This window comes from Rhodococcus sp. IEGM 1366 (genome assembly GCF_033142425.1).
Lineage (GTDB): Bacteria > Actinomycetota > Actinomycetes > Mycobacteriales > Mycobacteriaceae > Rhodococcus_F > Rhodococcus_F globerula.
Map to the genome: position 1 here is coordinate 439,399 of NZ_JAWLRZ010000006.1, position 56,614 is coordinate 496,012.

56 protein-coding genes and 1 tRNA gene (2 of these 57 running past the window's edge) are annotated in these 56,614 nt (G+C 62.1%); 33 read left to right on the plus strand and 24 right to left on the minus strand.

Features of this window, described 5'->3' with window-relative positions; translation table 11 throughout:
- Positions 1-180, plus strand: partial view of an isoprenyl transferase gene (locus R4P64_RS20430; RefSeq protein ID WP_033234511.1) — the 3' portion only. The gene continues 588 nt to the left of window position 1, outside the view; only the last 180 of its 768 coding nucleotides appear in the window; its start codon lies beyond the left edge, outside the window; its stop codon occupies positions 178-180.
- A gap of 6 nt (positions 181-186) precedes the next feature.
- Here the strand turns inward: R4P64_RS20430 and coaA are convergent, their stop codons facing one another.
- A complete protein-coding gene (gene coaA, locus R4P64_RS20435) occupies positions 187-1,119 on the minus strand; it encodes a type I pantothenate kinase (protein ID WP_033234510.1) in 933 nt (310 codons plus the stop codon).
- A 172-nt stretch (positions 1,120-1,291) separates the two neighbouring features.
- Between coaA and R4P64_RS20440 the strand changes: the two genes are divergently transcribed.
- The 4 genes from R4P64_RS20440 (at position 1,292) to R4P64_RS20455 (ending at position 6,626) form a co-directional block, all read left to right on the plus strand.
- Positions 1,292-2,563 carry a hypothetical protein gene (locus tag R4P64_RS20440; RefSeq protein ID WP_045069373.1) on the plus strand — a complete coding sequence of 424 codons (1,272 nt, stop codon included), beginning with the start codon at positions 1,292-1,294 and terminating at the stop codon, positions 2,561-2,563.
- Positions 2,560-3,867 (plus strand): serine hydroxymethyltransferase, encoded by a 1,308-nt coding sequence (gene glyA, locus R4P64_RS20445; protein ID WP_045069374.1) that lies wholly within the window; start codon positions 2,560-2,562, stop codon positions 3,865-3,867. The genes R4P64_RS20440 and glyA overlap by 4 nt, the downstream gene beginning before the upstream one ends.
- A 74-nt stretch (positions 3,868-3,941) precedes the next feature.
- Complete coding sequence (locus R4P64_RS20450) at positions 3,942-4,943, plus strand: patatin-like phospholipase family protein (RefSeq protein ID WP_033234508.1); 1,002 nt, start codon at positions 3,942-3,944, stop codon at positions 4,941-4,943.
- A 303-nt stretch (positions 4,944-5,246) separates the two neighbouring features.
- Positions 5,247-6,626 (plus strand): PhoH family protein, encoded by a 1,380-nt coding sequence (locus R4P64_RS20455; protein WP_033234507.1) that lies wholly within the window; start codon positions 5,247-5,249, stop codon positions 6,624-6,626.
- Between the two features lie 44 nt (positions 6,627-6,670).
- Here R4P64_RS20455 and R4P64_RS20460 read toward each other — a convergent pair whose 3' ends face one another.
- The 3 genes from R4P64_RS20460 to R4P64_RS20470 form a co-directional block, all read right to left on the minus strand.
- A complete protein-coding gene (locus R4P64_RS20460) occupies positions 6,671-7,075 on the minus strand; it encodes a carboxymuconolactone decarboxylase family protein (protein ID WP_095888503.1) in 405 nt (134 codons plus the stop codon).
- A gap of 30 nt (positions 7,076-7,105) precedes the next feature.
- A complete protein-coding gene (locus tag R4P64_RS20465; RefSeq protein WP_033234505.1) occupies positions 7,106-7,534 on the minus strand; it encodes a limonene-1,2-epoxide hydrolase family protein in 429 nt (142 codons plus the stop codon).
- Between the two features lie 154 nt (positions 7,535-7,688).
- The gene (locus R4P64_RS20470) at positions 7,689-9,248 is read right to left on the minus strand and encodes an RCC1 domain-containing protein (RefSeq protein WP_141486271.1); all 1,560 of its coding nucleotides are present in this window, start codon (positions 9,246-9,248) and stop codon (positions 7,689-7,691) included.
- A 279-nt stretch (positions 9,249-9,527) separates the two neighbouring features.
- Here R4P64_RS20470 and R4P64_RS20475 point away from each other — a divergent pair, with 279 nt between their 5' ends.
- On the plus strand, positions 9,528-10,229 hold the full coding sequence (locus R4P64_RS20475) for an NADPH-dependent F420 reductase (RefSeq protein WP_255285230.1): 702 nt from the start codon (positions 9,528-9,530) through the stop codon (positions 10,227-10,229).
- A gap of 59 nt (positions 10,230-10,288) precedes the next feature.
- Here the strand turns inward: R4P64_RS20475 and R4P64_RS20480 are convergent, their stop codons facing one another.
- Positions 10,289-11,692 carry a class II fumarate hydratase gene (locus R4P64_RS20480; protein WP_141486270.1) on the minus strand — a complete coding sequence of 468 codons (1,404 nt, stop codon included), beginning with the start codon at positions 11,690-11,692 and terminating at the stop codon, positions 10,289-10,291.
- Between the two features lie 81 nt (positions 11,693-11,773).
- Positions 11,774-12,808, minus strand: a complete 1,035-nt coding sequence (gene glpX / locus R4P64_RS20485) for a class II fructose-bisphosphatase (protein ID WP_033234502.1) — start codon at positions 12,806-12,808, stop codon at positions 11,774-11,776.
- A 180-nt stretch (positions 12,809-12,988) separates the two neighbouring features.
- On the opposite strand from glpX, the gene R4P64_RS20490 reads away from it, so the two are divergent.
- Complete coding sequence (locus R4P64_RS20490) at positions 12,989-13,558, plus strand: DUF4245 domain-containing protein (protein WP_033234501.1); 570 nt, start codon at positions 12,989-12,991, stop codon at positions 13,556-13,558.
- A 24-nt stretch (positions 13,559-13,582) separates the two neighbouring features.
- On the opposite strand, the gene R4P64_RS20495 is transcribed toward R4P64_RS20490, so the two are convergent.
- Genes R4P64_RS20495 through R4P64_RS20505 form a run of 3 tightly spaced genes read right to left on the minus strand, consistent with a single transcriptional unit; the run spans position 13,583 to position 15,653 of the window.
- Positions 13,583-13,813, minus strand: coding sequence for an exodeoxyribonuclease VII small subunit (locus R4P64_RS20495; RefSeq protein ID WP_033234500.1), 231 nt, complete (start codon positions 13,811-13,813; stop codon positions 13,583-13,585).
- Positions 13,810-15,081, minus strand: a complete 1,272-nt coding sequence (gene xseA / locus R4P64_RS20500; protein ID WP_045069395.1) for an exodeoxyribonuclease VII large subunit — start codon at positions 15,079-15,081, stop codon at positions 13,810-13,812. The genes R4P64_RS20495 and xseA overlap by 4 nt, the downstream gene beginning before the upstream one ends.
- On the minus strand, positions 15,078-15,653 hold the full coding sequence (locus R4P64_RS20505; RefSeq protein ID WP_033234498.1) for a lipid droplet-associated protein: 576 nt from the start codon (positions 15,651-15,653) through the stop codon (positions 15,078-15,080). The genes xseA and R4P64_RS20505 overlap by 4 nt, the downstream gene beginning before the upstream one ends.
- A gap of 109 nt (positions 15,654-15,762) precedes the next feature.
- On the opposite strand from R4P64_RS20505, the gene R4P64_RS20510 reads away from it, so the two are divergent.
- Positions 15,763-16,773 (plus strand): 4-hydroxy-3-methylbut-2-enyl diphosphate reductase, encoded by a 1,011-nt coding sequence (locus R4P64_RS20510; RefSeq protein ID WP_033234497.1) that lies wholly within the window; start codon positions 15,763-15,765, stop codon positions 16,771-16,773.
- A 66-nt stretch (positions 16,774-16,839) separates the two neighbouring features.
- Here R4P64_RS20510 and R4P64_RS20515 read toward each other — a convergent pair whose 3' ends face one another.
- The gene (locus tag R4P64_RS20515) at positions 16,840-17,853 is read right to left on the minus strand and encodes a DUF6542 domain-containing protein (RefSeq protein WP_033234496.1); all 1,014 of its coding nucleotides are present in this window, start codon (positions 17,851-17,853) and stop codon (positions 16,840-16,842) included.
- A 94-nt stretch (positions 17,854-17,947) separates the two neighbouring features.
- Between R4P64_RS20515 and R4P64_RS20520 the strand changes: the two genes are divergently transcribed.
- Positions 17,948-19,123 carry an exonuclease SbcCD subunit D gene (locus R4P64_RS20520; protein ID WP_141486268.1) on the plus strand — a complete coding sequence of 392 codons (1,176 nt, stop codon included), beginning with the start codon at positions 17,948-17,950 and terminating at the stop codon, positions 19,121-19,123.
- Entirely contained in the window at positions 19,120-22,098 is a 2,979-nt protein-coding gene (locus tag R4P64_RS20525; protein WP_317822455.1) for an SMC family ATPase, read from the plus strand. The genes R4P64_RS20520 and R4P64_RS20525 overlap by 4 nt, the downstream gene beginning before the upstream one ends.
- On the opposite strand, the gene R4P64_RS20530 is transcribed toward R4P64_RS20525, so the two are convergent.
- Entirely contained in the window at positions 22,099-23,295 is a 1,197-nt protein-coding gene (locus R4P64_RS20530) for an AI-2E family transporter (protein ID WP_045069406.1), read from the minus strand.
- 156 nt (positions 23,296-23,451) lie between these two features.
- On the opposite strand from R4P64_RS20530, the gene R4P64_RS20535 reads away from it, so the two are divergent.
- Positions 23,452-23,856 (plus strand): hypothetical protein, encoded by a 405-nt coding sequence (locus R4P64_RS20535; protein ID WP_033234492.1) that lies wholly within the window; start codon positions 23,452-23,454, stop codon positions 23,854-23,856.
- 7 nt (positions 23,857-23,863) lie between these two features.
- Here R4P64_RS20535 and R4P64_RS20540 read toward each other — a convergent pair whose 3' ends face one another.
- The 3 genes from R4P64_RS20540 to R4P64_RS20550 all read right to left on the minus strand — a co-directional run bounded on the left by R4P64_RS20540 (position 23,864) and on the right by R4P64_RS20550 (position 28,023).
- Positions 23,864-24,058 (minus strand): YbdD/YjiX family protein, encoded by a 195-nt coding sequence (locus tag R4P64_RS20540; protein WP_033234491.1) that lies wholly within the window; start codon positions 24,056-24,058, stop codon positions 23,864-23,866.
- Between the two features lie 2 nt (positions 24,059-24,060).
- On the minus strand, positions 24,061-26,343 hold the full coding sequence (locus R4P64_RS20545) for a carbon starvation CstA family protein (RefSeq protein WP_317822456.1): 2,283 nt from the start codon (positions 26,341-26,343) through the stop codon (positions 24,061-24,063).
- A 102-nt stretch (positions 26,344-26,445) separates the two neighbouring features.
- Positions 26,446-28,023, minus strand: a complete 1,578-nt coding sequence (locus R4P64_RS20550) for an FMN-binding glutamate synthase family protein (protein ID WP_033234612.1) — start codon at positions 28,021-28,023, stop codon at positions 26,446-26,448.
- A 92-nt stretch (positions 28,024-28,115) separates the two neighbouring features.
- Here R4P64_RS20550 and R4P64_RS20555 point away from each other — a divergent pair, with 92 nt between their 5' ends.
- Positions 28,116-28,559, plus strand: coding sequence for a CD225/dispanin family protein (locus tag R4P64_RS20555; protein WP_033234489.1), 444 nt, complete (start codon positions 28,116-28,118; stop codon positions 28,557-28,559).
- 70 nt (positions 28,560-28,629) lie between these two features.
- Positions 28,630-29,709, plus strand: coding sequence for a redox-regulated ATPase YchF (gene ychF, locus R4P64_RS20560; RefSeq protein ID WP_033234488.1), 1,080 nt, complete (start codon positions 28,630-28,632; stop codon positions 29,707-29,709).
- An 85-nt stretch (positions 29,710-29,794) separates the two neighbouring features.
- Here ychF and R4P64_RS20565 read toward each other — a convergent pair whose 3' ends face one another.
- On the minus strand, positions 29,795-30,766 hold the full coding sequence (locus R4P64_RS20565; protein WP_317822458.1) for a pseudouridine synthase: 972 nt from the start codon (positions 30,764-30,766) through the stop codon (positions 29,795-29,797).
- A gap of 190 nt (positions 30,767-30,956) precedes the next feature.
- Between R4P64_RS20565 and R4P64_RS20570 the strand changes: the two genes are divergently transcribed.
- A tRNA-His gene (locus R4P64_RS20570) sits at positions 30,957-31,029 on the plus strand.
- 562 nt (positions 31,030-31,591) lie between these two features.
- Positions 31,592-32,518 carry a glycoside hydrolase family 43 protein gene (locus R4P64_RS20575; RefSeq protein ID WP_317822556.1) on the plus strand — a complete coding sequence of 309 codons (927 nt, stop codon included), beginning with the start codon at positions 31,592-31,594 and terminating at the stop codon, positions 32,516-32,518.
- Between the two features lie 26 nt (positions 32,519-32,544).
- Here the strand turns inward: R4P64_RS20575 and R4P64_RS20580 are convergent, their stop codons facing one another.
- The gene (locus R4P64_RS20580) at positions 32,545-33,387 is read right to left on the minus strand and encodes a PE-PPE domain-containing protein (RefSeq protein ID WP_033234611.1); all 843 of its coding nucleotides are present in this window, start codon (positions 33,385-33,387) and stop codon (positions 32,545-32,547) included.
- Positions 33,388-33,496: 109 nt separating this feature from the next.
- Between R4P64_RS20580 and R4P64_RS20585 the strand changes: the two genes are divergently transcribed.
- The 7 genes from R4P64_RS20585 to R4P64_RS20615 all read left to right on the plus strand — a co-directional run bounded on the left by R4P64_RS20585 (position 33,497) and on the right by R4P64_RS20615 (position 38,156).
- Positions 33,497-34,462, plus strand: coding sequence for an L-lactate dehydrogenase (locus R4P64_RS20585; RefSeq protein ID WP_317822460.1), 966 nt, complete (start codon positions 33,497-33,499; stop codon positions 34,460-34,462).
- Positions 34,463-34,502: 40 nt separating this feature from the next.
- Positions 34,503-34,886, plus strand: a complete 384-nt coding sequence (locus tag R4P64_RS20590) for a phage holin family protein (RefSeq protein WP_033234484.1) — start codon at positions 34,503-34,505, stop codon at positions 34,884-34,886.
- 20 nt (positions 34,887-34,906) lie between these two features.
- Positions 34,907-35,251, plus strand: coding sequence for a VOC family protein (locus tag R4P64_RS20595; RefSeq protein ID WP_258190642.1), 345 nt, complete (start codon positions 34,907-34,909; stop codon positions 35,249-35,251).
- A gap of 79 nt (positions 35,252-35,330) precedes the next feature.
- The gene (locus R4P64_RS20600) at positions 35,331-35,807 is read left to right on the plus strand and encodes an SRPBCC family protein (protein WP_092807175.1); all 477 of its coding nucleotides are present in this window, start codon (positions 35,331-35,333) and stop codon (positions 35,805-35,807) included.
- A gap of 32 nt (positions 35,808-35,839) precedes the next feature.
- Positions 35,840-37,177: a WS/DGAT domain-containing protein gene (locus R4P64_RS20605; RefSeq protein WP_317822463.1), complete on the plus strand. Its 1,338-nt coding sequence runs from the start codon at positions 35,840-35,842 to the stop codon at positions 37,175-37,177.
- 12 nt (positions 37,178-37,189) lie between these two features.
- Positions 37,190-37,753, plus strand: a complete 564-nt coding sequence (locus tag R4P64_RS20610) for a mismatch-specific DNA-glycosylase (RefSeq protein ID WP_317822465.1) — start codon at positions 37,190-37,192, stop codon at positions 37,751-37,753.
- Positions 37,754-37,805: 52 nt separating this feature from the next.
- Positions 37,806-38,156: a hypothetical protein gene (locus R4P64_RS20615; RefSeq protein ID WP_095888522.1), complete on the plus strand. Its 351-nt coding sequence runs from the start codon at positions 37,806-37,808 to the stop codon at positions 38,154-38,156.
- 61 nt (positions 38,157-38,217) lie between these two features.
- Here R4P64_RS20615 and R4P64_RS20620 read toward each other — a convergent pair whose 3' ends face one another.
- Positions 38,218-39,915, minus strand: coding sequence for a fumarate hydratase (locus R4P64_RS20620; protein WP_045069433.1), 1,698 nt, complete (start codon positions 39,913-39,915; stop codon positions 38,218-38,220).
- A 172-nt stretch (positions 39,916-40,087) separates the two neighbouring features.
- Between R4P64_RS20620 and R4P64_RS20625 the strand changes: the two genes are divergently transcribed.
- The 6 genes from R4P64_RS20625 to R4P64_RS20650 all read left to right on the plus strand — a co-directional run bounded on the left by R4P64_RS20625 (position 40,088) and on the right by R4P64_RS20650 (position 45,956).
- Complete coding sequence (locus tag R4P64_RS20625) at positions 40,088-41,110, plus strand: alpha/beta hydrolase (RefSeq protein WP_045069435.1); 1,023 nt, start codon at positions 40,088-40,090, stop codon at positions 41,108-41,110.
- A 10-nt stretch (positions 41,111-41,120) separates the two neighbouring features.
- A complete protein-coding gene (locus R4P64_RS20630; RefSeq protein WP_317822466.1) occupies positions 41,121-42,128 on the plus strand; it encodes an alpha/beta hydrolase family protein in 1,008 nt (335 codons plus the stop codon).
- A gap of 70 nt (positions 42,129-42,198) precedes the next feature.
- Positions 42,199-42,672 carry a VOC family protein gene (locus R4P64_RS20635; RefSeq protein WP_317822468.1) on the plus strand — a complete coding sequence of 158 codons (474 nt, stop codon included), beginning with the start codon at positions 42,199-42,201 and terminating at the stop codon, positions 42,670-42,672.
- Positions 42,673-42,778: 106 nt separating this feature from the next.
- Positions 42,779-43,543, plus strand: a complete 765-nt coding sequence (locus R4P64_RS20640) for a CPBP family intramembrane glutamic endopeptidase (protein WP_033234475.1) — start codon at positions 42,779-42,781, stop codon at positions 43,541-43,543.
- Between the two features lie 51 nt (positions 43,544-43,594).
- Complete coding sequence (locus tag R4P64_RS20645) at positions 43,595-44,995, plus strand: amidohydrolase family protein (RefSeq protein ID WP_045069441.1); 1,401 nt, start codon at positions 43,595-43,597, stop codon at positions 44,993-44,995.
- Position 44,996: 1 nt separating this feature from the next.
- A complete protein-coding gene (locus tag R4P64_RS20650) occupies positions 44,997-45,956 on the plus strand; it encodes an antibiotic biosynthesis monooxygenase (RefSeq protein WP_033234473.1) in 960 nt (319 codons plus the stop codon).
- On the opposite strand, the gene R4P64_RS20655 is transcribed toward R4P64_RS20650, so the two are convergent.
- Positions 45,944-46,171, minus strand: coding sequence for a PLDc N-terminal domain-containing protein (locus tag R4P64_RS20655; protein WP_033234609.1), 228 nt, complete (start codon positions 46,169-46,171; stop codon positions 45,944-45,946). The two genes, R4P64_RS20650 and R4P64_RS20655, sit on opposite strands and share 13 nt — an antisense overlap.
- Before the next feature lie 841 nt (positions 46,172-47,012).
- On the opposite strand from R4P64_RS20655, the gene R4P64_RS20660 reads away from it, so the two are divergent.
- Entirely contained in the window at positions 47,013-47,777 is a 765-nt protein-coding gene (locus R4P64_RS20660; protein ID WP_033234472.1) for a DUF1906 domain-containing protein, read from the plus strand.
- Here the strand turns inward: R4P64_RS20660 and R4P64_RS20665 are convergent.
- Both R4P64_RS20665 and R4P64_RS20670 read right to left on the minus strand, forming a co-directional pair.
- Positions 47,764-48,264: a nuclear transport factor 2 family protein gene (locus tag R4P64_RS20665; protein WP_317540898.1), complete on the minus strand. Its 501-nt coding sequence runs from the start codon at positions 48,262-48,264 to the stop codon at positions 47,764-47,766. The two genes, R4P64_RS20660 and R4P64_RS20665, sit on opposite strands and share 14 nt — an antisense overlap.
- Positions 48,265-48,509: 245 nt before the next feature.
- Positions 48,510-49,973 carry an MFS transporter gene (locus R4P64_RS20670; protein WP_095888524.1) on the minus strand — a complete coding sequence of 488 codons (1,464 nt, stop codon included), beginning with the start codon at positions 49,971-49,973 and terminating at the stop codon, positions 48,510-48,512.
- A gap of 75 nt (positions 49,974-50,048) precedes the next feature.
- Between R4P64_RS20670 and R4P64_RS20675 the strand changes: the two genes are divergently transcribed.
- The gene (locus R4P64_RS20675) at positions 50,049-50,540 is read left to right on the plus strand and encodes a MarR family winged helix-turn-helix transcriptional regulator (RefSeq protein WP_233364217.1); all 492 of its coding nucleotides are present in this window, start codon (positions 50,049-50,051) and stop codon (positions 50,538-50,540) included.
- Here the strand turns inward: R4P64_RS20675 and R4P64_RS20680 are convergent.
- The 3 genes from R4P64_RS20680 to R4P64_RS20690 form a co-directional block, all read right to left on the minus strand.
- Complete coding sequence (locus tag R4P64_RS20680) at positions 50,531-50,830, minus strand: hypothetical protein (protein ID WP_045069448.1); 300 nt, start codon at positions 50,828-50,830, stop codon at positions 50,531-50,533. The two genes, R4P64_RS20675 and R4P64_RS20680, sit on opposite strands and share 10 nt — an antisense overlap.
- Before the next feature lie 79 nt (positions 50,831-50,909).
- Positions 50,910-51,671 carry a hypothetical protein gene (locus tag R4P64_RS20685; protein WP_033234469.1) on the minus strand — a complete coding sequence of 254 codons (762 nt, stop codon included), beginning with the start codon at positions 51,669-51,671 and terminating at the stop codon, positions 50,910-50,912.
- Positions 51,672-51,916: 245 nt separating this feature from the next.
- Entirely contained in the window at positions 51,917-52,234 is a 318-nt protein-coding gene (locus R4P64_RS20690; protein WP_317822471.1) for a 4a-hydroxytetrahydrobiopterin dehydratase, read from the minus strand.
- A 16-nt stretch (positions 52,235-52,250) separates the two neighbouring features.
- Between R4P64_RS20690 and R4P64_RS20695 the strand changes: the two genes are divergently transcribed.
- Positions 52,251-52,694: a (deoxy)nucleoside triphosphate pyrophosphohydrolase gene (locus R4P64_RS20695; RefSeq protein ID WP_051730499.1), complete on the plus strand. Its 444-nt coding sequence runs from the start codon at positions 52,251-52,253 to the stop codon at positions 52,692-52,694.
- Here the strand turns inward: R4P64_RS20695 and R4P64_RS20700 are convergent.
- Positions 52,672-52,848: a hypothetical protein gene (locus tag R4P64_RS20700; protein WP_092807195.1), complete on the minus strand. Its 177-nt coding sequence runs from the start codon at positions 52,846-52,848 to the stop codon at positions 52,672-52,674. The genes R4P64_RS20695 and R4P64_RS20700 overlap by 23 nt on opposite strands.
- 336 nt (positions 52,849-53,184) lie before the next feature.
- Between R4P64_RS20700 and typA the strand changes: the two genes are divergently transcribed.
- Positions 53,185-55,092, plus strand: coding sequence for a translational GTPase TypA (gene typA / locus R4P64_RS20705; RefSeq protein WP_033234466.1), 1,908 nt, complete (start codon positions 53,185-53,187; stop codon positions 55,090-55,092).
- A 154-nt stretch (positions 55,093-55,246) separates the two neighbouring features.
- On the plus strand, positions 55,247-56,614 hold the 5' portion of the coding sequence (locus R4P64_RS20710) for an ABC transporter family substrate-binding protein (protein WP_317822474.1). It continues 420 nt past the right edge of the window; 1,368 of the gene's 1,788 nt are visible here — the first part of the coding sequence; it begins with the start codon at positions 55,247-55,249; its stop codon lies beyond the right edge, outside the window.

Below are 56,614 nucleotides of genomic sequence, written 5' to 3' on the forward strand. Positions count from 1 at the left end.
CCCGATCCCGACCTGGTGATCCGCACGTCGGGGGAGCAGCGGCTTTCGGGATTCCTGTTGTGGCAGAGTGCCTATTCGGAGATTTGGTTCACCGAGGCGTACTGGCCCGAGTTCCGCCGGGTCGACTTCCTCCGGGCCCTTCGTGACTATGCGGCAAGGCACCGCCGGTTCGGCGCCTGAGCAGTATCAGAGCTTGCGCAGGCGCAGCCGGTTGATCGTGTGATCGGAGTCCTTGCGCAACACCAGCGTTGCTCGCGGACGGGTGGGGAGGATGTTCTCCACCAGGTTCGGTTGATTGATCGAGTTCCAGATGTCCTTGGCGGCGCTGGTCGCGTCGCGGTCCGATAGTCCCGAGTAGTGGTGGAAGTGCGCGTTCGGGTCGGCAAACGACGTTTTCCGTAGTGCCAGGAACCGTTCGATGTACCAAGCTTCGATGTCCTCGATCCGGGCATCGACGTAGATGGAGAAGTCGAACAGATCCGAGACCATCAGACGCGGACCGGTCTGCAGCACGTTGAGGCCCTCGATGATGAGGATGTCGGGCTGACGGATCAGGTGGAATTGGCCGGGGATGATGTCGTACAGAGTATGCGAATAGACCGGGGCCGCTACCTCTTCGGCGCCCGATTTCACCTCGGTCACGAATCGCAGGAGTTTGCGGCGATCGTAGCTCTCGGGAAAACCCTTGCGGTGCATCATGCCCCGACGGTGCAGTTCTTTGGTGGGGTACAAGAACCCGTCGGTGGTGACAAGATCGACGCGCGGGTGATGGTCCCATCGGGCCAGGAGTGCTTGCAGCACACGGGCCGTCGTGGATTTGCCGACGGCCACCGAACCGGCCACGCCGATGACGAAGGGAACTTGTCGATCGGGGTGTTTCTCGCCGAGGAACGTTGCGGTAGCGGCAAACAGTCGCTGCCTTGCGGCAACCTGTAGGTGGATCAGTCGAGCCAGCGGGAGGTACACCTCGGCAACTTCCTCGAGGTCGATCTGCTCACCGAGGCCGCGGAGGCCGTACAGTTCGTCCTCCGTCAGGACGAGCGGAGTCGACTTACGCAGTGTGCGCCACTGCTTACGGTCGAACTCGACATACGGGCTGGATTCGCCGGCGCGTGCCATCAGCGCAGCTCGCCGGTGCCGAGGAACTGTGATGCCGTTGGTACGGGCGAAGCGTGCGAGCAAGCCAGGCGCGAGTGCGCACGATCCAAGTGCATAACCGAATTGTGCTTGGTGCCACGTAAGGAGTTGTCGTCGGGTCGCATTCCGGGCGCGGGCGCTAGGCTTGTGCCTTATGGATCCAGACTCGCTCGTTCGCCGATATCTGCTGCTGGGACTAGGTTTCGATCGACTCGAGGAAGGGTTTGTCGACGCGTTCACCGGCGATCCGGCACTCCGTCAGCAAGTTGAAAATGCAACGAAGCCCGATCCGGGCGTACTCGCCCGCACCGCTCGAGAGCTTCGCGCCGAGTTGCCGGCAAGTGGTCTGAACGCCGACCGGGCTCACTTCATCGACGTTCACCTACGGGCTCTCGAATGCTCCGGCCGCAAGTTCGCGGGCGAGGAGATCGGGTTTGTCGACGAGGTCGAGGCCTACTTCGACGTGCGAATTTCGAAGGGAAACGAAGACGCATACGGCGATGCTCACCGCCTGATGGGTGAGGTGCTACCAGGCCCGGGAACGCTGGTGGAGCGCGTGCAGGCACATCGCAAGGCCGACGAGATTCCGGCTGCGAAACTGGCCGAGTGCGTCGACGCGATGTCCAGTGCCCTGCGTGATCTGGTGCGTGGCACGTTCCCGCTGCCGGCGTCGGAAACCGTCGAATACGAAGTGGTGGGGGACAAGCCGTGGTCCGGGTTCAACTACTACCTCGGTGACTATCGCTCCAAAGTTGCGATCAATTCCGATCTCCCACAGTTCATGGCGAACCTGCCGAGACTGATTGCCCACGAGTCGTATCCGGGCCATCACACCGAACATTGCCGCAAGGAAGCCGGATTGGTGGGTGCCGGGCAACTCGAGCAGACGCTCTTCCTGGTGAACACGCCGCAGTGCCTCATGGCGGAGGGCCTGGCGGATTTGGCACTCGAAGCGATAGTCGGCCACGACTGGGGACTGTGGGCGCAGGAGATCTACGCGGATCTGGGGCTGGCATTCGACGGAGAGAAGGCCCAGCAACTGTCGGCGGCATCGGGCCAGCTGATCAGCGTGCGGCAGGACGCTGCGCTGATGCTGCACGACGAGGGACGCAGCCACGACGACGTTGCCGGATTCCTCGAGCGGTGGTCACTGTCGACGCCGGAGCGGGCACGGCAGTCGCTGCGATTCCTGTCCTCCCCGTTGTGGCGGGCGTACACCAGCACGTACGTCGAGGGATACCGGTTGCTCGGCGGGTGGCTCGATCAGGCTGCAACGCCAGCCGACCGCACAGACCGATTCCGGCGTCTGTTGGACGAGCCGCTGGTGCCGAGCTCACTGCGTTCGGCACCGGGTGGAGACACGTCGGGTGACCTTCGTAGACTGGACACATTCGATCCCGCATCCACCTTGGAGATTCCTCGATGACCGCTGTGCCTGGCTCCGACGTCAACTCTGCACCACTCGCCGAACTCGACCCCGAGGTCGCCGAAGCGATGGCGGGTGAATTGGCTCGTCAGCGCGACACTCTCGAGATGATCGCGTCGGAGAACTTCGTCCCCCGCTCGGTTCTGCAGGCTCAGGGCAGTGTCCTGACCAACAAGTACGCCGAAGGCTACCCGGGACGCCGTTACTACGGTGGCTGCGAGAACGTCGACATCATCGAGGACCTCGCCCGTAACCGCGCCAAGGAACTCTTCGGCGCCGAGTTCGCCAACGTGCAGCCCCACTCGGGCGCACAGGCCAACGCTGCCGTTCTGATGGCCCTGATGAACCCGGGTGAGAAGCTGCTCGGCCTCGACCTCGCTCACGGTGGTCACCTCACACACGGCATGAAGCTCAACTTCTCCGGCAAGTTGTACGACGTCGCGTCCTACGGCGTGAGCAAGGAAGATCACCGCATCGACATGGACGAGGTGCGTTCCATCGCCCTCGCCGAGAAGCCCAAGGTCATCGTCGCCGGCTGGTCCGCGTACCCGCGTCAGCAGGACTTCGCAGCCTTCCGTGCCATCGCCGACGAGGTCGGCGCGTACCTGTGGGTCGACATGGCGCACTTCGCCGGTCTGGTTGCCGCAGGTCTGCACCCGTCGCCCGTCCCGTACGCCGACGTCGTGTCCTCCACCGTCCACAAGACCCTCGGTGGCCCGCGCTCCGGCCTGATCCTGGCGAAGAAGGAATGGGCCAAGAAGCTCAACTCCGCAGTCTTCCCCGGCCAGCAGGGTGGACCGCTCATGCACGCCATCGCAGCCAAGGCCGTCACCTTCAAGATCGCTGCCGGTGAAGAGTTCAAGGACCGTCAGGTACGCACCCTCTCCGGTGCACGCATCCTCGCCGAGCGTCTCGGCAACAAGGACGTCGCAGATCAGGGCATCAGTGTTCTGACCGGCGGCACCGATGTCCACCTCGTTCTCGTGGACCTGCGCAACTCCAAGCTCGACGGCCAGCAGGGTGAGGATCTTCTGCACGAGGTCGGCATCACCGTCAACCGCAACGCAGTTCCGTTCGATCCCCGCCCGCCGATGACCACCTCCGGTCTGCGTATCGGTACCGCAGCCTTGGCTACTCGCGGATTCGGCGACGCCGAGTTCACCGAGGTCGCCGACATCATCGGCACCGCCCTCGCCGGCGATGCCGATCTGGTTGCCCTGCGCGCCCGCGTTGCCAAGCTCGCTCTCGACGTTCCGTTGTACGACGGACTCGAGGACTGGGGCTTGCTCAGCAAGAACGTCTAAGCAGTCTTTCCGACAGCCCGGTACCCGTTGTGGTGCCGGGCTGTCGGCGTTCTTACGGCGCCTACGATGGGCCAATGGCTCAGTCTCGGACAGTTGCATTGGCACTCGGTTCCGGTGGCGCGCGAGGCTACGCCCACATCGGTGTCATCCAGGTGCTCGAGGAACGTGGCTACTCGATAGTCGGGGTGGCAGGTTCGTCGATGGGCGCGTTGATCGGGGGGTTGTACGCAGCCGGAAAGCTGGACGAATTCACCGAGTGGGCGACGACGTTGAAGGCCCGCGACGTTGTTCGGTTGCTCGACGTATCGATGTCAGCGCCCGGGGCCATCCACGCGGAGAAGGTACTCGGGCGGGTTCGAGAGATCCTGGGCGAAACGTGCATCGAAGACATGCGCATCCCGTTCACCGCCGTGGCCACCGACCTGGCTGCGGGTAGGTCTGTGTGGTTTCAGCACGGGCCGGTCGACGCCGCGATTCGTGCGTCCATCGCTATCCCCGGAGTCATCACTCCATTGGTTCTCAACGGCCGGGTGCTGGTGGACGGCGGCATCCTCGATCCGCTTCCCGTCGCGCCGACGCTCTCGATTCGTGCAGACCTGACGATCGGTGTCAGTTTGGGCGCGGACGCCCGTGAGAATCGAACGCCCGCGCGGGTGGGTACGGAGCCACGGCCCGTCGACGAGTGGGTCGGCCGATTCAAACGGGGCACCGCCCAGTTTCTCGATCGGGAGACGGTGAAGTCTGTGGTGTCTCGATTCGGTGGTCACTCGACGGGCCTGGGTCTTGAAGAGGTGGGCCTGGACGAGGTGAGTGTGGACGAGGTGAGCCTGGACGAGGGAGTCGTCGATACGGGTCGTGATATCGCTCCGAAGATCGGGCGTTTGGAGATCATGGGTCGTTCACTCGAGGTCGTGCAGTCCGCGCTGGCCAGGTACCAGCTCGCCGTGTATCCACCGGACATTCTTATCCAGGTACCCCGCAAATCGGCCAGGAGTCTCGACTTTGCGCGGGCTACCGAGATGATCGCGATCGGTCGGGTTTTGACCGAGTCGGCGCTCGATGCCGAGGATTTCTGAGCTCACGCGCCGATAGTGCGGACGGCGTCGACAAGCACCGCTGTGGCGGTAAATGACACGAGTGGCATTTTGTAACCTGGCGTTCACGCATTGTGTGTCGGAATTCGTGGCGGGATGGCCCGAAGCACAGTACCGTCGGCAGTATCGAGTAGCGCAGAAGTTACTTGTGCGGGAGGTTCTGATCGTGACTGAAACATTCAGTGCGAGAGGGCCGGCGCCCGGCCCTCGTGTCACCTGACACAAGAGCCGACCGGTCCAGCGAGAACTAGTTTGTGCGGCGTAGCGCAGACCTAGGAGCCCACCGTGACTGCATCACGCTCCGTTTCTGCCCACTCGGTTCCGGGCAGTATTTCAGCCGGTAATTCAGCCGGGAGTCATTCGGTAGATGCACTTCGCACGTATGTCTTGGATACGTCGGTCTTACTGTCCGATCCGTGGGCCGTCACCAGATTTGCCGAGCACAATGTGGTTCTGCCCCTTGTTGTGGTCAGTGAACTCGAAGGCAAGCGACATCATCACGAACTGGGATGGTTTGCGCGAGAAGCACTCCGCATGCTCGACGACCTCCGGATCGAATACGGCCGGCTCGACCGTCCGGTGCCGATCGGTAGCGAGAACGGTACCTTGCAAGTCGAACTCAATCACACTGATCCCGCAGTACTCCCCGTCGGATTCCGCACGGACAGTAATGATTCGAGGATACTTGCCTGCGCGCTCAATCTTGCGGCCGAAGGCAAAGATGTAGTCCTGGTCAGCAAAGACATTCCGCTCCGAGTCAAAGCGGGCGCCGTGGGGCTTCCCGCCGACGAGTACCACGCGCACGACGTCGTTCCCTCCGGGTGGACCGGTATGACTGAGTGTGATGTCGCGTCGACGGACATCGACGAACTGTTCTCCGAGGGCTTTCTCGATCTCGAGGAGGGGCGAGATCTGCCGTGTCACACCGGGGTTCGGCTGCTCGGCGGTTCGTCCAGTGCGTTGGGGAGGGTGACACCGGACAAACGGATTCAGCTTGTCCGCGGTGAGCGTGAGGCATTCGGTCTGCACGGCCGCAGCGCCGAGCAGCGGATTGCACTGGAACTGCTGATGGACGAAAGCATCGGAATCGTCTCTCTCGGCGGCAAAGCGGGTACCGGAAAGTCGGCGCTGGCCTTGACCGCGGGACTCGAAGCGGTGCTCGAGCGTCGAAGCCAACGCAAGGTGGTGGTCTTCCGGCCACTGTATGCCGTTGGCGGACAGGAACTCGGGTATCTCCCGGGCAGCGAGAGTGAGAAGATGGGCCCGTGGGCTCAGGCCGTCTTCGACACACTCGACGGGTTGGCGTCACCCGAAGTTCTCGAAGAGGTCCAAGCCCGGGGGATGTTGGAAGTCTTGCCGCTCACGCACATTCGTGGACGTTCTCTGCACGATTCGTTCGTGATCGTCGACGAGGCGCAGTCCCTCGAACGAAATGTGCTACTGACGGTGCTTTCTCGACTCGGAACCGGATCGCGAGTGGTGTTGACGCATGACGTCGCGCAGCGTGACAACCTGCGAGTCGGCCGCCACGACGGTGTTGCCGCCGTGATCGAAAAGCTGAAGGGGCATCCACTGTTTGCGCATATCACGCTCACTCGAAGCGAGCGTTCGCCGATCGCCGAGTTGGTTACCGAAATGTTGGAGGAGTTCGGACCGACTCCCTGAGAATAGTTCTCCCCGTGCGGCATTCTTGCCGCACGGGGAGTGGCTCAGTTCTCCAGCGGTCCCAATTCCGCGTTGAGGACTTCCTGGACAACGCGCATAGCAGCGAGTCCGGCCGGGGCGCCGCAGTACGCGCTGGCATGTATCACTGTTTCGACGATCTCGGTGCGCGTCAGGCCATTTCGCAAAGCGGCACGGACGTGGCCTTTCAGTTCGTTCTCCGCCCGTAGGGCGATCAGCATTCCCAGATTGATCAGGCTGCGACTGCGTCGATCGAGGCCGGGACGCGTCCACACCGATCCCCACACATTGGCCGTCACGAAGTTCTGCAATTCTTCGCTGTCGGTTCCGCGGGTGCGCTCGAACGCTGCGTCGACAAAATCGGCACCCATGACTTCTGTGCGCACGGCCAGTCCGGCGTCGAAGGAATCAGATGTGTTGTATTCGGTCATCGGGCGAGTGCTCTCTTCCGGCAGGTGTTGTCAGGCCGGAGCCAGCCTACTGCGAGAGCCGATACCCAACACCGCCTGCCCGATCGCGGTCACCACACCCCACGCGACGTCGCGCAGCGAGAAGTAGTCCCGCCACACGGCGATCTTGCCGTCGCGTAATTCGAAAGTTCCACACACCCAGAACTCGATGCGCAGTGGTCCGACGGTCAGGATGTCGGTGCGTTCGGTGAGGACGGTGAACTCGTCGCCGATGATGTGATGCATGTCGGCCTCGAACTTGAGTGACGGCTTCGTGACCATTCGAAGCGCCCGGACCACGGCATTTCTCCCGCGCAACGTCGGCAGCGAGACGTTCTGCCAGATGATGTCCTCGGTCATCAACTCGGCGGCGCCGTCCACATCGAAATCGGTGAGGGCGCGGAACATCTTTCGAACTGTGGTGACCGAATCAGTGTTCATCGAAACCCCTGTTCATCACGAGCCTGTGTTCATTCGGTGCTCTGACAAATGTGCCCAAACCGTCGCTGTCGAAGTATTCCAAGGTTAGCGAGTTTCCGTCGAATATGGCTCGGGATGGTTCTGTTCGATCGACTATCTGGGAGATCCCGTGAGGTCAGCTACCGAATCCGGTGAACTCGAGTGATCCCAGGGATCCTGTGGTGGGTTGTTCGGGTGTGATCGGGGCCTCGGCGACATTGACGGTAACGACAAGGGTCAGGTCGGGATTGACGCCGTTGGTGGCGTTGAGGGTGAACGTGTAAGAGCCTGCAGCGGCGGGTGTTCCGGACAGTGTTCCGTTAGTGAAAACCATGCCGGTGGGCAGTTTTGCCGGGTCGATCACTGTGATGGTGGGGGCAGGGTTACCGGTGACGGTGAATTCACGGGTAAGTGCTGTTCCGGCAACAGCATCGAGCGTCACGGGTCCGGCATCGGTGAACATCGGGGCGGCGGGTGCTGCTGCGACGATGAGGGTGGCGTTGAGCGTTGCCGGGTTTCCGACGCCGTTGGTGGCGCTGACCGTGAAGGGGAACGATCCTTCGGTGGTGGGTGTTCCGGTCAGAGCCCCAGTTTCACTGAGCGTGAGTCCGGCCGGGAGTCCGGTGGCGGTGACAACGGGGGTGGGGTTTCCGGTGGTGGTGAACGCGTGGGAGATTGCTGTTCCGGCAATACCGTTTACGGTGACGGGGCCCGCATCGGTGAACGCAGAAGCAGTTGCAGTTTTCAATGCCAATGAACGGTTGCCGCCGCCGGCGATGGCGGTGTAGCCGGTACCGGTCGGGGCGGGAAGCTGCCCACCACCGCTGCTTCCCCATTCTGCGATGGTGCCGTCGGCAGTCAAAGCCAGTGAATGGAAGTCGCCGCCACCGATGGCGGTGTAGCCGTTGCCCCTTGGGACGGTGCCTAACCCGTTGCCACTTTGTCCCCAGGTTGTGATCGTGCCGTCGGCGGTCAACGCCAACCCATGGAAACCTCCTGAAGCAATAGTGGTGTAGCCGTTACCGGTCGGAGTGTTGGTCTGACCTTCGTAGTTGTATCCCCAGCCGACGATGGCGCCGTCGGCGGTCAACGCCAACGAATGAAGGCTGCCGGCTGCGATGGCTTTATAGCCGTTGCCAGGAAGCGTGTCGGCCTGTTTCCAGTAGTTGTAACCCCAGCCCACGACGGTGCCGTCGGCGGTCAACGCCAACGAATGGTAACCGCCGGCCGCGATGGCTTTGTAGCCGTTACCAACTGGGATGTTAGCGAGTTGCCCGAGGCTGCTGGCTCCCCAAGCCACGATGGTGCCGTCGGCGGTTAAGGCCACTGAATGAAAGGCGCCGACGGCGATGGCTTTGTAGCCGCTGCCGGCCGGGATGTTGTCGAGTTGACCGTCATTGTTGTTCCCCCACCCCACGATGGAGCCGTCGGCGGTCAACGCCAACGAATGGGAGTAGCCGGCCGCGATGGCGGTGTAACCGCCTCCCGCCGGGAAGTTGTCGAGCTGCCCGTTGTCGTTGTTTCCCCCTACCCCGTAGCCCCAACCTGTGATTGTGCCGGGATCGGTGACCGGCACACCTTCCGCCGCGGCAGTGGTCGCAGCGGCGAGGGCGAGTGCTCCAGCGGCAATGAGAGCGGTGAGCCCTCGCAGTCGTCTGCCTCGGTGAGGTCTGTGACGGTGATCGAGTGGTGCCATCGTGGTGTGCCTTTCCTGGCGGATTCCGCCGGGAGGGCGGTGCGGCCACGGTTAGTGACCACGCAGTGACGATAACGGGCGGGGAGGCACAAAACGCCCATTTTTGCTGGCCATTTTAGGCCAGAGGGCATTGATGGCCGAAAATGGCCTTCTTGTGCCGAGCTGTGAACAGCGCGCCCCACGCGGCCCAAGGCAAGCATTTGAATCAGTGCGAATTGAATGTGCCGGTGCGGAATTAGCCCGCGGTGATCCGTTGTTGAGGCATGCAGCAGTCGCGGAGTGTCGCGACACTCGACGAAGGAGCACAAGAATATGCGCATCGGAATAATCGGAGCTGGTCAGATCGGTGGAACGCTTACCCGCAGGCTGACCGCGCTTGGTCACGACGTGCGCGTCTCGAACTCTCGGACGCCCGACACTCTGGCAGACCTCGAGGCGGAAACCGGTGCAAAAGCGGTACTGAACACCGAAGCCGCCGAAGGTGCAGACCTGGTGATCGTGAGCATCCCGCAGAAGAACGTCGTGGACCTTCCCGCCGGCATTCTCGCGGGCGCTGCCGACGGCGCTCCGGTGATCGAGACCAACAACTACTACCCGCAGCAGCGAGACGGATTGATCGCCGCAATCGAAGACGGTCAGGCAGAAAGCGATTGGGTGCAAGAGCGCCTCGGAGTTCCGGTCTTCAAGGCATTCAACGGAATCTGGTGGAAGCACCTGCTCGAGAAGGGTCTACCGGAAGGGTCGAGCGGCCGCATCGCGCTCCCCATCGCCGGTGACGACGAGCTGAAGAAGCAGGTTGTCTTCGACCTGATCAATCAGCTCGGCTTCGACCCCGTCGACGCGGGCACCATCGAAGACTCCTGGCGCCAGCAGCCGGGAACTCCGGTCTACGGCAAGGATTTTGGTCGCGACGCTACGTTGAAGGCGCTGGCGGAGGCAACTCCCGAGCGCACGGACGAGTGGCGAGCTGTCGCGGAGTGACTGACTGACCTGTGCCTCGCGGCGGTTCCCGAATGCGGAGCCGCCGCGAGGCCGGTGGGTTAGTCCTTGACCTTCGCCATCGCGAGAACGTCGAGGCGTTTGTCGAGTTCGGCTTCGCTGAGCTTGTCCGGAACCAGTCCGCGCTCGAGCACAACCTGCCGAATCGTCTTTTTCTCCTTCAATGCTTGCTTGGCAACGGACGCGGCTTCCTCGTATCCGATAGCCGAGTTGAGTGGCGTCACGATGGACGGCGAGGATTCGGCAAGGGTCTTGAGGTGTTCCTCGTGCGCAACCAAACCGCTGACACACTTGTCCGCGAACAACCGAGAAACGTTGGCCAGCAACGTGAATGACTCGAGTAGATTACGTGCCATCATCGGGATGTAGACGTTGAGTTCGAAAGCGCCGGCAGCGCCGCCCCACGCGATGGCTGCGTCGTTTCCGATCACCTGTGCGGCTACCTGCGTAACAGCCTCCGGCAGAACCGGATTGACCTTGCCCGGCATGATCGAGCTACCCGGCTGCAAGTCGGGGAGCGCTATCTCGCCGAGGCCCGTCAACGGTCCCGAACCCATCCAGCGAATATCGTTGGCGATCTTCGTCAGAGAGACCGCGATGGTGCGCAGGGCGCCTGACGCTTCCACCAGTCCGTCGCGGGCAGCCTGCGCCTCGAAGCTGTTCTTTGCCGGGGTCAATGCGTCGATGCCTGTCGACTTGACCAGTTCTGCAACAACTTTGGGCCCGAATCCGTCCGGCGCGTTGAGTCCGGTACCTACTGCGGTGCCGCCGATCGGTAGTTCGCCGAGTCGGGGGAGCGTTGCCTTGATTCGTTCGATGCCTGCCTCGATCTGGCGGGCGTAACCGCCGAACTCCTGGCCGAGGGTCACCGGAACTGCGTCCATCAGGTGGGTGCGTCCGGACTTGACGACGGACTTCCACTCCGCGGACTTCGCGGCGAGTGCAGCGTGCAAATGCTCCAGAGCCGGAACAAGATCCGTGACGGCGGCTTCCGTCGCTGCGACGTGCGTGGCCGTCGGGAAGGTGTCGTTGGAGGACTGTGACATGTTGACGTGATCGTTCGGATGCACATCCACGTCGTTGGCCTGTGAGATCGACGCGATGACCTCGTTGGCGTTCATGTTGGAACTGGTGCCGGAACCGGTCTGAAAGACATCGATGGGGAACTGATCGTCGTGCTTGCCGTCGGCGATTTCATTGGCTGCCGAGATGATGGCATCGGCCTTGTCCGCGTCGAGCAGGCCAAGATCTTTGTTGACCTGCGCACACGCGGCTTTGAGAAGGCCCATCGCACGAATCTGAGTGCGTTCGAGAGGTCGGCCGCTGATCGGGAAATTCTCGACTGCGCGTTGGGTTTGCGCTCGCCACAGTGCGTCGATGGGCACCCGAACTTCACCCATGGTGTCGTGTTCGATCCGGAACTGCTGTTCGTTGCTTTCCGTCATGGTTCCAGAGTAGGGGCCTTCGGCCCCTGTGCGCCTTTTTGGTAGCGGTGACTACCAGAAAGGCGCACAGGGCGGAGCCTGTCAGAACGTCGGCGGAACCGCGCCCTCTTCGCCGTCGAAGTCCACCGAGCTGTACTCGCGGAGCTTCTCGAGGCGGTGGTACGCGTCGATCATGCGGACGGTGCCGGACTTGCTGCGCATCACGATGGACTGCGTACTGGCGCCGCCGCCGTAGTAGCGGACACCGCGCAGCAGGTCACCGTCGGTGACGCCGGTGGCGCAGAAGAAGACGTTCTCGCCCGAGACCAGATCTTCGGTGGTCAGGATGCGATCGAGATCGTGACCGGCGTCGATGGCCTTCTGACGCTCTTCGTCGTCGGTGGGAGCCAGCTTGCCCTGCAACGATCCGCCCATGCAGCGCATGGCCGCAGCGGCGATGATGCCCTCAGGGGTGCCGCCGATGCCGACGAGCATGTCGGTGCCGGACTCCGGACGCGCTGCGGCGATAGCGCCGGCAACGTCACCGTCGGAGATCAGGCGGATACGAGCGCCCGTGTCGCGAACGTCCTGGATCAGCTGGTTGTGGCGAGGACGGTCCAGGATGCAGATCGTGATGTCGGAGACCGACGCCTTCTTGACCTTGGCGACGCGCTTGATGTTCTCGGCGATCGGCGCGCTGATGTCGATGACATCTGCAGCGTCCGGTCCGACAGCGATCTTCTCCATGTAGAACACAGCAGACGGATCGAACATCGCGCCGCGCTCGGCAACAGCCAACACCGAGATGGCGTTGGGCATGCCCTTGGACATCAGCGTGGTTCCGTCAACCGGATCGACAGCGAAGTCGCAGTCCGGGCCGTCGCCGTTGCCGACCTCTTCGCCGTTGAACAGCATCGGCGCTTCGTCCTTCTCGCCTTCGCCGATCACAACGATGCCGCGCATGGACACCGAAGAAACGAGCTGACGCATCGCGTCGACGGCAGCTCCGTCGCCGCCTTCCTTGTCGCCGCGTCCTACCCAGCGACCTGCAGCCATCGCGCCGGCTTCGGTGACTCGGACCAATTCGAGAGCAAGGTTACGGTCCGGGGTCTCACGATGAATGCTGCTGGCCGTCATGTGCGGTGCCTCCTGGCGCGGTCGCGGTCGACGGGGTGTGTCGACGCAAGTGGTTTCTACAGGCGTGATTGTCCCAGATGGGAGCCACTGTGTGCGCTGCTGGGTCAGGGGCGTGGTGATTTGTCACGCTTAGGGGTACCGGGAATCGTTACAAGCGGCCGGTACCTGGATACTGGGAGTGTGGCATCGAAGAAACCCCGCATTCTCGAAGACAACAAAGACATGGTCTGGTCTCTCGTACCGCTGGTGCTGTTTTGCATCATCATCGCGGGCATCGCCAGCCAGTGCACGTTCAGCCCCGGAGGCCCCACCCAGGGGCCGATCCCGAGCGTCGACATCGACGCAGCGCTGAACTACGACGCCAAGGAACTGGGTTTCCCGATCCGCAAACCTGTAGTTCCCGAGGGCTGGACCCCGAACTCGGGTAGTCGGAAAGTGATCACCGGCGACGGCGGCGGCGATTCCAGCACTGTGGGATTCATCACGACCAACGGTAGCTACATTCAGCTGACGCAGAGCAATGCCGAAGAATTCCCCCTGGTGTCCTACGTAGCAGGCGGACAGCGTTTCGCGACGGGTGTCGAGGACATCGACGGCCATACCTGGAACGTCTTCGGCGGCGAGGGCGTCGAGTCGATCTGGGTTACCGACGTCGACGGAGTTCGTCTCCTGATCACCGGCGCCGCTCCGGCCGAGGACTTCACGACCTTGGCGCGCAACGCCGGCCAGGCCGAGCCGATCGTTCCCTAGCTACTCGTCCGACCCGGACAGCCTCTACTCGTCCGACCCGGACAGTGCCGTCTCCACACGAGCCCTAGCGCCCGCCAGGTGCTCCTCACAGCGCTTGGCGAGCGCTTCGCCACGCTCCCACAGGGCCAACGAGGCGTCGAGGTCCAGACCGCCCTGCTCGAGGATCTTCACGACGCCCACCAGTTCGTCGCGGGCAGCTTCGTACCCGAGTTCGCTGATGTCGACGTCTGCGGGGTTGTTCTCGGCGTTGCTCATTTTTCTCTTCCCATTACTGCGGCGCGAACAGCGCCGTCTGCAAGTCGAACTCGTATCTGAGTGCCGGGCGGCGCATCCTCGACCGAGCGCAGCACTTCCGGATCTCCGTCGGCGATGATGCGCTGCACCACGGCATAGCCCCGGGCCAGTGTGGCTGCCGGACCAAGAGTTGTCAGGCGTGCCCGCAAGTGCTCGACGGTTCGTGATTCGGAGTCGATCAGCCTGGTGACATCGCGTCGGCCTGCGGCTTGCAGTCGTTCGATTTCCTCGGCCCGACGGTCGATGGCCAGTAGCGGCGACGCCATCACGGGGCGGGTGCGCAGTTGCTCGATGAGATGAGACTCGCGCTTGACCCAGCTGCGTAGCGCTGCGGCACTGCGATCGCGGAGTTCGGAGACCAGCGCTGCTTCCGCAACGGCGTCGGGAACTACCCGCTTGGCAGCATCGGTAGGGGTGGCGGCGCGAAGGTCGGCGACGTGGTCGCTCAACGGACTGTCGGGTTCGTGGCCGATTGCGCTGACGACAGGAGTCGTACAGGCGACGATGGCCCGGCACAATGCTTCGTCGGAGAACGGAAGCAGATCTTCGACGCTTCCGCCGCCGCGCGCGAGGATGATGACATCGACTTCGGGGTTCGCGTCGAGATCCTTCAACGCCTCGATGATCTGAGGCACGGCTGTCGGACCTTGAACTGCGGTGTTGCGCACTGCAATTGCGACAGCGGGCCAGCGACGATGGGCGACGGACACGACGTCCTTCTCGGCAGCACTGGCTCGTCCGGTGATCAGCCCGATTGTCCCGGGCAGGAACGGCAGCGGACGCTTGAGCCGGGGATCGAACAGCCCCTCGGCGGCAAGCAGTGCGCGTAGTCGTTCGATGCGCGCGAGCAGTTCACCGATGCCGACGGCCCGGATCTCGGTTACGCGCAGCGAGACGGTGCCGCGTCCGGTGTAGAACGAGAGCTTCCCGAACATCACTACCCGAGAACCTTCCGTCAACGGGACGGGAGAGTTGTGCAGTAGTTGCGGTGAGCACGTCACGGACAACGACATGTCGGCCGACGGATCACGAAGAACCAGAAACGCCGTCCGGGTGCCGGGGCGCGCATTGATCTGGGTGATCTGGCCCTCGACCCAAATGCTGCCGAGACGGTCGATCCATCCTGCGACCTTGGCCGAGACGGTACGAACCGGCCACGGTTGTTCGGGGGAGCTGGCACCCGAACCTGTCGGGCGTTGCTGTGCGGGCGGACGCTGGGCGGAAGTCACTTTGCCTTGGCTGTGGTGATGCGGTTGGTCAACATGGTGACGTACGGCGCGCGCGAACGAGTTGCGTTCTCGTAGTCGAGCAGCGTCGTCAGGTTCTCTACGCTCAACGACTTGATGCGGGCACGCAGCTCCGCGAGCGTGAGGTTGGCGTAGTCCAGTTCGGCAACAATGGGCGGTTCCGACGCAGCAGTGTTATCGGTATCACTGTCGAGATCAGCCTCCGCGTCCGGTTGGGGCGCGGTATCAGCTGTGGGATCGACCGAGTAGAGAGCGAACCGTCCGGCGTTGGTCGGGCTCTCCCGAGTCTTCGGCGACGACGGCTTCACGTCCTCGTCGAAAACGGCCCACTCCGGCTGCTCGTCGTCGCCGGACCAGCTGAGCAGCGCAAACGCCTGATCGCCCTTGATTGCGAGCGACGTGATGGACTGCTGTAGCCGCATGCTCGTCTGGAGCATCTGACTGACGGCGGTCATGGGCAGGGCGACTGCGGTTTCCGGAAGCTTCTTGGCTTCTTCCAACGCGGTGACGGCGAGTCCTGCAGCCACACGTGCCACGAACGGGGGTCGAATCATTCCAACAGCTTGCCGTAAAGCACCGACAATCGGTAGCCGACTCGGCGCTAGCGCGGAGGTAGACCTTCGCCGAAGTGTTGCACAAGGAAGCTGCCAGTAGGCTGGTGCCATGTCTTCGGCTGTTCCTCTCAATCTCGGTATCGCGCACTCCGCGGATTCGGCGTCCATTCGCAAGGGCACAGGCAAGCGGGTACTTCTCGCTGAGCCACGCGGTTACTGCGCCGGCGTCGACCGGGCGGTGGAGACCGTCGAAAAGGCGCTGGAAAAGCATGGCGCGCCCATCTACGTGCGCAAGGAAATTGTTCACAACCGTCACGTCGTCGAGACGTTGGAAGATCAGGGAGTGATCTTCGTCGACGAAACCGACGAGGTTCCCGAGGGTTCCCTTCTGGTCTTCTCCGCGCACGGCGTCTCACCGGCCGTCCACGAATCGGCTGCCGAACGCAATCTGCGCACCATCGACGCGACGTGCCCACTGGTCACCAAGGTGCACCAGGAAGCAAAGCGGTTTGCACGAGACGACTACGACATCCTGCTCATCGGCCACGAAGGCCATGAGGAAGTCGAAGGCACCGCAGGTGAGGCACCCAACCACGTCACGATCGTCGACGGCCCCGACTCTGTGGATGCGGTCACTGTCCGCGACGAGAACAAAGTGATCTGGCTGTCGCAGACCACGTTGAGCGTCGACGAGACGATGCAGACTGTCGCTCGTCTGCGAGATCGCTTCCCGAATCTGCAGGATCCGCCGTCCGACGACATCTGCTACGCGACGCAGAACCGTCAGGTCGCGGTCAAGGCCATGGCGCCCGAATGCGATCTGGTGATCGTGGTCGGCTCGCGCAACTCCTCGAACTCGGTTCGGTTGGTCGAGGTCGCACTCGGTGCGGGCGCCCGGGCGTCGTACCTGGTCGACTATGCCCGCGAAGTTGATCTGAGCTGGCTCGAGGGCGTCGAGACGGTCGGAATCACGTCCGGCGCTTCCGTCCCGGAGGTGCTGGTTCGCGGAGTGATCGACCTGCTGGCAGATCATGGTTTCAAGGATGTGCAGTCGGTGACCACAGCCAACGAGACGCTGGTGTTTGCGCTCCCGCGCGAGCTGCGAGCAGCTCGCACCTAGTAGTCGCTACGAAAAACCCCGAACTAGCACACACAGGTTCGGGGTTTTTCGTTTGGTACAAGTGCGTCAGGTCGGCGTTTCGTCGCGGTCGCGGTAACGCACGCGCGGAGCCGGGTAGGCCGGCAGGTCCGCGCCCGCTGGGCGCCGACGCGGGGGGAGCGGCACGTCGTCGGCCCCGCCCGAGGCAAAGAACGGTTCCATGCGTTCTTCGGAGGGGCGACCGGCTTCAGTGGTACGACGCTCTCCATACGACGGGTACTCGCGGCGCTCGCCGTACGAAGGGGAGTCGCTCCGCTCGCTGACCGGTTGGTTGCGTCGCGGCGGTTGGTAGCGATCGTGGTCTGGTTGGTAGCGATCGTGGTCGACGGGAGTGGAGCTACGACGCGGTGGTGTGCGATCAGGCGCGGCAGCCGGGCGGTACGACGGCCGCTCGTTGTAGACGGGACGTTCGCTGTACGCCGGGCGATCGGCCTCGCGTCGCCGGGGTTGCGGCGGGATCAGGTCCGTTGCCTCTGCGGCATCCGGTCGGCTCGGTTCCGGCCGACGGCGACGACGTTGCGCAGAATCGTCGCCCGTACTACGTGAGCTCTTGGCCGGCGGCGTGTCGCGCCGGGTTCGGGTGGATCGAACCGGACCCGTCGGACGCTGCTGCAGCAGGAAGTAACGCAGGCAGCCGATAATCAGGACCACGATGCTGGTAGCCAGCATGACGGGGAAGCGGTCTACCAGCGGGTATGCGATGTTGATGGCAATGTCGCGGAGTGAAGTGCTGTTTTCCTTGCCGATCAGGGTCTGAGCAACCGGTACCGCGACCAGAAGCAGGAGCGGGGGCTGCGCCATCGCCGTGAACAGTGACTTGTTTGCGGCGGCAACCACGGCGAACAGGCAACCGAGGAAGTAGAACGTCGAGAAGACGGAGGTCAGCTCGCCGCCACCGCCGGATGCATCGATCAGGACACCGATCGAAGTGACTCCGGCAGCGAGCAGAATGACTCCCCACCAGGGCAGGCCGGGGACTGTGACGACCAGAGATCGTTTGTCCAGCGGTACCCCGGAGCGAGCACGTTGGGTTGCAGACACACATTGACATTAGCCGCTTTCTCGGTGTGAGCAGTGTTTGTGCCGGTCGTGGCTTCGGGTTTATCTGTCGGTGGGGTCCTCTACCGTCACTGGAATGAAGATCCTGCACACGTCTGATTGGCACATAGGTCGCACTTTCCATGGTGTGGACTTGTTGGCCGATCAGGCGAGTGTGTTGAACACCATTGCGGCTCTGGTCCGTGAGCACGGCGTGGACGTCGTGGTTGTTCCGGGGGATATCTACGATCGCTCCATTCCCAGTTCCGACGCGGTCACGGTGTGCAATCGAGGGTTCGAGGCCATTCGTGATGCCGGGGCGATCATCGTCGCCACGTCCGGCAATCATGATTCGGCCGTGCGCTTGGGTGCCGGTGCGTCGTTTGCCGCGGCCGGCGGGCTGCATCTGATCACTCGAGTTGGTCAGGTCGATTCACCGGTTGTGGTCGAGGACGAGTTCGGCCCCGTGGTGTTCTACGGAATTCCGTATCTCGAACCGGAGATTACGAGAGTCGAGTTGGATGTGCCCCGTGCGCGTAGCCACTCGGACGTTCTCGGGGCCGCTATGGCCCGGGTGCGGGCAGACCTGACGGGTCGGCAAGAGAGCGACCCGAAAACCCGGTCGGTGCTTTTGGCACATGCCTTTGTAGTCGGCGGCGAGGCGACGGGTGAGGAGCGTTCCATTTCTGTGGGTGGCGTCGAGACGGTGTCGGCAGCGGAGTTCGACGGTGTCGATTACGTCGCGTTGGGGCATCTCCATTCGCCGCAGATGTTGTCGGAGCGGGTCTGGTATTCAGGTTCGCCGTTGCCGTACTCGTTCGGTGAGCGCAGCCATAGGAAAGCGGCGTTGTTGGTTGAACTCGACGGCAGCGGCCTCGTCTCGACGTCGCGTCTCGATCTTCCGATTGTTCGGGGATTGCGACAGTTGACGGGCACCCTCGAGGTGTTGCTGAGCTCGTCGGATTACGACGATGCCGAGGATTGTTACGTCTCGGCGCTGCTTACCGATCAGGTTCGCCCGATCGATGCGATGCGCGCGTTGCACACGAGGTTCCCGTTTGCCGTCCATCTCGAATGGCAGCGGCCAGAAGGTAATTCGGAACTCAAATACCGCGACGCAGTGCGTGGTCGAGACGATATCGAAATCGCCCGGGGGTTTGTTTCCGCGGTCCGCAGCGAGCCTACCGAGGGCGAAATCTCTCTGATGGAAGCTGCACTCGGTTCGGCTGATCGAGCCGACGAAGCCACAGCTGAACTGGGCGTGAGCGCGTGAGACTTCATACGCTCGAGGTCAGGGCCTTCGGCCCGTTCGCTGACACCGTCACGGTCGATTTCGACAGGCTGGGGGCCGACGGACTTTTCCTGTTGCACGGTGATACCGGCGCGGGCAAAACCACTGTCCTCGACGCCGTGGCCTTTGCGTTGTACGGCCGCGTGCCCGGTGCTCGAAACGAGGGCAAGCGGCTGCTGTCCGATCATGCTCCGGTCGGGTCCGTACCGCAGGTGACGCTCGAAGCGACCATCAGCGGTCGACGCCTCAAACTTGTTCGTAGTCCCGAGTTTTCGCGTCCGAAAAAACGTGGATCCGGTTCGATCGTCGAGAACGCCAAGGCAACTCTGACGTGGCTCGACGGCCGCGGCGAGAACCTCTCGCGAATTCCGGATATCGGCGACGAGATCAACCGACTGATGGGAATGAGCGCCGATCAGTTCTTCCAGGTTGTTCTGCTCCCACAAGGGGAGTTCGCCAAATTCCTTCGCGCCGAGAACGAGGAGCGCGGCAAGCTGCTCGAGCGACTGTTCGACACCAAGAAATTTGTGTCGGTCGAGGCGTGGTTCGACGAGAAGAAGAAAGCCAGTGCCAGCGCTCTCGCCGACAAAGAGCAGGCCGTGCAGGTCTTACTTGCGCGCGTCGAGACTGCGGCGGGTTTGGAAGTGGGAGCGGAAGCGCATCCGCTCGAATGGTCGCGCAAGTTGCTCGCGGAGGCGCAAGACGGCCGCGATCTGGCAAACGGAGTACTCGAGAAGTCCAAAGCTGCTGCAGCGGAGGCAAACCGAATTCTCGGGATTGCCGAGCGTACTGCGGATTTGGTGCGCCGTCGAGACCGTGCGCGCGCAGAGATCATTGCACTGGACGAGGGGTCGGCAGACCTGGCGGTCATTGCAGACGAGTTGGCTACAGCCACACGGGCGCAACCGGTTTCGGTAATCTCTCAGGATTCGGATTCGGCGCAACGGGCAATGGCGTCGGCACTCGCACAGGCTGAGAAGGCGGTGACGCTCTACTCCGAGCACGGCGGTCCCGACATCTTCGGTGGGGGAGGGTGGCCGGCGCGAGACGGTGAACGCGGCGAGGTCTTGGCCCAGGTCCGAGACTGGCGAGACGAGATCGTGCGACTGGATTCGGTGGCCGAGCAGGCGCGGATCGCGGATGCGGCGGAGTCGGAGATCGGCACACTGTCGGCGCGGCACGCCAAGATGATCGCCCGTACCGAGGATATCGCCCGCCAGCGCGCGCAGCTGCCGGAACAATTGAGCTCTGCCGCATCGGAACTCGCCGATGCGCAGCGCTGCGAAGCGTCGTTGCCGGGCCTTCGAGCTGCCTACGCAGCGGCGGCGGACAGTGCTTCGGCTGCGCGCGACATCGTTGGTGTGCGGGCAAGGGCCGAGGCAATGCGCGCCACAGTGCTTGATGCGCGGGACGCACATCAAGCGGCGCGCGGTCGCTGGCTTGATCGCGTGCAAACGCGTATCGAGGGAATGGCGGCGGAACTGGCCGGTTCACTGAAACCGGGTGATGCGTGCCAGGTGTGTGGTTCTCCGGAACATCCCGCTCTGGCGCAGCCCGGAACCGACACCGTGACCGAGGTGGACGTAGAGAAAGCCGCAGTTCTCGAACGCGCCGCAGAAGGTGCTTTGACGGTCGTTCTCGAGCAGGAGAGCGCTCTGGCGTTGGAGATCGAGCGTTTGATCGCCCGCGGCGGCGACGGTGATGTCACGGAACTCGAGGCAGTGCGAGAGTGGGCACAAGCGGCGCTCGAGAGTGCAACATCCATGGCGCGTCGGGCAGCCGATCTGGCTGCAAAGGCAGCGGAACTCAGCGGCCGCGACAACACACTCGAGCAGGAGTCCGCAGCGTTGGCCACGGAGGCGGCCACAGTCATCGAGCGTATCTCTGCTCTGACGCTGCGAGCGCAGGAGATTCGTGCCGCGATTGTCTCTGCAGCGGGCGAGGATTCGAGCATCTCCGCCAGGCGGGCCCGGTTCGAGACCTGGGCAAACGCAGCTGTGACGGCTTCGGAAGCCCGCGACGACGCGGCCCGAGCACAGGCTCGAGCTGCCGAGTTGTCGGCCAAACTGGTTGATGCAGCACTCTCCGCTGGTTTCGAGTCGGCTCCGGCCGCGCTGGCAGCTGTTCGGACGCCGGCACGCATCGCGGCTCTAGAGGCTGAGGTTGCCCGGGCACGTGATCGCAGAGTAGCCGCGAGGTCAGTTCTCGACGACCCAGATGTTGCTGCAACGGCTGATGTTGCGACTGTGGACGTGGATGGACCGGCGCTGGTTTCGCGTGAATGTGCGGCGGCGGTCAACGAGGCTGTGGCAGCGGCGTCCTTGGCCGAGAATCGGGTTTCGGACCTCGAGCGGCTCAACGGCCAGCTCGAGAAAGCCTACGAGGCAATCGCGCCGCAGCGTGCGCGCCACGACGAGTTGGCGGCGCTGGCAGACGTGATCGCGGGCAAGGGGCAGAACAACCGCAAGATGTCATTGCGGTCGTATGTGTTGGCGTCGCGACTCGAGGAAGTTGCACTGTCCGCGTCGGTTCGCCTGCGTCGAATGTCCGGTGGACGATACGAATTCGTTCACAGTGACGAAGCCGGATCCCGTGGTCGCCGCGGTGGGCTCGGGCTTGATATCCGTGACGATTTCACGGGCGTCGTGCGGTCGGCAAAAACGCTGTCGGGCGGTGAGTCCTTCTTGGCGTCACTGTCTTTGGCATTGGGGCTTGCCGATGTTGTCGCGGCTGAATCCGGTGGCGTTGTGCTGGACACCATGTTCATCGACGAGGGATTCGGGACGCTCGATGCAGACACACTCGACTCGGTGATGGGTGTGCTGGACGAACTTCGCGACGGTGGACGTGTTGTCGGGATAGTCAGTCACGTCGACGAAATGCGACAGCGAATCCCGAGTCGCCTGCACGTCATTCGGGGACGTGCAGGCTCCTCGGTAGAACTGATTGCCGGCTGATCAGGCCTTCTGGTCTCCGGCGGTGTTTGCACCGTTCTCGGACTGCTCGACCAGGTCGGCCGCGTCGCCCTTCGGCATAGGTTCGTTGTCGGTGGCGCGTTCGTCGATCTGCTCGCCGATGTAGCGGATGACGACGGCGGCGACAGCGGCCACGGGGACTGCGAGGAATGCGCCGATGATGCCGTAGAGGGAGCTACCCGCCGCGACGGCGAGAAGCACGATAACGGCATGGAGCTTCATCGACTTGCTTTGCAGGACAGGCTGAAGGACGTTTCCTTCGATTTGCTGCACCAGCAGGATGATGATCAACACGATGATCGCCGTGGTCAGGCCGTTGGCTACCAACGCAACCAACACCGCAAGGGCGCCGGCAACAAATGCGCCCACAATCGGAATGAAGCCACCGATGAAGGTGAGAATCGCGAGCACAGGTGCCAGAGGGACGCCGAGGATCAACAGTCCGGCGCCGATGAACACTGCGTCGATCAGACTCACCAGAGCCTGGGTGCGGATGAACCCACCAAGGGTGTCCCACATGCGCGTCAGAACTTCTTCGAGGTGCCGTCCGGCCTTTCCGCCGCCCACCGCGTGGAGCCACGGGATGAACCGCGGGCCGTCCTTGATGAAGAAGAACGACAGGACCAGAACGAGGCCAAGGGTGACGAGAAGGGAACCAGCGGTACTCACGCCACTGAAAACGCCTGAGGCGATAGCGGTTCCACTTTCCTGAACCTTGGCGACAACTGAATGGATGGCGTTGTCGATCTGATCGTCTTGCAAGTTCAGCGGCGGTCCTTGGAGCCAGTCCTGAACTTGGTTGATGCCCTCGGTTGTCTTGTTCGCGAGTTCAGGGGCCTGCCCGACTACCGACGGGATGATCCCGGCGATCACACCGGCGAGCACTCCGATCGACAGGAGCAGGGTGATGCCGGCAGCGGCTGCCGGCGGTAATCCGCGTTTGACCATTTCGCGAGTTGGCGGCCACATGACAGTCGCAAGGACAATCGCCAGAGCCACGGGCAGCACGATTACCCACAGCTTTTCGACGAGCCAGCCGAAAATCAATGCGCCGATCGAAATGGATGCCAGCACCAACGACCATTTGGCGAGCCAAAGGCCGCCCTGTCCGATGATCTCGCCGCGGTCGCGTGTACGCGCGGGAGCCGGCCCAGCTACCTCGTTGCCTTGCTCGCTCACTGATCGTCCTTTCGGTCGGCGTGGGGTTCTCCCCGCCGATGTAATTGACGTGGTTTCGCTTGCCTGATCGTAACGCTGTCCGATTTGGTGCAGTACGCGCGACGCTAACGGTTGATCGGTATCTGGCGGCGTCGGTGCGCGGCTACCATTTCCGTTATGAGAATTGCAGCAGCAGTTGTGGCAGCAACAATCGTCGTTCTGGGTCTCACCGCGTGCAGCGAGGAACAGACGAACGATGCACAGGACAAGGTCAACAGCGCGATCACCAGTGGGCAGCAGGCTTTCGAGACTGCAAAAGAGTCAGCGGGCAATGCCATCGATCAGGGAAAATCTGCCCTGTTCGTGGCAACGTTCCGCGGTGCGTACGCGCCGTTGGCGGCTGATCGTGATGACGCGGACATCGAGAAGATCCTGACGACAACGTGTGACGAAGTCGCGAAGGGCACCGACGAGGCAGAAGTGAAGGCAGAGATCATCACTCTGGCGGAAAACAACGGAACTGTTCCGACTCAGGAGCAGGCCGACCACATTTACTCTCTGGCCAAGGCAGCCTGCCCCTGATCGTCAGTCAGCAGCAGCGGGCACCAGGATTGCTGTCCGCTGCTGCGTGACGTCGACGCCAGAACTCACGCTCGCTCAGAAGCGGCGCATCGGTGTGGTTCCGCCGTGTGTGTTCGACGTACCGGGCGTAGTCCAGATCGCCCATCACCGAACGGATCCACCACAGGATGCCGCGCAGGGTTGTTGCGACGTGTGCAGTCATGATCAGTGCCCACCCGCATGTGCGGCGCCGGGTGCGCGAACCTTACCCGCCTTGATGAGCTCGTCCCATTCCTTCTGAACTTCCTTTTCTGCCGGTGTCGGGATGAAACTCGCGGGACCGAAGATCTTCGACGGTTCCTCGGGGGATTCGGTAGTGGGTAGACCACCGGCCCTGATTGCCTTGATGCACACGATGATTCCGGCAATCACCACGACGATGACGAGTGACGCGAAGATGATCGACAACGTGCCCTGAATGAACGTGTTGCGAATGACGGCGTCGATTGCTTCGGGAGTCTTCGCGGAGCCGTGCGACGTCTCGCCGGCGGCTTTTGCGTCCTTGAATACGTTGTGCTGAGCCCAGTATCCGATTGCCGGATTGTCGGAGAAGATCTTCTGCCACGACGCCGTCATGGTGACGATCAAGTCCCACACCAACGGAACTCCGGGGATCCAGGCCCACTTGAACAGTCCCTTTTTTATCACGATCGTCATGACCACTGTCAGTGCGATGGCTGCGAGTAGTTGATTGGCGATTCCGAACAGGGGGAAGAGCGTGTTGATGCCGCCGAGTGGATCGGTGACGCCCATCAGCAGGATTGCGCCCCAAGCCGCAACAACGATCAGCGAGCAGAGCCATGCACCGATGCGCCACGACGGATCCTTGAACTTCTTTGCGGGACCGCCGAAGTTACCCAGTGAGTCCGAGAGCATGAACCGCGCAACTCGGGTGCCGGCGTCAATGGTCGTGAGAATGAAGAGCGCCTCGAACATGATCGCGAAGTGATACCAGAACGATTTCAGTGAGTCACCACCGAACACGTCGCTGAGGACTTCGGACATGCCGAACGCCAGCGTCGGAGCGCCGCCCGTTCTCGAGATGATCGATTCCTCTCCGACGGCCTCAGCTGCCTGAGACAGGACGTCGGGGGAGATGGGAGCGATTCCGAGGGGCAGGTTGTTGACGTATTCTGCTGCGGTTTCCGGTGTTCCGCCGGTCAGTGCGGCGGGAGCGTTGAGCGCGAAGTACAGGTGCTGATCGAGGATGCAGGCGGTAACCAGGGCCATGATGGCGACAAACGATTCGGTCAGCATGCCGCCGTAGCCGATCATCCTGGTCTGGCTTTCCTTCTCCAGCAGCTTCGGTGTGGTTCCCGACGCGATCAGTGCGTGGAACCCCGAGAGTGCGCCGCAGGCGATGGTGATGAACAGGAACGGGAACAGCGCGCCGGCAAAGGCAGGGCCCTCTCCGTTGGAAGCGAATGGCGTAACGGCAGGCATGTTCAGTGCTGGTCGCGCAACCAGAATTCCGATGGCCAGCAGGGCAATTGTGCCGACCTTCATGAACGTCGACAGGTAGTCGCGGGGTGCGAGGAGAAGCCACACGGGCAGGACAGAGGCGGCAAATCCGTACGCGATCATCAGCCACGCGATGGTGACCTTGGACAGCGTGAACCAGTCTGCGCCCCAACCGGTATCGGCGACCCAGCCGCCGGAGACGATGGCCAGCAGCAGCAGGACCACGCCGATCAGCGACACCTCGGAGACCTTGCCGGGGCGAAGGTAACGCAGGTAGACGCCCATGAACAGTGCGATGGGGATGGTCATCGCGATAGAGAACACGCCCCAGGGACTTTCGGCGAGCGCGTTGACAACCACAAGTCCGAGAACGGCGATGAGGATGATCATGATGACAAAAACGCCGATCAGTGCCGCGACGCCGCCGACGAGGCCGAGTTCTTCACGAGCCATCTGACCGAGGCTGCGGCCGCGTCGTTTGGACGAGATCCACAGAACCAGGAAATCCTGTACGGCACCGGCAAAGACGACTCCGATGATGATCCACAGAGTGCCTGGCAGATAACCCATTTGCGCGGCCAGGACCGGACCGACCAGTGGGCCGGCGCCCGCGATGGCTGCGAAGTGGTGACCGAAGAGAACCCGTCGATCCGTCGGCATGTAGTCCGCGCCGTTTTCCATGATTTCGGCAGGGGTGGCGACGTCGTCGCGTGGTTTGACGATTTTGCGTTCGATCAACCGCGCGTAGAACCGATAGGCGATCAGGTAGGTGCAGATTGCGGCCAACACGAACCAGACGGCGCTGATGTGTTCGTTTCGCACTATCGCGATCATGTACCAGGCGAGGCCGCCTACCAGTCCGATGACCAGGAACACGAAGCGCGCAGTCGGTGAGATGGGGGTGCGGTCCACCACGCCGACGGGTGGCAGGTCAGGGTCTGTTTTCAGGTACTCGACATTCGGTTCCGGCGCCGTCGTCAGGCTCATCGTCGAACTCCGTCCACTAGTTCAGATGTGGCCGCCGTCACAGCGGGCCATCTGTCACTGTAGGACTAGAAGAGTGAATCCGCGCGGCACCTGGCCGGTATTTCAGAATCGATGGGCGTCGGCGTCGATCCAGTCGGTGAGCCAGCTTTGTGGCGGGGAGTCGAGGAGTTCGCCAGGCATGAGCCAGTCGAAGAGATCGGCATACGTCCGGGTTGTGAGGCCGTCGATCCGGCGGTTGAGCATCGCCGGTTCCAGCTGATCGAAGGAGTCGATACCCATCGACGCGATCATCTGTTGCGCGCTTGCGACGGTTGCCTTCTGGAATCGATACACGCGTTCGCTCTTGTCGGGGATGTCGAGGGCGCGGGTGCGGGCCGGGTCTTGAGTCGCAACGCCGACGGGACAGCGGTTGGTGTGGCACATCTGGGCCTGAATACAGCCAACGGCAAACATCATGGCGCGGGCGGCCATCGTGAAATCGGCTCCCTGAATGATGCGTTTGACGATGTCGGAGCCGCTGGCAACCTTGCCGGACGCGCCGACCTTCACGAGACCCCGTAATCCCGTCCCCACCAACGCATTGTGGACCAACATCAATCCCTCGGTCAGCGGCATACCCATGTGGTCCTCGAACTCGACCGGACCTGCTCCGGTTCCGCCCTCGGAACCGTCGACGATGATGAAGTCGGGCGTGACGCCGCGCTCGATCATCGCCTTGCAGATGCCGAGGAACTCACGACGCGAGCCCACACAGAGTTTCAGTCCGACCGGCTTGCCGCCGGACAATGTCCGCAGAGTGTGAACGAAGTCGACCAGTTCGACAGGGGTACTGAATGTGGTGTGCGCAGGCGGCGATATGACGGTCTGGCCGACGGGAACGCCTCGGGTGTCGGCGATTTCGGGGGTGACCTTGACTCCGGGAAGTACCCCACCCAATCCGGGCTTGGCGCCCTGCGAGAGCTTGATCGAGATGGCCTTCACCTGGTCGAGAGCCGCACGCTCGGCAAAGCGGTCCGGATCAAATTGCCCGTCAGCGGTTCGGCATCCGAAGTATCCCGACGCGATTTCCCAGATCAGATCGCCGCCGTGTTTGCGGTGATACGGACTGATGGCTCCTTCGCCGGTGTCGTGGGCAAATCCGCCCTTCGCGGCGCCGGCGTTGAGTGCCTCGATTGCGTTGGCGGACAACGACCCGAAGCTCATCGCGGAGACGTTCAGAAGAGCGATGTCGTACGGTTTGGTGCAATCGCGTCCGCCGAGACGCACTCGCGGAATAGTGTCGGGGGCCTTGCGGGCCCGGATCGAATGTGTCATGAACTCGTAGCCGATTGCATTGACGTCGCGCTCGGTCCCGAACGGTTCCTCGGCCAGAGTGCCTTTGGCGCGTTCGTAGACCAGATCGCGTGTCTCGCGATCGAATGGCGTTCCATCGGTGGATGATTCGACGAAGTACTGCTGAATCTCCGGTCGAATCTTTTCGAGCAGAAAGCGGGCGTGTCCGATGACGGGATAGTTGCGCAGAATGCTGTGCCGCCGTTGACTCAGGTCGTACGTGCCCACCACTGCCAGAGCGAGCGCGACGACAGCGATCACCCACCACCCCGGGACGACGACGCTCGCAAGCGTCGCGGCTCCGAGGCCAACTATCCATATGGCGAGCACGATCAGCATCCGGGTCACACCGCGAGCGTAGGCGCTCACTACGACACGGCAACGCCTGCTTCCGTTAGGTTCTGCAGTAGAGGAACTTAAACCGAATTTTTGGGGGAACGATGACCGAACCGCAGGAACCTAAACCGACTTACGGCGAGACACCGAGTTACGACCAATCGGGCAACGCCGGTCAGCAGTATCAGCAGTACCCGACCGAGCAGTATCCGTCAGGTCAGCAGTACGGCACGCCGCAGCAGTATGCCGCCCCACAGTCCTACGCGCAGCCTCAATACGGTCCGCCGAAATCGAATGCAGGTTGGGCCGTCGCCGCGATCATCTTCTTCTGGCCCGTCGCGTTTGCCGCGTTCAATCATCTGCACGATATCTACCCGAAGTGGGCGATGGGCGATCACCAGGGCGCGCAGTACGCGTCGGAGCGGGTGAAGAAGCTCGGACAGATCGCGCTCTTGATCGCTGTCATCGGATGGATTCTGCTGATCGCGTTCTACGTCATCTTCCTGGTCGCGGTCGTGGCGTCCGTCGACAACTACAACTACAACTGATCACCTGCGGCGACGTGACGGTGGGGCGAGTACCCGTCGCGTCGCCGCGAGGCCGTAGAATCCACAGATCGTGAGCCTTACCCTCGGAATCGTCGGACTGCCCAACGTCGGCAAGTCCACCCTTTTCAATGCACTGACCAACAACGACGTGTTGGCTGCGAACTACCCGTTCGCGACCATCGAACCCAACGTCGGCCTGGTCGAGCTGCCCGATCCGCGGCTGCAGAAGCTCGCCGAGATCTTCGGCTCCGAGCGCATCCTTCCCGCGACCGTGTCGTTCGTCGACATCGCCGGAATCGTGAAGGGCGCCTCCGAGGGCGCAGGCCTTGGAAACAAGTTCCTCGCCAACATTCGTGAAGCTGACGCAATCTGCCAGGTAGTGCGCGTTTTCGCCGACGACGACGTCATTCACGTCGACGGCAAGGTCGACCCCGCCTCCGATATCGAGGTCATCGAGACCGAGCTCGTGATCGCAGACATGCAGACGCTCGAGAAGGCTCTCCCGCGTCTGGACAAGGAAGCTCGCAAGAACAAAGAGCTCAAGCCGGCCCACGACGAGGCACTCAAGGCTCAGGCCTTCCTCAACGAGGGCACGACGCTCTTCAGCGTCAAGGACAAGCTCGACTTCTCGCTGCTGCGTGAACTGAGCCTGCTCACCACCAAGCCCTTCCTCTACGTTTTCAACGCCGACGAGTCTGTGCTCACCGACGCAGCGAAGGTCGAAGAACTGCGCGCATCCGTCGCTCCGGCCGACGCCGTGTTCCTCGATGCAAAGGTCGAGCAGGAACTCCTCGAGCTGGACGAGGAAGACCGCCAGGAAATGCTCGACTCGATCGGTCAGACCGAGCCCGGCCTGCACGCTCTCGCACGCACCGGCTTCCACACCCTCGGGCTGCAGACCTACCTGACGGCCGGTCCGAAGGAAGCGCGCGCCTGGACCATCCACAAGGGCGATACCGCGCCCCAGGCTGCCGGCGTCATTCACACCGACTTCGAGCGAGGCTTCATCAAGGCTGAAATCGTGTCCTTCGACGACCTCGTCGAGGCGGGTTCCATGGCCGCAGCCAAGGCTGCCGGCAAGGTCCGCATGGAGGGTAAGGACTACATCATGGCCGACGGTGATGTGGTGGAGTTCCGCTTCAACGTCTAAATCCGCCGTACTGTCGCAGGGCGATTATGCGCTCGCGTGGGTTATCAGCCGCGCGTATGCATAATCGCCCTGCGGCGTCTGGTCCTCACCCTGCTGGAATTTCGCTGAGCGTCCGACGTGTGACAAACCGCCGCGCTTTCCCCGACAACGGATCGTTGAATTCGAGTTCCCGCGCGAGCAATTGGAGTGGGAGGGAATGATCGTCCGGGGCGTCGGGCAACAGGTCGGGGTATCGCCGGTCGCCCAGGATCCCGGCGCCGAGAGCCGCCAAATGCACCCGCAACTGGTGCATCCGTCCGGATTGCGGACGTAGAACCGTGTGCAGCACAGTACGTCCGGAGGCGCTCACGCCCGTCCCTCGCGCCTCGATCATGGTCTCGGAGTTAGGTTCACGGCTGTCGTCGACGAGGACCCGCAACTCGCCGCGCCGAGCTTCGATGTGGTTGCGGTAGACGAGGGGACCGTTGGATTCGCTGAGCCCCGGTGCGCCCTGGACCCACCAGGGCGGTCGCGCCGACACCGCCTCGTAGACCTTCGTGACCTGCCGCTTCTCGAACAGTGACTGGTACGCGCCGCGCGTCGCGGGGCGGGCCGAGAACATCACCACGCCTGCGGTGCCGCGGTCGAGTCGATGGATCGGGGTCAGATCTGGGTTGTCGAGGCGGACCCGCAGTCGGACAAGCGCAGACTCGCGCAGGTAGCGCCCACTGGGGGTGGTCGGGAGAAAATGTGGCTTGTCGATCACGACGAGGTCGTCGTCGACGTGCAGGATCTCCTCGTGGAACGGCACCGGGTCCTCCGCCGGTAACTCGCGGTAGTACCAGACGAACCGGTGCGCGCTGAGCTCGGTGCTCCGGCAGATCGGGTGGCCGTCGATACCCACGAACTCGCCGTCGTCGAACCGCCGATACAGGTTTTCGGCGTCCAGATGGTCGAACTTCGCCACGACGTACTCGGCGATCGTCGCCCACGGCCCGGACGGTGGGATGCGTAGGCGCGTCGGGCCAACTCCGTTCTTGACGGGCAGCGGTGGGGACATGGACACGCAGGTCATCATCCCATCGACTGCTGATCAGCGGTGATTCGGTGTGGGCCTTGACGGAGACGTCCCCGCGGGGACGCCGAGATCCATCTCGGAGCGGTGGCCACCCAGAGATCTTCGAGTCGAAAATCAGTAGCGCGAACCACAGAAGGGTCCGTATGGGTTCGACACACACGATCGCGGTCGAAAAGCGCTGCGGTCCATACCTTCTGTAGCTCAATTGGTGAGAGCACCCGACTGTGACTCGGGCGACGGCGGATCGTAACCGCCCAGAGGGACTCAGCTCAGATACGCAACGGGGGCTTCGGCCAGAGTCTGAAGAACCCCACTGAATTGTCGTGTGTCCTCGTGTTGCCAGTTTGAGGAAGTTGAATCCGCAGGGCGATTATGCGCTCGCGTGGATGATCAGCCGCGCGTACGCATAATCGCCCTGCGGCGTCGGACATGCGCGTCCGATTCCTACACGCGACGACCCGAGGCCCTCAGCCGGGACAGCTGTTCGACCAACCTGAGGCGATGTTCCCTGAACCTCCGGACTGCATCCCCGTTGCCGGTGAGTTCCGCGTCAGCCAGTAGGTATTCACAGTTGTCCAGCTGATCCGCCAAGGTCATCACCTGAAGTCGCCTTTCATCGCCTGAATAAGTACCGATTCAGAATGCGGGCGGGGGACGGCTGGAGACATCCGCTGAACTACCTATCCAGGTACCTATAACGGCGTCCTCGCCATCGTCGGTAACGATCCAGCGACACCTGCGGTCAAAGTTGCGCATGGTTCGCCTGTTGTCGTAGATACTTCACCGGTGAATCCGACAAAACGGACCGTCCTTTCTGCTGTATCGATGGTGATGCTTGTTGTCGCGGGATTGCTCGTCGCAGCCCCGGCCAGCGGCGCCGAACCGCCCGCCTGGCGATACACAATGGTGGCGTTCAGCAATGCCAGCGATCGCGACATGGATGTATTCGAGTCCGCGGACGGCACTGGATTCCAACTCGTCAAACCGTCGGCGTATCGGCCCCCGTCCGGGCTGGTACGTGATCCGAGCATCTTCCGGAATACAGACGGAATGTATTACCTCACCTACACAACGGGCGGAACGAGTATCGGCTTCGCACGCAGTAGCGACCGCATCACCTGGACACCTCTGGCGAACTATTCACTCCCGTTCTGCTGTGCCTTCATGCCAGGCACCGGGGACGGCACGGGTTCAGCGAGCCCGCCGGGTTTCTCGGGGTCGGCCGGCTTCAGCGACGGCCCGTCGTTGTCACCGTTCGTCACCAAAGCCTGGGCGCCCGAGTGGTTCGTCGACGGCGGCCGCGTCAACGTCATCGTGTCTATGTCGACCGGTGGAGGATTTGTGCCGTATCTGATGACGGCACTGGAACCGTCGCTGCGGTTGTGGAGCCTGCCTGTTCCGCTCGCCGGGATCGGTGCGGACCACATCGACACCACCGTGGTCAAGGTGGGATCGACCTATCATGCGTTCACCAAGAACGAGACGAAGAAGGTCATCGAGCATGCGGTCGCGCCGTCGGCGACGGGACCCTATTCCTTTGTCCCGCCGGGAAATTGGGGCACCTTGGTGGAGGGCCCAGCCTTGGCTCAGTTGCCGGACGGCACCTGGCGGCTCTATCTCGACGCCTATACCGAGGGGAAGTATCTCTATTCCGACAGCACGGATGGGTTGAGCACGTGGTCTGACGCGCAAGAGCTTCCGGGTCTGTCCGGGACGGTGCGCCATATCGGAGTGATGAGAGAGTCGGCGTAGCGGCGCCTACCCGCAGGGCTGCAGATTCAGGCTGCGGGGACGTGCTCCCTGACGTCCTGAGCCTGTGCCGTCATCCAATCAGCCAGCACTTGGCAACCCGTGCGTCCGCTGGCGTCGAAGGCCTCGCTCGCATAGCTGACATGCCGGCCGCCACGGGGGTTCCGGATCTGAAAGCGTCGCCAGCTCACAAGGCTCGGTAGGTATCCGAGGACTTCGAGGAAGGCGGTGCGTAGGCGTCGTAGATCTTTGCGCCATTGGCTCGGGCTGAAGCGAGTCTTCTGCGCGTTCTGAAATGTGTTGCTGCGGAGTAGTTCCCACACCTTGTTCGCCCACACTCGCGCTTGGGTGAAGGACATCCAGCCGGTGAGGTCGGCGATGTCGCGAATGTAGCTGTCGTCGCTGGCATTGCAGATCAAGTCCTGCGGATGCCCGATCCACTTGGCCGGAATCCAGGACGGAATTTCAGGTCCGTCGCCGGCGACGCCGTACCCGTCGCAACCTGGGAGAACCCCCACTGGTTGCTGCGGATCGGAGATCAGCCCGATCCCGATGATGTTGCTGCCGTTCGCTTCTGGCAGGGCGGCGCGAATAACCGAGCATCCCTGGGAGTATCCGATGAGCATGACGGGTCCGCGGACCTCGGCGAGAGCTGCCAAGAGTGCCCGGGCGCCCATTTCGGTGCTCCGGCGAAAACTGGAGCCGCCGTCGGCAACAGGTCCGTACGATGCGGGGTAACTCACCCACTTCGCGTCGAACCGATCGTCGAGTTCACGTGTGACAGCGCTCAGTAGTCCGACAACGTGGGTGCGGGTGTCACCGTCGTACGACTCGCCGGTGCCGCCGACTGCAAAAACCGTTACCTCTGTCATGTTCACCATGGTCTACGGCGATTCTGAGAGGTCTGCGATCAAAGCCTGAGAGAACGCTGGCAATCCCGATATCCTGCAGAATCGTTATAAAGGGCGCACCATCAAAGCTATGACGACGGCATATCGCTCTCGGAAGAAGAAGGTTTCCATCGTCGGCGCCGGCAGTGTCGGCACGGCTATCGCCTATGCGTGCCTCATTCGCGGATCAGCGGACGTACTGGCCCTCTACGACACAAACGCCGCGAAGGTGCGAGCGGAAGTGCTCGATCTCAACCACGGCACTCAGTTCACCCCACCGTGTTCGGTGGACGGTGGTGACGACATCGCGGTCACCGCAGGGTCCGATCTGGTTGTAGTGACAGCCGGAGCCAAACAGAAACCCGGCCAGTCCCGTCTCGAGTTGGCGGCGGTCAACGTCAAGATCGTGCAGACCTTGACGGAGCAACTTCTCTCGCAGTCGCCCGAAGCAATCATTCTTTTTGTCAGCAATCCCGTCGACATCGCGACGTACGCGGCGGTTCAGGCCGCGGGTCGGCCATATCGGCATCGGATCTTCGGATCCGGGACGGTGCTGGACACGGCACGCCTGCGCTTTCTCATGGCGTCGAAGTTGGGCGTGGCGGTCGAGAATGTGCACGCGTTCATCGTTGGCGAGCATGGGGACTCCGAAATTCCTTTGTGGTCCAGCGCCACCATCGGCGGGGTTCCGGCGACGGCATTTGTGGGTCCTTCGGGGAACACACTCGACAGCGCGATCCGTGACGAGGTCGCGACCGCGGTGGTGCAAAGCGCGTATCAGATCATCGAGGGCAAGGGCGCGACCAATCTGGCCATCGGATTGTCGAGCGCCTTCATGGTGGAGGTGGTGTTGCGCGACGAGCAGCGGGTGCTGCCGATTTCGACCCTGCAGAACGGGGTGCACGACCTCGAAGGGGTATGTCTGTCGTTGCCAACGCTGGTTGGTGGCGGCGGAGCCGGCCGAGTGCTGGAGGTGCCGTTGTCGGAAGGTGAACGCGAGGGTCTGCATGCGTCGGCGCGGGCATTGCGCGACGTTCAGGATTCTGTCGGATTGTGAAGTGCTGCCGTGACGTATATCGGGCATATAGGATCGGTTAATGATTAGTTTTCTGATTCGCGCCGCGATATTCCTCGGGTCTGCCGCGGTCGGACTTCTTGTTGCGACGTGGTTGCTTTCGGGGTTTTCTGTGAGCGCGTCGGGTTTCATCACGGCGGTTGTCATCTTTGCGATCGCGCAGTCGGTCCTGTCGCCGTTCATCGCCAAAATGGCTAAGCGCCACGCGCCGGCATTCCTCGGCGGAATCGGGTTGGTCTCGACTTTCGTCGCTCTGCTGATCGCATCGATTTTCGGCGGGCTGACAATCACCGGTGTGTCGACGTGGATTATGAGCACGGTCCTCGTGTGGCTTGTCACGGCCCTCGCGACTCTGCTGCTGCCACTCATCTTCGTGCGTAAGAAAGTTGCGGAGAAGAAGGCTTAGCGATGCACCCGGATATCGGAATGGACTACACAGTCCTGGACTGTCCGGATCCGGCTGCGCTGGCACGCTTCTACGAACAGGTTCTCGGATGGAGAATTGTTCGCGCGGAGGATGATTGGCACGTCATCGAAGGCCTGCCAGGTCAACGACTCGCGTTTCAACTTGCCCCGGGTTTTGTTCCGGTGGACTGGCCGAAGGTGGGTGTGGGAATCCACCTCGATCTCCTGGTAGAGGCTTTCGACCCGGCCGAGGAGTGGGTACTGAGCCTCGGAGCGCAACGCGTCGACGGGATTGCGGAGCATCCGACTTTCCGGGTCTACCGCGACCCGGTCGGCCATCACTTCTGCCTGTGCCTGCGCGATTGAGTTCTGTCTCGACGGCGGCAGCGTCACGGTGGATAATTCCGTCAGACTGATCGCCCCGAGAACTTCTGGAGAGACGACTATGGCTTCACCGAATTCCGACGAGTTTCTTGTCGAACGCTCCGCTGTGATCAATGCGGAGGCTGCCACAGTCTTCGATCTGATCAACGACTTCCACCGCTGGACCACCTGGTCCCCGTGGGAAGGACTGGACCCGGCGATGCAGCGGACATACTCGGGACCGGATTCCGGTGTTGGTGCGTCGTACGCCTGGTCTGGCAACAAAAAGGCCGGTTCAGGCTCGATGAAGATCACCGAATCGGTGCCGGGTAGCCGTGTTGTCTTGGATCTTTCCTTCCTCAAACCGTTCAAAGCGCAGAACGTCACGACGTTTCTTCTCGAACCGCAGGACAGTTCGACTCGGGTGACATGGCAAATGACAGGGAAGAAGAACTTCTTCTTCAAGATTTTCGGATTCGTTTTCAGCATGGACAAGATGGTGGGCAAGGACTTCGAGAAGGGCCTTGCACAGTTGAAAGCCGAAGCCGAAAAGGGCTGATGCCGCGGTGGTACCGTCACCCGGTGTTACGGATGACGCCCACCGACGCCCAAACTTTCTGGATTTCGGAAAAGATCCCCAACGATCAACTCCTGCTGTACTGCTTCGAGGGGCAATCAAAATCGCTCGAGGATGTACGACGCGCGGTCCTCGATCGTGCGTCGTCGATTCCGGATCTGTGCGTGCGGATTCGTGAAGTGCCGTGGCATCTGGATTATCCGCTGTGGGAACCGATGCCGGTCGACCAGTCGTTGGTCGTGACGCATCGACTTCCCGACTCTTCGTGGGAGCAGTGCATCAACGCGATCGAGGTGTTGCTCGAGAACCACGTCAATCCGCGCGCGACACCCTGGCTGCTGCATCTTTTCGAAGGCGTGCGCGGCGCACCGCGCTGCGACGGCCCTGCGTTGATTGCCGTTCTGCAAGTGGCTCATTCGCTGGCGGACGGCAAGCGGGCGAGTGCTGTTGCCCGCACGCTGTTCTCGGCAGACGAGCCGAAAAGCACAGAGATCGACAGACGCTCGATCAGTTCGGTAGAAATACTCGCCCGGGCGGCACTGCGCCTGCCCAGCCAGATCTACCGACTGTTTCGCGACGGCCGCGCGGGTCATCAGGCTCAGCTGCAACTCCAGGCCGATACCGAGTCGGGAGTTGTTGCGCCGCAGGCCCCGAACCGTCCGAAGGTTACCTCGAACATCGCCCCGGATGCGCACAGGCTTGTTCGGATGGTCGTGCGCGACGCGGTGGATCTCCGAGCCGACGGGGTCTCCGTGACAGTGGGGGCGATGACGGCTATCTCGGTGGCCATGACCAACTACCTACTGGCCGCCGATGGCGTCGTTCCTCCTGAGTTGGGCGCGGAGGTCACTATCGCGAAGGATGGAAAACCGAAATCGCGCAACCACTTCCGTAACGCAGGTGTCGGTCTGTTTCCGGAGGTGGCCGATCTTCGCGAGCGAGCCGAACGCATCACGGAATCGCTGGCCGAGCGCCGAGCGCGAGCAGCGCATCCATCCAGTGCGGCGTCGGACCGGGCGCTCGAGACTGTGCCGGGGCCGCTGATTCGTTGGGGCGTGCAGCAATACGACTTCACCGCGATTCCCGAGACGGTGACGGGTAATACGGTGGTGTCGAGTGTTGCTCGCGGAGCCGCGGACTTGGTGTTCGGCGGCGCAGCGGTGCGATTCACGGCAGGGTTTCCGAGCCTGTCGCCGGTCATGTCACTCACTCACGGTGTCCATGGAATCGGTGACACCGTGACCATCAGCATCACAACCAGTCCGTCGGCGATTGCGGATATCGATCACTACGAACAGTTGATGCACGACGCGATCGACGAGGTCCGCGATACCTTTGCGCGACGGGTCTGATGTACTGGCACTATGGGATTCACGCGCGCGGAGTTGGAGTCGTATCGCGACGCCGAGATCGACGATCTGATCGGACCGGGTTGCCGATTGCTGTTCGTGGGTATCAACCCGGGATTGTGGACGGCGGCAACTGGTGCGCATTTTGCGAGGCCGGGTAACCGTTTCTATCCGGCGTTGTTGCGGGCAGGCATCATCGAACGCCCGATAGATCCGTCAGACGGTATGTCGGCAGCAGACACGCAACACCTGATCGATCGGGGAGTGGGCATCACGAATCTCGCTGTGCGGGCAACGGCGCGCGCCGATGAATTGACGCCGGAGGAGCTGGCGGCGGGTGGAGTTCGGGTGCGAAACGTCGTGCAGGACACCAAGCCTGTTGTTGTTGCCTTCGCCGGGATCACCGCCTATCGAACAGCTTTCGGCAACAAGAAAGCCAAGGCCGGCTATCAGGACCATGATTTCGAGGGGGCGAAACTCTGGATCGTGCCCAATCCGAGTGGGCTCAATGCGCACGAAACGGTGGATACGCTCGCCGCTAAATACCGCGATGCGGCCAGGGATGCCGGAATCCTGTAACTGATAGCGGAGTTCGGTAAAAGCGGCGTGAACTAGGCGCTACAGTGCAGATATGTCTTTTCTTTACAATATCTTTGTAGTCATTCATCTGCTCGGTATGGCGGCCCTTGTCGGTAGCTATTTCACAGTCCTGAAGGCTCCGAAGATCACCGAGGTCATGGTTTGGGGCGCGCGCGTCCAGTTCCTGTCCGGTCTCATCATCGTCGGACTCGGCGAAGGCGCCCTGGACAAGAACTACATTCACGCGAAGATCGCTGTGAAGCTTGTACTTTCACTGGCCATCGTCGCGTTGGCGGAGATCACGCGGGCCAGGCAGAAGAAGGGGCAGCCAAACCCCAACCTGGTACACGTGGTCGGCGGACTGTCCGTCGTGACTGTTTTTGTAGCTGCTCTCTGGACCTGACAAACCCACAAACAAGCCCCGGCGAATCGGAATTCGCCGGGGCTCTTTGCTATTGGACTGTCTACAGACCCGGACGCTTGCCGATCGTCAGGGTTACCTCTCCGGTATGGGCAAAGAAGTCGTTGCCCTTGTCGTCTACGACGATGAACGCGGGGAAGTCCTCGACGTCGATCTTCCAGACGGCTTCCATGCCCAGTTCGGCGTACTCGAGGATGTCGACCTTCTTGATGCAGTCGAGGGCCAGACGAGCCGCCGGTCCGCCGATGGATCCGAGGTAGAAACCGCCGTGCGTGTTGCACGCGTCGGTGACCTGCTTGGACCGGTTTCCCTTGGCCAGCATGATCATCGAGCCACCAGCGGCCTGGAACTGCTCGACGTACGAGTCCATGCGACCGGCGGTGGTCGGGCCGAAGGAACCGGAGGCCATTCCGTCCGGAGTCTTGGCAGGTCCGGCGTAGTACACCGGGTGATCCTTGAGGTACTGCGGCATTTCCTCGCCGGCGTCGAGGCGCTCTTTGATCTTGGCGTGCGCGATGTCGCGGGCCACGACCAACGGACCGGTGAGCGACAGACGCGTCTTCACCGGGTGCTTGGACAGCTCGGCGAGGATCTCGGCCATGGGCTTGGTGAGGTCGATCTTGACCGCTGCGCCCTTGCCGGTTCCGGAGATTCCGTCGGTTTCGGAGTCGAGCTGCGCGTCGGTGACCTCGGGCAGGAAACGGCCCGGGTTGAATTCGAGCTGCTCGAGGAAGACACCTTCGGGCGTGATCTTGGCCTTGGCCTGACGGTCTGCGGAGCACGACACGGCAATGGCAACGGGCAGCGAAGCGCCGTGGCGGGGGAGACGGACGACGCGGACGTCGTGGCAGAAGTACTTACCGCCGAACTGTGCGCCGATGCCGATCTTCTGCGTGAGCTCGAAGACCTTCTTCTCGAGTTCGTGATCGCGGAAGCCGCGGCCCGTGATGGCGCCTTCGGTGGGGAGCTCGTCGAGGTAGTGCGCGGACGCGTACTTGGCCGTCTTCATCGCGAACTCGGCAGACGTGCCACCGACGACGATCGCGAGGTGGTACGGCGGGCACGCTGCGGTACCGAGCGAGCGGATCTTTGCCTCGAGGAACTGCATCATCGAGTCGGGGTTCAGGATCGCTTTGGTTTCCTGGTACAGGTAGGACTTGTTTGCGCTGCCGCCGCCCTTGGCCATGAACAGGAATTTGTACGAGTTCTCGTGTCCGGCAGCAGTATCGGCGTACAGCTCGATCTGCGCGGGGAGGTTGTTTCCGGTGTTCTTCTCGTCCCACATCGTGATGGGGGCGTTCTGCGAGTAACGCAGGTTGAGGCGTGTGTAGGCGTCGTACACACCGCGGGCGATGGCCTGCTCGTCGTCACCGGGGGTCAATACGTGCTGTCCGCGCTTGCCCATGACGATGGCGGTACCGGTGTCCTGGCACATCGGGAGAACACCAGCGGCTGCGATGTTTGCGTTCTTCAGGAGATCGAGAGCAACGAACTTGTCGTTGTTGGACGCTTCGGGATCGTCGAGGATGCTCGCCAGCTGCGTCAGGTGGTCGGTGCGCAGGTAGTGGGAGATGTCGTGCAGAGCCGTTTCGGTCAGCAGACGCATCGCTTCGGGCTCGACCTTCAGGAAGGTCCGACCGTCCGGGCCTTCGACTGTCGACACCCCTTCAGTGGTGAGCAGTCGGTACTCGGTGGTGTCCTCACCGATCGGCAACAGGTCCTCATAGAGGAAGTCGGCCATCTTTTCTCCTGAACAAGGGTGCGTGCGAAGGTCTCGTTCAGGTTATCGTTGGGGGTTTTCCTCGATTACGCCGGGCGGTCGGACGGTAGTCGTGACTGGGTCGTTTGCCCTCGAAACGGAACATTTCGGGCAATAATGTCCATCTGTGCTCGGCAACTCGAGGGACGTATTCATGAGAGGTATCCGCATAGCGCGTGCATTGATCGGTGCTGCGACGGCCGCAACCGTTCTCTTTGTCGTGTCGTCGCCGGCAGTGGCCGAGACGGGCGGTCCACGCGTGATCAGCGCCGTACCCGCGGAAGGCCGTCTCGTCGACGTCGTCGTGTATTCACCGTCGATGGATCGCGGAATTCCGGTCCAGGTGCTTCGTCCGGCCGACACGTCGACACCCGCGCCGACGCTGTATCTGCTCAACGGAGTGGATGGTGGGAAGAACGACGCGACATGGTCGGTGCGTACCGACGTGCCGGAGTTCTTCGCCGACAAGCACGTCAACGTGGTCACTCCGTTGGACGGGGCGTTCAGCTATTACACCGATTGGTTGCGGCCGGATCCGGGGCTCGCACAGATCAACGACAACAACGGCGTGAACAGGTGGACCACGTTTCTCACGTCGGAATTGCCGCACGTGATCGACGAGTACTTCGATACGACGGGCGAGAACGCACTCGGGGGGATCTCGATGGCGGGTACGTCGGTGTTGAATCTGGCGATGAGTGCGCCGACGGTCTACAACAGCGTCGCTTCGTTCAGTGGCTGCGCGATGACCAGTCCCGGTCCGGGACAGGATTTCGTCAAAGTGGTCGTCGGGATCGGTGGGGGTAACCCCGAGAACATGTGGGGGCCGTACAACGACCCAGCGTGGGTTGCGCACGATCCGGTGGTGAATGCGGAGAAGCTACCGCGAATTCCGATGTACATCACGACCGCAACGGGCATCCCCGGCCCGTACGACACGTTGGCAGATCCGCGAATCGACAACGACGTCGCGGTGCTGGCAGCGACGCTGGCTCTGGGTGGGGGCATCGAAGCTGCGACACATTTCTGCACAATGCAGTTGGCGGATCGCACCACCGCACTGGGCATGGATAACATCCGATACAACATCAAACCGGCCGGTACCCACTCGTGGGGCTACTGGCAGGACGACCTGCACGATTCGTGGCCGATGTTTGCCGCGTCCCTCGGCTTGTAAGGACTTTTGCATGCGTATGTCTCAGATCGCACTGGCGTGTGCCGTGTCGCTGGCGTCGGTCGTGGCTCTCCCGATCGTTGCGAGCGCGGACGAAGCAGCGCCGCCGGCACAAACCGTGTCCGCCGATGCGTCGCCGCGAATCGCCGCGACCACTTCGGTGTCGGAGCGGGAAGTGCTGCTCGACGTCGACAGTCCGGCGATGGGCCGCACGATGGCCGTGCGGGTGTTTCTCCCGGCCGATAGTTCGGAGCCTCGGCCCGTTCTGTACCTGCTCGACGGAAACTCGGGCCAGATCGAGGACAACAACTGGTTCGAACCGACGAAGGGCAATGCTCGGGAGTTCTTCGCGGACAAGAACGTTTTTGTGGTTGCGCCGATCGGCGGAACCGGAACCATGTACTCCGATTGGCAGGAAGACCACCCGAAATTCGGCAAGCTCAAGTGGGAGACATTCCTGACCAAGGAATTGCCGCCCTTGATCGACGGGGCGTTCGACACCAGTGGGCGCAACGCGATCGGTGGCATCTCGATGGGGGCCGAGGCCGCGCTCATGCTGGCCCAGCGGGCACCGGATCTGTACGACGGGGTAGCTGCCTACAGTGGGTGCTACACGACGGTGGGTGGATTCGGTAAGGCTCTGACGGACCTTGTTGTCATCAACGGAATGGCCACATCGGAGCAGATGTGGGGTCCGGTGGACAGCCCCGCGTGGCGCGAGCACGACATCTTTGCCAACGCGGACAAGCTTCGCGGCACAAAGGTGTACCTGTCATCGGGCACAGGATTGCCGGGTCCCCACGAAACACTCGAGACGCCCGACCTTGCTCGGGTCGTTGTCGTCGGTGGTGTCATGGAACTTGGCGCCAATCTGTGTACCGACCAGATTTCCGGTGTGCTCCGCAGTCACGGCGTCGACGTCACGCGCAGCGCGCAACCGGTGGGCACACACGGTTGGCCGTATTGGTCCGACGAACTGGCGCGTTCCTGGCCGGTGATCGAGTCGGCTCTGTTCGACTGAACTACCCGATGATTTCCGGCGGCCGCGACGGTCTATCCCTGTGAAGACCGTCCCGACCTAAGGAGTAGTCATGCCCTCGATCACCCCGTGCCTGTGGTTCGACACGCAAGCGGAGGAAGCAGCACAGTTCTACATCTCGGTTTTCGGCAAAGGGAAAATCATCGGAATCGAGCGATACGGCGAGGGATCGCCGTCCGGTCAACCGGCAGGGTCGGTCATGACGGTGGTGTTCGAACTCGACGGACAGCGGTTCACCGGGTTGAACGGCGGACCGATGTTCAAATTCTCGGAGGCGGTGTCGTTCGAGATTCCGTGCGCCGACCAGGCTGAAGTCGACCACTACTGGTCGGCTCTGACCGAGGGCGGTGAGGAAAGCCAGTGCGGTTGGCTCAAGGACAAGTTCGGTCTGTCGTGGCAGGTGGTGCCGAACCGATTGATCGAATTGATGCAGGATCCCGATCGCGCAAAAGCCCAGCGTGTGATGGACGCGATGATGCAGATGAAGAAGATCGACGTGGCAGAACTCGAACGTGCCGCACTCTGAGAGTCGACTGTGAGTGTCGACGCAAACCTGGCGGGCACATCAGCGCCGTCGGTACACTTGAATGAGTGAATTTTCAGCTAACTGCGGCGATGGGTGACGGCCTTATATGAGTTTTTCAACCGTGTCCGATGCTGCTGTCCTGAACACGGCCCCGTCTACCTCGCGTCCTCGCGTCCACGCGTACATCGACATCGCGGTGGTCATCGCGGTTCTGGTGGGAACCAATCTGATTGCGCACTTCACCACGGTGTGGGCGAGCATCGCGACGGTTCCGATCTCGGCGCTTGTGCTGCTCGCGATGAGCAAGCGCAGAGGGCTGGGCTGGGCGGAGTTGGGCCTGTCCCCGAAGCATCTCAAAAGCGGTTCGAAGTACGCACTCATCGCAGTCGGACTTGTTCTGACTGTCGTGGCCGTCGGCGCGTTGCTACCGCTGACCAGGCCGTTCTTCATGGCTGATCGTTACGCAACCATTTCGGGCGCCATCATCGCGTCGATGATCATCATTCCCCTGCAGACCGTCATTCCGGAGGAATTGGCCTTCCGCGGTGTCCTGCACGGGACGCTTAACCGGGTCAGTGGCTTCCGGGGCGTCGCCGCAGCGGGTTCGTTGACGTTCGGGCTGTGGCACATCGCGTCGTCGATGGGTCTGACCAGTGGAAACGCGGGGCTGTCCGGCTTCCTCGGTAATGGGGTCGTCGGACAGATCGCCGGTATTCTCGGCGCGGTTCTGGCCACCGCAGCGGCCGGTCTCGTCTTCACCTGGCTTCGCCATCGAAGTGGCAGTCTTCTTGCGCCCATCGCATTGCACTGGTCCCTGAACGGCGCGGGCGCTTTGGCCGCAGCGTTCGTGTGGCACGCCACCATGAACTGATCCGGACAATTCGAACGCGCGGTATCGCCGCGACTGTGATTTGCTCAATGAGTGATACAGCTGCATCGGGGCCATATCTTCCACATTTCCGGTAGCCCGACGGTCGAGGGCGCGGCCGACGCGCTCGTCTCCCTCCCCGACGGTGTGCTCGCGATCGACGACGCCGGTGTTGTGGCTTTCTGTGGTGAATTCGACGCGTTGCCGCAGCATCTGCACGGCGGCGACGTCCACGATCATCGCCCAGGGTTTCTGCTCCCCGGATTCATCGACACTCACGTTCACTTTCCGCAGATCTACGCCGGTGACGCCTACGGCGGTGGACAACTACTCGAGTGGCTCGATCTCTGCGTGTTCCCCTCGGAATCACGATTGGCCGATCCGGAATTTGCCGCGCACGCCGCTGCCGCGTTCTGCGCTCGCCGGATAGCCACCGGAACTACCGCGGCAATGGTCTTCGGTTCCGCTTTTCCGCATGCGCAGGACGCGCTGTTCGCGGAAACTCAGCGAACCGGGCTTCGCCTCGTCAGCGGCCGTGGCATCCAAACCACGGGGCCCGAATCTGCAGCCGCGCTCATCACGTCCGAGGACGACGCGATCACGCTGACCCGCGACGAGATCGATCGGTGGCACGGTGCGGACACCGGTGACGTTGACACTGCTCTCCTGCACGTTGCCGTCGTACCGCGGTTTTCCCTGGCCGTGACGGCGGAGACCTTGAAGAATCTGGGGGAGTTGTACGACTCGGTGCGAGGCCGTGGCGTGTACTTCCACAGTCACCTCAACGAGAACAACAGGCCGGGCACAGGCGAAGTGGCGACGACGCTCGAGCGTTACCAGGTTCAGTCGTACCTCGATACGTACGACGGCAAGTTCCTGCCAGGCTCCGAAGTCGGTGGCAAGTCTTTCCTCGGACCCCGCGCAATTCTTGCGCACTCCGTCCACTGCCAGGATTCCGAATTGGCTCGGATGGCGGAGACCGGGACGTCGATTGCTCATTGCCCGACGTCGCAGCAGTTCCTCGGTTCCGGCACGATGCCGTGGAAGCGAACGGTGGCGGCGGGAGTCAACATCGCGATCGGTTCGGACTTCGGCGGCGGCGACGAATTCCTCCTGTCGCGGGTTCTGGGCGACGCTTTCAAAGTGCACATCTCGGAGGAGGGCGACAGCGCGCTTTCGCTCCACCCGGCCGAATTGCTGTTCACGGGAACACTGGCCGGAGCGCGTGCGCTGGACATGGAGAACCGGATCGGAAACCTCGACGCCGGTAAAGAGGCAGATTTCCTCGTCGTTGATCCGGCCGGGTGGCCGGCGCTGGGCAGTCTGATCAACTTCGGCACGCGGTCGCCTGATCCGATTCTGGCGCGTGATCAAACTCTGTTCGGATTGTTGATGGCGATGCGTGAGCCGGCGATCTCGCACGTGTACGTCCAGGGTCGCAGGGTGTCGACCTGACGTGTCCGGTTCGGCGACGGTTGTCACGGCCTATCACCGCCCCGAGAACGGTGGCGACGAGCTGTTCGCTGAGTGGGCCGCTCAGGCCGTCGTAACGGCAAAATCGGCTCGGGGTTATCTCGGCAGCGCAGTCAGTGACGGTTCAGAGCTTTCCGATTACGGTGTGTCCCATACCTTTTCCGGCGTCGACGAGCTGCATGGCTGGCTCGACTCTCCTGAGCATGCACGCGTCGTGGAGGACGGTGTGGCGCGCGGGGTCCGGGCCAAGAGTTCGGACCTTGTCCTGGTGGACGATGCTGTGCCGCCGCCCGGCATCGGCGTGTACGACCACACGGTTGTCGCCGGACGGCAAGACGAATTTCTGCGGACCCAGCATCGCCTGATCGCGGAAAGTTCGCGTTTCTCGGGGTACGAGAGTGCATTGCTGCTGTGCTCGACTGCCGATGCGACGCGGTGGCAATCGGTTCTGCGCTTCCGGACGGAACCGCAACTGTCCGCGTGGATGCGATCGGAGCAGCGGGCGGCGGTGTTGCCTGCGCTTCGCGAGGAGTTGGCGGAAGACTTCACCGAATCCGTGCGCTCGACCCCGTTCGGCACGATCTTGCGCACCGAGAACGGGCAGACGCGGGCGACTCCGAACTGGAAGACCGCGATGATCATTCTTCTGGTCCTCTACCCGACAGTGATGACGTTGTCGCGATTTCTCGGTCCGGTGCTCGACGGGATCGGCGCACCGCCCTGGCTGTCGATGTGGCTGAGCCAGATCGTCAGCGTTGGGGCGATGACGTGGTTCCTGATGCCGGCGGCGACGCGTCGGTTCGGTCGATGGCTCGACCCGTTCGACGGAGCGAAACTACGCACGAACGTCCTCGGCACCGCCGCTGTCCTGGCGATATATGCCGGGACGCTCGGGCTGTTCGCTTCCGTGAAGTGGTTGCAGTTCTGGGACTACTTCGACTGAATCCTGCCGCGCCGGAAGTACGTGATCGGTCCGAAAAAGTTGATCGCGATGATCGCTGCCCATTTGGCCTTACTGCCGTTGACCGCCGCACGATCGCGCTTCGCGAGATCGGCCCAGGCGGCGATTGCCAGAATCGACTGGATCGACCCCATCACGATCACAATGCGTCGTTGGCGCGGTGAGAGTTCACTCCATGACTTCTTGTTGCGGCTCATGACATCAACTGTGCCCGATGCGTCTGCAACGGCCCGGACATTTGGTGTGAATAGCATCACGTTCTGGGAGGTCGGGTTTGTTTCGGGCTTCGTTTCGATCGGACTCGACAGGCATCAATGTTCTGTTAATCGCAGCCGTGGCTGAAGAGTTGCGCGGCATGGCGTCCGTGCGCCGATCGGCCTCGCGGGGAATCGTCCCATTCCTGGTCAGGGCGGCGCTAGTGCTGAAACAGGAACAATTAAGTTAGGCTTACCAACATCATTTGGCCGAATTGAGAGATTGCGAAGTAATAACCACTAATGGAAACCGTGTTCGGATATCGTTAAAAATAGGGCGAATTATCTCGATCGGATCACGACTCCTGGGCGTTACCTGTGAATATGCGTTTGCCGCCTAGGTCCGAAGATGTAACGTCCCGGACACATTTGGTGTCGCGGAAGTAACGGAAGACCTCTAGTCTTAGCCCAGCAGGTCAGCAAGAGGGCCTGTTAGACCACTGATGTTTCATCTTCGACAGGAGTTAACACATGACCAGCGCTGAACTCTCGGGCCAGTTCTCTTTCATCACCGACTTCCTCAGCAACGCATCTGACCTGTTCAGTGCTCTGACGTTCTTCACGTCGCTCAGCTGATAACTTCCGGCCGCTACGGCCGATGACGATGGCCCTCGAAACGAAAGTTTCGGGGGCCATCGTTTTTGTTGTCGCTGGTCACGGCGGTGGTGTGGCTGGTGTTGGTCAAGTGCAAGGCGGTGGCCTTGTGACTGTGGTGCAATCGAGTGAATAAAGAAACTCGACTTTCCGCCTAGATCGGGCGGGATACGCCGATGATCGGAGCAGTGTGCACGTCTCACGAAGAAGTTTGTTCAAGTACGCGGCCGCAGGTTCTGCCGCCGCTGGACTGGCCGCGCTCAGTGGCACGGCGACGGTGGCCAATGCCGGCTCGCTCGGAACTCTGCTCGACTACTCCGCCGGGGTCCCGTCGGCGCAGTCGATTCGGGCGGGCGGCTACGCGGGCGCGATCCGCTACGTATCCGACCGCCGCCCTGACGCAAACTGGATGGTGGGGAAGCCAGTCAAAGCGGGTGAAGTGAACGCTCTGACAGCAGCGGGACTGCAGGTCGTGTCCTGCTATCAGTTCGGAAAAAGTGCGACGGCCGATTGGCGTGAAGGCCGCGAAGGCGGCAAGAGGCATGCAACACGGGGCCTCGAATTGCACCGTCAAGCGGGTGGACCCGAGGGGCGTCCGATCTACGCGTCCATCGACGACAACCCGTCGCCGGCCGAGATCAACAACCTCATCAGGCCCTATCTCGAGGGATGGGCGTCGGTGGTCGGCAATCAGAATCTTGGTATCTACGGAAACACCGGCGTGCTCGACGCGATGATCGGCGTGGGGGTCGGAACCTGGTACTGGCAACATAATTGGGGCTCGCCGAAGGGCTACGTCCATCCTCGGGCGCACCTGCATCAGTTCGAGATCGACAAGCGCACGGTCGACGGTATCGGCGTCGACCTGAATTCGATCCTTGCCCTCGACTACGGGCAGTGGTCATTGGCCGGTTCGATCGTGCCCAACATTCCGATCGGCTCTATCGCACCATAGCGCCGAATTTTGCCAACCAGGCGCGGGCATCCTCGGGAAGGTTGCCCGCGGCTTCGGCGGCCAAGCACCAGGCTTTGGTCATCGCCAGGAAATTCATCGGGTTGTATGCGTCTTCCTCGCGGGAGAACAGTCCGTCTCCGGCGTAGTGCAGGATCGTGATGTTCGCGGCGCCGTGAGTGGATCCGTCGCCCGGGTCTTCCATAGGATTGTCGATTTCGCAGATGATCCACCCGCGCTCCTCGTCGATCACGTACCAGTTTGCGGGGAACTCCGTCATGCGTTTTCCCGGGAACTCGGTCATCGTGCGGGTAACCCACTTACGCACGGCCTCACGGCCGTTGAGGGTCCCGAAGGCATGCTCGACGTAGACGACGTCCTCGGTGAACATGTCGGCAAACGCATTCCAATCGCCGCTGCGCGTGCATTCGACGACGGTGTTCTGGAAACTTGCAAAGGCCTGATCGAGTTCAGCGCGTGTCCATGCCATGTGTGACTCCTCGGGTAGACGACCGAGTCAAATTAGAACATGTTCTCGTGTCCGAGAGGTGCGGATTCGGCCGATCTTGTGTTGCGGTACCGTCGTTGACGGGTCGGGACCCGTATTTGCGAGAGGAAATATTTCATGGAGTTTCTCATCGACTTCATCTACACCCTGCTGTCGAAGCTGCAGATTGCCGGCAGTATCGAAGGCTCTTCGGAGAAGTAGCACCTCCCGCAGTTCTTACGGCCGTGTCATTCTTGCGGCCGCGACGTGGTTGATTCCCTGTGCGGCGCTTTCCGTTTGGGAATCAACCACGCGAAGATCATCGCTACGGCCGCCGCGACAATCGAAATCACGAACGTGGCTTTGAACATGTCGAGCGTGGGGTAGACGCGGTCGTGGACCATGATGGTGGCACCGGCAAGCACAACGCTCACCACAGCGGCGGAACTCGAGGTTCCGATCGACCGCATCAGTGAGTTCAAACCATTGGCGGCAGCCGATTCCGTGATCGGAACCGAGCTCATGATGAGGGCCGGCATCGCCGAGAATGTCAGTCCCACACCAGCTCCGATCACCATTCCGGCCAGCGCGACTTGCCACACCGCGGACGTCGCGAAGAGGGCGGCGACGTAACCGAGTCCGATGACCAGCGATCCGGTCAGCAAGGTGATGCGCGGACCCTTCCAATCCGAGATGCGGGCGGAAACGGGGGAGAGTGCCATCATCACCAGTCCGGCGGGTGCGAGTACCAGGCCGGTGGTCACCATCGACAATCCGAATCCGTAGCCGGTGTCCTTCGGAGCCATGAGAAGTTGTGGCAACGACAGCGAATTCCCGTACATCGAAAAGCCGATGGCAATGGATGCGAGGTTGGTGAACAGTACTTGTTTACGTGCCGCGATTCGCAGATTCACCAGCGGCGCACTGCGTCTGAGCTCCCAGAAGCCCCACGCCACGAAGATGACGACCGACGACGCCAGTAGCCCCAGGGTCTTGGGATCGGTCCATCCCCATGTGCCGCCCTTGGTGATCGGCAGGAGCAGGGCGATCAGGGCAGCGGCCAGGCCGAGGGCGCCGACGAAGTCGAAACGTCCCGGCTTGCGGACGGATGACTCGGGAATGACGAAGAACACCAACAACATACAGAGGCAACCCAGAGCCGCGGACACGACAAACAGAAAGTGCCAATCGGCGCTCTGAGCGATGAGCGCGGCGATGGGCAGGCCGACAGCGCCGCCGACGCCCAGGGTGGCGCTCATGACGGCCATCGCGCCGCCCACCTTCTTCGGTGGCAGAACGTCACGCAGGATGGCAATGCCCAGCGGGATGGCACCAACGGAGGCGCCTTGGAGCGCGCGCCCGATCACCAGCACGATGAGCGACGACGACAGCGCGCAGATGACGGAACCGAGAACCACCAGGCCGAGACTGACCAGGATCATGCGTTTCTTGCCGAACATGTCGCCGAGGCGGCCGCTGATCGGGGTGATGACAGCAGCGGCGAGAAGCGTAGCGGTGATGGCCCACGACGTGTCGGCCGGCGATGCGTTCAGCAGGCTCGGTAGCTGAGGGATGATCGGGACGACCAGCGTCTGCATCAGGGCGACGACGATCCCGCACAGGCCGAGGACAGTGAGGATCAATCGTGGGCGCGGGGACACTGTCGCGTCGACGGCTGTATCCGTGTTCGACGGATGGGCGTGAACGGACATTCGGCTCCCGAAGTATGTGGGTAGCGCTTGCCACCTATTCTGTGCACGCTACACATTCTGTGTATCCTGCACAACGTGACGAATGCGCACGGACAAAAGCCTTACCCAGACCGCGACCTTGTCGACATCGAATACGAGTTGACGCTGTTGTCGCGGTATCACGCCCTGGCGCAGCGCGCCGAACTTCATCTGGACCGCTCGGCATACCTGCTACTCGGGCGCCTGGAACTACAACAACCGATGAGCTTGAAAGAGCTGTCCTGCGCCTTCGGATTGGACATCTCGACCATCAATCGGCAGATCGGCGCTCTCCGTCGCCAGGGCTTGGTCGAACGCGTCGAAGACCCGGACGGAGGACTCGCGAGAAAGGTCCGCCCCACCGAGTCCGGTCTGGCACAACTGCGCGCAGACCGTGAACATTCGACTGCCGGTGTGGCAAAGGTGGTGCGAAACTGGACGCCGGAGTCGCGTCGGGCGTTGGGTGACCTACTGCGGCACTTGAACCAATCGGTGGAAGAACTCGAAGGTCGGACCTGGCCGCGGCCGGCACCCGACGATCACGTCTGAGTGTGAGCTAGCGTCGAATCCGGTTCGGGCGCAATCACAACCAGTTTCGGCCGGTCGTCCGGCGACGAGTGATTTCCGCGCCACGACATCAGTGACCACCGAGACAACGCGGAAAACGCCGATCCGAGACTGGCAAAGGAACCAGAGCTCAGGATCGACCCGGCCGAACCGATGCTGCCGATCGACAGTATCGAGAAGGCGCTGCCGATCGACAAGATCGAGTGAGTGCTACCGATCGAAAGAATCGATCCTTCGGAGCGGATCGACAGAATTGATCTGGAATGTCCCATTCCTTGGTCTATCACGAGCACTGCACACACAAAAGAGGCCCGCCGAAAATTCGGCGAGCCTCTTTGCGTCGTTTGTGGATCAAGCCACTGCGAACATACCCACGGTCGGCAGGAAGCTGCAGGTGATGCGATCTGCGCCTTCGGGCTGGGTGGTCAGCGAACCGCTGATCACGGACAGCACGCGTCCCGGGCCGGTGTCGGCGATAGCCGACAGGGTGGCGGGGCCGTCCGGGTTGATGCGAGCGGCCGTGGTGAGATTCTGCGTAGCGCTGCGACCGTTGTCGATGTTGATCCAGGTGACCGTCAGCGGGACGGGCTGGTCATCGGTGGCCGGAGCAGTGCCAAGCGCGGTGAAGACAAACCCGGCCTGACCTGCGGCAGGTCCCGGAGGCGGCAGGTGTGCCGGGCCGGGAACGGCAAGTGCGGTGCCGACGGAATCAGCCGTCGCGGAGATGCAGCCCTTACCAAGAGTCGGGTACAAGAACTGTGCGATGACGGGTGCGTTCTCGTCCGGAATCGCCGGTCCGCCGCCGCCGCTGCCGTCGAGGAAGGTGATGACCTTCTCGAGCGTCGCCTTGATCTCGGGCGGGAGTCCGGCGGAATTGAGAATCGCGCGAGCCTGTGCGAGCAGATCGGCCTGCGGATTGCCGGCAACCTGGGTGACGCCCTGGGCGTCGACGGGTCCTGCGGCTGCGCCGATGATGGCGGGAGCAAACGATGCCAGGAACTCGATCGGCACACTGTCCGGTGTGGGGGCGGGAGCCGGATCGGCCATTGCCTGTGCCGGCAAAGCCAGTCCTGCTGCTGCGGCAATTGCGACGGCGGTGAACGCCTTACGCATACCTCGGGTTCGAAGCACTGTTTCCCCATCCTTAGTCAGACCGCGCAGGCGCCGTAGCGACCGCGTTGACGGCTCGAGGGGTCACTCTATGTAAGAGAGCCCCGGGTTGTACAGCCGTTCAGTTTCTGAGCAGCTACGGATCCCGGTGGAGTCTATTACATGACTGGCCTCGAAATGATTGCTTGCAGACCATACCCTGTGACAGAAGTGATCAATGTGAATATTGATGCAACTGTTATGTCGGTTTAGGTGGTTTCAGGCGTTAGTTTTTTTGCCGAATCTGCGACGAGCGCATCGATTCTCCGAGCAAACTTCACGTCGAGTTCGGTAATGCCGCCCGCCGAATGTGTAGACAGTGTGTAGGTGACTTTCCGCCCCCGGACGTCCATGTCGGGATGATGATCGGCGGCTTCGGCAGCTGCGGCGACGTCCTGAAGCAGCGCGACGGCTTCGGGAAATGTCGCGGATTCGACCACCCGCGCGATTGCATTATCGGATCTGTGCCAGTCGGGCAGTTCCGCGAGAGCAGCGTCGATCGCGGAATCGGACATCACGGAAGCCATACTCCATCATGGTGTCATGAGCGACGAGGCTGCAAGGGGTGGCGGGGCTCCCGACGAGTACGAGATAGTGGCCGGTGCAATCTTCCGTGATGGCCGGTTGTTGCTGGCGCAGCGCATCCGCCCGCCGGAGTTGGCGGGGATGTGGGAGCTTCCGGGTGGCAAAGTCGAGGCGTTCGAGACGCCGCAACACGCTCTCGAGAGAGAACTGGCAGAAGAACTAGGTGTTGTTGTCCGCTGCGGGCGTCGAATCGGCGTCGACGTTGCACTGGGTCGCGGACGAGTTCTGCGAGCGTATCGAGTGGACATCCTGGCCGGGGAGCCCGCGGCACTGGATCATGCGCAGCTTGCGTGGGTGGACGCCGACGATCTGGAAAAGTTCGACATGGTGGTGAACGATCAGGCGTGGATACCGGATCTGCTCACCGAATTGCGCAGGCTCAGGCTGCCCGAGCCATCTTGAGGCCGACCTTGAGTTCCTTCTTGGAGGCGCCGTTGTTCTCGAGCTTCCGCATCCGCATGATCACAACCGGGCACTTCACGCAGCGAGTCTTCTTGCGGCAGCACTTCTTCTTGGGCTTGAGCTGCGAAACTTTGCTTGGCTTAACTTTTCCCATGTGGCACTGCGTCTTTCCTTCAACGGCGATGGCGGAGAACCGCACTGCAGACAAGGTTAGCGTAACCTTAAAAGCGCTGAATTGCCAGCAAAAGATTTACCTGCTGCAGTAGTGGCGAAAATCACTATCTGCAGGTCGTGGCCGTGATAGAGGACGCACTTTGCGCGAGCAGGTCTTCGGAGCGAGTAGTATTTACTAGGCCGCGGTGCCTTCTCGAGGCGATTCGTGCACGTACTCGGATCACACATTCGTGCAGCGGCCACCAGAAGAGCCGTGCGATGCGAGTTTCGCGTGGCCGATTACTTAGCCGAATTACTCAGCCAGGAGAGCCATCGCGTGACCACCACCAGCTTCCGTAACGTTGCCATCGTCGCACACGTCGACCACGGCAAGACCACCCTCGTTGACGCCATGCTTCGTCAGTCCGGCGCCTTCGAGGAGCGCGCCGAGCTGGTCGATCGCGTCATGGACTCAGGAGACCTCGAGCGCGAGAAGGGAATCACGATTCTCGCGAAGAACACCTCCGTACACAAGCGCAACGACGACGGCTCGATCACCGTCATCAACGTCATCGACACCCCCGGCCACGCCGACTTCGGTGGAGAGGTCGAGCGCGGCCTGTCCATGGTCGACGGTGTCGTTCTGCTCGTCGACGCTTCCGAGGGCCCGCTTCCTCAGACACGCTTCGTGCTGCGCAAGGCGCTTGCTGCGTCGCTGCCCGTCATCCTGGTCGTCAACAAGACGGACCGCCCTGACGCCCGCATCGAAGAGGTTGTCTCCGAGGCACAGGATCTGCTCCTCGACCTCGCATCGGACCTGTCCGACGAAGCCGCCGAAGCCGCTGAGCTCGCGCTCGGTCTCCCCGTCCTCTACGCCTCCGGCCGTGAGGGCAAGGCCTCGACCGTGCAGCCCGAAAACGGCCAGGCTCCCGACGCTGAAGACCTCACCGCGCTTTTCCAGGTTCTGATGGAGTACGTCCCGGCCCCCAAGGGCACGTCCGACGCACCCCTGCAGGCTCACGTCACCAACCTCGACGCGTCCGCATTCCTCGGCCGCCTCGCGCTGGTTCGTATCCACAACGGTGAGCTGCGCAAGGGCCAGACAGTGTCCTGGTGCCGCGAGGTCGACGGCGAGCCCGTCATCACCAAGACCAAGATCACCGAACTGCTCACCACCATCGGTGTCGAGCGCGTTCCGGCAGAGGTTGCCTACGCAGGCGACATCTGCGCAGTGGCAGGCTTCCCGGACATCATGATCGGCGACACCCTCGCTGATCTCGAGAACCCGGTGCCGCTGCCCCGCATCACCGTCGATCAGCCGGCCATCTCGGTCACGATCGGCACCAACACATCGCCGCTCGTCGGTCGCGTCAAGGGTCACAAGCTGACCTCGCGCATGGTCAAGGCCCGCCTCGACCAGGAGCTCGTCGGTAACGTCTCGCTCAAGGTCCTCGACATCGGTCGCCCCGATGCGTGGGAGGTCCAGGGTCGTGGAGAGCTCGCTCTCGCCATCCTCGTCGAGCAGATGCGTCGCGAGGGCTTCGAGCTCACCGTTGGTAAGCCGCAGGTTGTCACCCAGGTCGTCGACGGCAAGGTCCACGAGCCGTTCGAAGAGCTGACCATCGACAGCCCGGAGGAATACCTCGGCGCCATCACGCAGCTCCTCGCAAACCGCAAGGGCAAGATGGTCCAGATGTCGAACCACGGCCAGGGCTGGGTTCGCATGGAGTTCATCGTTCCTTCGCGTGGACTCATCGGTTTCCGTACGGAATTCCTCACGGATACCCGCGGAACCGGTATCGCCAACGCCGTGTTCGACGGTTACGGCCCGTGGGCCGGCGAGATCCGTGCGCGCCACACCGGTTCGCTCGTTTCGGACCGCTCCGGCTCCGTCACCCCGTTCGCCATGATCCAGTTGGCTGACCGTGGAACGTTCTTCGTCGAGCCCGGCGCAGACACCTACGAGGGCATGGTCGTGGGCATCAACCCGCGTCAGGAAGACCTCGACATCAACGTCACCCGCGAGAAGAAGCTGACCAATATGCGTCAGTCTTCCGCAGACGTGATGGAGACCCTCGCAAAGCCGATCAAGCTCGAACTCGAAGCAGCCATGGAATTCTGCTCCGGCGACGAGTGCGTCGAGGTCACCCCGGAGGACGTCCGCGTCCGCAAGGTGCACCTCAACGCAACCGAGCGCGCTCGTGAGCGTTCACGCAGCAAGTCCCGCGACAAGGCTTCTCTGTAGTCTTTCGCAGTAACAATCATGACAAGGCGAATGTGCCTTTTGCTCGGTGTGCTTCCGGCAAAAGGTACATTCGCCTTCATGGTTTCCAGGCATCGTGTTGGTTGGGAAACCATGGACTCAGGCTGCGCGTGCCTGAAAACGGAAGGATATCTCTGTGGTTGCTGGACGTCGGTACCTGGCGTTGGCCGTGGCGGTGACAGCGTTGTCTCTGACGGCGTGCACTGCTGATCCACCGCCGCCTGTCGAGAGCACCGAGACGGTCAAGCCGACTACGACGCCCGTCACGCCGGCAATGCGGGTGGTGTCGGTGGCTATCGATCAGGTGGGTGACGGATTCAATCCCCACCTCCTCGCCGATTTGTCCCCGGTGAACTCTGCCGTCGGTAACTTGGTGTTGCCCAGCGTATTTCGTCCGATCAGCTCGCCCGTGCAGCCCGGCCAGGCCGAGTGGGTCCTCGACGACTCGTTGGCTGTTTCCGCGGAAGTTGTCTCGGAGGCGCCGTTCACGATTCGCTATCAGCTCCGCAACGAAGCGCAGTGGTCCGACGGCGCACCGATCGCCGCCGAGGATTTCCGCTACCTGTGGCAGCAGATGATTTCGGTTCCCGGTGTTGTGAACCCGGCCGGGTACCAGTTGATTTCGGACGTCACCTCGTCCGGTGGAGGCAAGACCGTGAACGTCGTGATGCGCGCGGCGTATCCGGCGTGGCGTGAACTCTTCACGGATCTTCTTCCGTCCCACCTTGTGAAGGACACCCCCGGCGGTTTCAGTACCGGTTTGAGTGAGGGAATTCCGGTGTCGGGGGCGCACTTCCACGTGCGCTCCGTCGACCGTGGCCGAGACGAGATCATCCTCGAACGCAACGACAGGTTCTGGGGAGAGCCGTCGGACCCGGATCAGATCGTGATGCGCCGGGCCGGGTCGGCGGCGCAGTTGGCCGAAGCGATGCGCACCGATGACTCGCAGATCGCGCAGATTCATGCGGGCAGTGCTACCGACATTCAGCTGTCGGCGGTTCCGGGAGTGAGCACGGCATTTACGTTCGTGCCGCGCACTCTCGACATGACGATCAACGGACGCAGCGCCACGTTTGCCGATGTCCGGGTCCGCAAAGCTGTTCTGGGACTTCTGGATTCCGATCTCCTGGCAGTAGTCGCCGCAGGCAGTGAATCTGCTGCGGTTCCGGCAAAAGCGCAGATCCTCTCGCCGTCCGATCCCGGCTACGTACCGACGGCGCCGCCCAAGCAGAGTCGTGAGCGTTCGATGGAGCAATTGGTGGAATCCGGCTACGTCGTCGTGCCGCCGGCGGGACCGGTCGTGGTCGGGGGAACAAACGGAAGCGTCGTCCGTGACGGCAAGCCGCTCGAACTGACGCTCGGGGCGCCGGAGAACGACGACATCGCGATCGCGGTGGCCAACACCGCTGCCGATGAACTGCGGGATGCGGGGATTGCGGCAACCGTGAAATCTCTTCCGGCAGAAGAGCTGTACGGTAAGGAGCTTACGACGGGGAGCGTAGAC

Bases quoted from the DNA above. Each gene is read 5' to 3' on its own strand.
- coaA (WP_033234510.1), bottom strand. From the start codon at position 1,119: ATGGCACGCGCCGGCGAATCCAGCCCGTATGTCGAGTTCGACCGTAAG.
- R4P64_RS20440 (WP_045069373.1), top strand. From the start codon at position 1,292: ATGGATCCAGACTCGCTCGTTCGCCGATATCTGCTGCTGGGACTAGGT.
- glyA (WP_045069374.1), top strand. From the start codon at position 2,560: ATGACCGCTGTGCCTGGCTCCGACGTCAACTCTGCACCACTCGCCGAA.
- R4P64_RS20450 (WP_033234508.1), top strand. From the start codon at position 3,942: ATGGCTCAGTCTCGGACAGTTGCATTGGCACTCGGTTCCGGTGGCGCG.
- R4P64_RS20460 (WP_095888503.1), bottom strand. From the start codon at position 7,075: ATGACCGAATACAACACATCTGATTCCTTCGACGCCGGACTGGCCGTG.
- R4P64_RS20465 (WP_033234505.1), bottom strand. From the start codon at position 7,534: ATGAACACTGATTCGGTCACCACAGTTCGAAAGATGTTCCGCGCCCTC.
- R4P64_RS20470 (WP_141486271.1), bottom strand. From the start codon at position 9,248: ATGGCACCACTCGATCACCGTCACAGACCTCACCGAGGCAGACGACTG.
- R4P64_RS20480 (WP_141486270.1), bottom strand. From the start codon at position 11,692: ATGACGGAAAGCAACGAACAGCAGTTCCGGATCGAACACGACACCATG.
- glpX (WP_033234502.1), bottom strand. From the start codon at position 12,808: ATGACGGCCAGCAGCATTCATCGTGAGACCCCGGACCGTAACCTTGCT.
- R4P64_RS20495 (WP_033234500.1), bottom strand. From the start codon at position 13,813: ATGAGCAACGCCGAGAACAACCCCGCAGACGTCGACATCAGCGAACTC.
- R4P64_RS20505 (WP_033234498.1), bottom strand. From the start codon at position 15,653: ATGATTCGACCCCCGTTCGTGGCACGTGTGGCTGCAGGACTCGCCGTC.
- R4P64_RS20510 (WP_033234497.1), top strand. From the start codon at position 15,763: ATGTCTTCGGCTGTTCCTCTCAATCTCGGTATCGCGCACTCCGCGGAT.
- R4P64_RS20520 (WP_141486268.1), top strand. From the start codon at position 17,948: ATGAAGATCCTGCACACGTCTGATTGGCACATAGGTCGCACTTTCCAT.
- R4P64_RS20535 (WP_033234492.1), top strand. From the start codon at position 23,452: ATGAGAATTGCAGCAGCAGTTGTGGCAGCAACAATCGTCGTTCTGGGT.
- R4P64_RS20540 (WP_033234491.1), bottom strand. From the start codon at position 24,058: ATGACTGCACACGTCGCAACAACCCTGCGCGGCATCCTGTGGTGGATC.
- R4P64_RS20545 (WP_317822456.1), bottom strand. From the start codon at position 26,343: ATGAGCCTGACGACGGCGCCGGAACCGAATGTCGAGTACCTGAAAACA.
- R4P64_RS20555 (WP_033234489.1), top strand. From the start codon at position 28,116: ATGACCGAACCGCAGGAACCTAAACCGACTTACGGCGAGACACCGAGT.
- R4P64_RS20565 (WP_317822458.1), bottom strand. From the start codon at position 30,766: ATGATGACCTGCGTGTCCATGTCCCCACCGCTGCCCGTCAAGAACGGA.
- R4P64_RS20575 (WP_317822556.1), top strand. From the start codon at position 31,592: ATGGTGATGCTTGTTGTCGCGGGATTGCTCGTCGCAGCCCCGGCCAGC.
- R4P64_RS20580 (WP_033234611.1), bottom strand. From the start codon at position 33,387: ATGACAGAGGTAACGGTTTTTGCAGTCGGCGGCACCGGCGAGTCGTAC.
- R4P64_RS20585 (WP_317822460.1), top strand. From the start codon at position 33,497: ATGACGACGGCATATCGCTCTCGGAAGAAGAAGGTTTCCATCGTCGGC.
- R4P64_RS20590 (WP_033234484.1), top strand. From the start codon at position 34,503: ATGATTAGTTTTCTGATTCGCGCCGCGATATTCCTCGGGTCTGCCGCG.
- R4P64_RS20595 (WP_258190642.1), top strand. From the start codon at position 34,907: ATGGACTACACAGTCCTGGACTGTCCGGATCCGGCTGCGCTGGCACGC.
- R4P64_RS20600 (WP_092807175.1), top strand. From the start codon at position 35,331: ATGGCTTCACCGAATTCCGACGAGTTTCTTGTCGAACGCTCCGCTGTG.
- R4P64_RS20605 (WP_317822463.1), top strand. From the start codon at position 35,840: ATGACGCCCACCGACGCCCAAACTTTCTGGATTTCGGAAAAGATCCCC.
- R4P64_RS20610 (WP_317822465.1), top strand. From the start codon at position 37,190: ATGGGATTCACGCGCGCGGAGTTGGAGTCGTATCGCGACGCCGAGATC.
- R4P64_RS20615 (WP_095888522.1), top strand. From the start codon at position 37,806: ATGTCTTTTCTTTACAATATCTTTGTAGTCATTCATCTGCTCGGTATG.
- R4P64_RS20620 (WP_045069433.1), bottom strand. From the start codon at position 39,915: ATGGCCGACTTCCTCTATGAGGACCTGTTGCCGATCGGTGAGGACACC.
- R4P64_RS20625 (WP_045069435.1), top strand. From the start codon at position 40,088: ATGAGAGGTATCCGCATAGCGCGTGCATTGATCGGTGCTGCGACGGCC.
- R4P64_RS20630 (WP_317822466.1), top strand. From the start codon at position 41,121: ATGCGTATGTCTCAGATCGCACTGGCGTGTGCCGTGTCGCTGGCGTCG.
- R4P64_RS20635 (WP_317822468.1), top strand. From the start codon at position 42,199: ATGCCCTCGATCACCCCGTGCCTGTGGTTCGACACGCAAGCGGAGGAA.
- R4P64_RS20640 (WP_033234475.1), top strand. From the start codon at position 42,779: ATGAGTTTTTCAACCGTGTCCGATGCTGCTGTCCTGAACACGGCCCCG.
- R4P64_RS20655 (WP_033234609.1), bottom strand. From the start codon at position 46,171: ATGAGCCGCAACAAGAAGTCATGGAGTGAACTCTCACCGCGCCAACGA.
- R4P64_RS20665 (WP_317540898.1), bottom strand. From the start codon at position 48,264: ATGGCATGGACACGCGCTGAACTCGATCAGGCCTTTGCAAGTTTCCAG.
- R4P64_RS20670 (WP_095888524.1), bottom strand. From the start codon at position 49,973: ATGTCCGTTCACGCCCATCCGTCGAACACGGATACAGCCGTCGACGCG.
- R4P64_RS20680 (WP_045069448.1), bottom strand. From the start codon at position 50,830: ATGGGACATTCCAGATCAATTCTGTCGATCCGCTCCGAAGGATCGATT.
- R4P64_RS20685 (WP_033234469.1), bottom strand. From the start codon at position 51,671: ATGCGTAAGGCGTTCACCGCCGTCGCAATTGCCGCAGCAGCAGGACTG.
- R4P64_RS20690 (WP_317822471.1), bottom strand. From the start codon at position 52,234: ATGGCTTCCGTGATGTCCGATTCCGCGATCGACGCTGCTCTCGCGGAA.
- R4P64_RS20695 (WP_051730499.1), top strand. From the start codon at position 52,251: ATGAGCGACGAGGCTGCAAGGGGTGGCGGGGCTCCCGACGAGTACGAG.
- R4P64_RS20700 (WP_092807195.1), bottom strand. From the start codon at position 52,848: ATGGGAAAAGTTAAGCCAAGCAAAGTTTCGCAGCTCAAGCCCAAGAAG.